The sequence below is a fragment of the Pseudomonas sp. LBUM1669 genome, assembly GCF_059695705.1.
This window is the reverse complement of record NZ_CP166784.1, coordinates 4887368-4943835: the sequence shown is the minus strand read 5'-3', so window position 1 is coordinate 4943835 and position 56468 is coordinate 4887368. Positions and strand designations below refer to the sequence as shown.

Annotated in this window: 52 protein-coding genes, 1 tRNA gene and 2 pseudogenes (2 of these 55 running past the window's edge); 30 read left to right on the top strand and 25 right to left on the bottom strand. The window is 59.1% G+C overall.

Translation table 11 applies throughout. The annotated features are described in order from the left end of the window. Positions 1–832 (bottom strand): annotated as a pseudogene (locus ACA051_RS22955) (HAMP domain-containing protein); its annotated part reaches 8 nt to the left of the window's first position; the annotation flags it as partial. Between the two features lie 332 nt (positions 833–1164). Between ACA051_RS22955 and ACA051_RS22950 the strand changes: the two are divergent. After that, positions 1165–2652: a helicase HerA-like domain-containing protein gene (locus ACA051_RS22950; protein WP_497372034.1), complete on the top strand. Its 1488-nt coding sequence runs from the start codon at positions 1165–1167 to the stop codon at positions 2650–2652. Positions 2653–2773: 121 nt separating this feature from the next. Here the strand turns inward: ACA051_RS22950 and ACA051_RS22945 are convergent, their stop codons facing one another. Then, the gene (locus tag ACA051_RS22945) at positions 2774–3229 is read right to left on the bottom strand and encodes a DUF721 domain-containing protein (RefSeq protein WP_109634314.1); all 456 of its coding nucleotides are present in this window, start codon (positions 3227–3229) and stop codon (positions 2774–2776) included. A 307-nt stretch (positions 3230–3536) separates the two neighbouring features. Here ACA051_RS22945 and secA point away from each other — a divergent pair, with 307 nt between their 5' ends. The 4 genes from secA (at position 3537) to ACA051_RS22925 (ending at position 9322) form a co-directional block, all read left to right on the top strand. Next, complete coding sequence (gene secA / locus ACA051_RS22940; RefSeq protein ID WP_497304923.1) at positions 3537–6272, top strand: preprotein translocase subunit SecA; 2736 nt, start codon at positions 3537–3539, stop codon at positions 6270–6272. A gap of 122 nt (positions 6273–6394) precedes the next feature. After that, entirely contained in the window at positions 6395–7612 is a 1218-nt protein-coding gene (argJ, locus tag ACA051_RS22935; RefSeq protein WP_497304922.1) for a bifunctional glutamate N-acetyltransferase/amino-acid acetyltransferase ArgJ, read from the top strand. A gap of 136 nt (positions 7613–7748) precedes the next feature. Next, the gene (locus ACA051_RS22930; RefSeq protein ID WP_497372032.1) at positions 7749–8381 is read left to right on the top strand and encodes a glutathione S-transferase family protein; all 633 of its coding nucleotides are present in this window, start codon (positions 7749–7751) and stop codon (positions 8379–8381) included. Beyond that, entirely contained in the window at positions 8378–9322 is a 945-nt protein-coding gene (locus ACA051_RS22925) for a Nudix family hydrolase (RefSeq protein ID WP_497304918.1), read from the top strand. The genes ACA051_RS22930 and ACA051_RS22925 overlap by 4 nt, the downstream gene beginning before the upstream one ends. Before the next feature lie 135 nt (positions 9323–9457). Here ACA051_RS22925 and ACA051_RS22920 read toward each other — a convergent pair whose 3' ends face one another. Genes ACA051_RS22920 through ACA051_RS22910 form a run of 3 tightly spaced genes read right to left on the bottom strand, consistent with a single transcriptional unit; the run spans position 9458 to position 13042 of the window. Then, a complete protein-coding gene (locus tag ACA051_RS22920; protein ID WP_497304917.1) occupies positions 9458–10039 on the bottom strand; it encodes a cob(I)yrinic acid a,c-diamide adenosyltransferase in 582 nt (193 codons plus the stop codon). 3 nt (positions 10040–10042) lie between these two features. Further along, on the bottom strand, positions 10043–12079 hold the full coding sequence (locus ACA051_RS22915) for a sensor histidine kinase (protein WP_497372030.1): 2037 nt from the start codon (positions 12077–12079) through the stop codon (positions 10043–10045). Positions 12080–12124: 45 nt separating this feature from the next. Next, positions 12125–13042 (bottom strand): putative 2-dehydropantoate 2-reductase, encoded by a 918-nt coding sequence (locus tag ACA051_RS22910; RefSeq protein ID WP_497304914.1) that lies wholly within the window; start codon positions 13040–13042, stop codon positions 12125–12127. A 139-nt stretch (positions 13043–13181) separates the two neighbouring features. Between ACA051_RS22910 and ACA051_RS22905 the strand changes: the two genes are divergently transcribed. Together ACA051_RS22905 and ACA051_RS22900 are read left to right on the top strand one after the other, a co-directional pair. Further along, on the top strand, positions 13182–13667 hold the full coding sequence (locus tag ACA051_RS22905; protein ID WP_007906601.1) for a YajQ family cyclic di-GMP-binding protein: 486 nt from the start codon (positions 13182–13184) through the stop codon (positions 13665–13667). A 137-nt stretch (positions 13668–13804) separates the two neighbouring features. Beyond that, positions 13805–14647: a mechanosensitive ion channel family protein gene (locus ACA051_RS22900; protein ID WP_497372028.1), complete on the top strand. Its 843-nt coding sequence runs from the start codon at positions 13805–13807 to the stop codon at positions 14645–14647. A 137-nt stretch (positions 14648–14784) separates the two neighbouring features. Here ACA051_RS22900 and ACA051_RS22895 read toward each other — a convergent pair whose 3' ends face one another. Then, complete coding sequence (locus ACA051_RS22895) at positions 14785–16131, bottom strand: OprD family porin (protein ID WP_403100474.1); 1347 nt, start codon at positions 16129–16131, stop codon at positions 14785–14787. Here ACA051_RS22895 and ACA051_RS22890 point away from each other — a divergent pair. The 3 genes from ACA051_RS22890 (at position 16109) to ACA051_RS22880 (ending at position 17642) form a co-directional block, all read left to right on the top strand. Beyond that, positions 16109–16396 carry a hypothetical protein gene (locus tag ACA051_RS22890; RefSeq protein WP_403100477.1) on the top strand — a complete coding sequence of 96 codons (288 nt, stop codon included), beginning with the start codon at positions 16109–16111 and terminating at the stop codon, positions 16394–16396. The genes ACA051_RS22895 and ACA051_RS22890 overlap by 23 nt on opposite strands. 610 nt (positions 16397–17006) lie before the next feature. Then, positions 17007–17432 (top strand): HIT domain-containing protein, encoded by a 426-nt coding sequence (locus tag ACA051_RS22885; protein ID WP_497310649.1) that lies wholly within the window; start codon positions 17007–17009, stop codon positions 17430–17432. A gap of 3 nt (positions 17433–17435) precedes the next feature. Then, positions 17436–17642: a SlyX family protein gene (locus tag ACA051_RS22880; RefSeq protein WP_056741397.1), complete on the top strand. Its 207-nt coding sequence runs from the start codon at positions 17436–17438 to the stop codon at positions 17640–17642. Between the two features lie 75 nt (positions 17643–17717). Here ACA051_RS22880 and ACA051_RS22875 read toward each other — a convergent pair whose 3' ends face one another. Then, positions 17718–18320 carry a cold-shock protein gene (locus ACA051_RS22875; protein ID WP_497304909.1) on the bottom strand — a complete coding sequence of 201 codons (603 nt, stop codon included), beginning with the start codon at positions 18318–18320 and terminating at the stop codon, positions 17718–17720. Positions 18321–18627: 307 nt separating this feature from the next. On the opposite strand from ACA051_RS22875, the gene ACA051_RS22870 reads away from it, so the two are divergent. The 19 genes from ACA051_RS22870 (at position 18628) to nadA (ending at position 33746) form a co-directional block, all read left to right on the top strand. Then, a complete protein-coding gene (locus ACA051_RS22870) occupies positions 18628–19098 on the top strand; it encodes a Dps family protein (RefSeq protein ID WP_094470990.1) in 471 nt (156 codons plus the stop codon). A gap of 263 nt (positions 19099–19361) precedes the next feature. Then, positions 19362–19700, top strand: a complete 339-nt coding sequence (locus ACA051_RS22865) for a ribbon-helix-helix domain-containing protein (protein ID WP_497304907.1) — start codon at positions 19362–19364, stop codon at positions 19698–19700. A 134-nt stretch (positions 19701–19834) separates the two neighbouring features. Continuing rightward, on the top strand, positions 19835–20056 hold the full coding sequence (locus ACA051_RS22860) for an FmdB family zinc ribbon protein (RefSeq protein ID WP_010457489.1): 222 nt from the start codon (positions 19835–19837) through the stop codon (positions 20054–20056). 94 nt (positions 20057–20150) lie between these two features. Next, a complete protein-coding gene (gene aspS / locus ACA051_RS22855; RefSeq protein ID WP_497304905.1) occupies positions 20151–21926 on the top strand; it encodes an aspartate--tRNA ligase in 1776 nt (591 codons plus the stop codon). Positions 21927–22046: 120 nt separating this feature from the next. Next, positions 22047–22793, top strand: a complete 747-nt coding sequence (locus ACA051_RS22850; RefSeq protein WP_497372026.1) for a YebC/PmpR family DNA-binding transcriptional regulator — start codon at positions 22047–22049, stop codon at positions 22791–22793. Positions 22794–22919: 126 nt separating this feature from the next. Next, positions 22920–23444 carry a crossover junction endodeoxyribonuclease RuvC gene (gene ruvC, locus ACA051_RS22845; RefSeq protein ID WP_497304901.1) on the top strand — a complete coding sequence of 175 codons (525 nt, stop codon included), beginning with the start codon at positions 22920–22922 and terminating at the stop codon, positions 23442–23444. 115 nt (positions 23445–23559) lie between these two features. Beyond that, positions 23560–24177 carry a Holliday junction branch migration protein RuvA gene (gene ruvA, locus ACA051_RS22840; protein ID WP_007897033.1) on the top strand — a complete coding sequence of 206 codons (618 nt, stop codon included), beginning with the start codon at positions 23560–23562 and terminating at the stop codon, positions 24175–24177. After that, positions 24178–25239, top strand: coding sequence for a Holliday junction branch migration DNA helicase RuvB (gene ruvB / locus ACA051_RS22835; RefSeq protein ID WP_219095501.1), 1062 nt, complete (start codon positions 24178–24180; stop codon positions 25237–25239). It begins immediately after the preceding gene. Positions 25240–25366: 127 nt separating this feature from the next. Continuing rightward, positions 25367–25834, top strand: coding sequence for a tol-pal system-associated acyl-CoA thioesterase (ybgC, locus tag ACA051_RS22830; RefSeq protein ID WP_010457477.1), 468 nt, complete (start codon positions 25367–25369; stop codon positions 25832–25834). Beyond that, complete coding sequence (tolQ, locus tag ACA051_RS22825) at positions 25824–26519, top strand: protein TolQ (RefSeq protein WP_008147369.1); 696 nt, start codon at positions 25824–25826, stop codon at positions 26517–26519. Before ybgC ends, tolQ begins: the two co-directional genes overlap by 11 nt. 23 nt (positions 26520–26542) lie before the next feature. Continuing rightward, a complete protein-coding gene (gene tolR, locus ACA051_RS22820) occupies positions 26543–26995 on the top strand; it encodes a protein TolR (protein ID WP_161807482.1) in 453 nt (150 codons plus the stop codon). After that, positions 26995–28074: a cell envelope integrity protein TolA gene (gene tolA, locus ACA051_RS22815; RefSeq protein ID WP_131059802.1), complete on the top strand. Its 1080-nt coding sequence runs from the start codon at positions 26995–26997 to the stop codon at positions 28072–28074. The genes tolR and tolA overlap by 1 nt, the downstream gene beginning before the upstream one ends. A 29-nt stretch (positions 28075–28103) precedes the next feature. After that, complete coding sequence (gene tolB / locus ACA051_RS22810) at positions 28104–29372, top strand: Tol-Pal system beta propeller repeat protein TolB (protein WP_497304895.1); 1269 nt, start codon at positions 28104–28106, stop codon at positions 29370–29372. A 52-nt stretch (positions 29373–29424) separates the two neighbouring features. Further along, positions 29425–29922: a peptidoglycan-associated lipoprotein Pal gene (gene pal, locus ACA051_RS22805; RefSeq protein ID WP_003178634.1), complete on the top strand. Its 498-nt coding sequence runs from the start codon at positions 29425–29427 to the stop codon at positions 29920–29922. Positions 29923–29928: 6 nt separating this feature from the next. Then, positions 29929–30768, top strand: a complete 840-nt coding sequence (gene ybgF, locus ACA051_RS22800; RefSeq protein WP_497372024.1) for a tol-pal system protein YbgF — start codon at positions 29929–29931, stop codon at positions 30766–30768. Positions 30769–30934: 166 nt separating this feature from the next. Next, positions 30935–31582, top strand: coding sequence for a 7-carboxy-7-deazaguanine synthase QueE (gene queE / locus ACA051_RS22795; RefSeq protein WP_219095497.1), 648 nt, complete (start codon positions 30935–30937; stop codon positions 31580–31582). A gap of 1 nt (position 31583) precedes the next feature. Continuing rightward, positions 31584–32276: a 7-cyano-7-deazaguanine synthase QueC gene (gene queC / locus ACA051_RS22790; protein ID WP_497304891.1), complete on the top strand. Its 693-nt coding sequence runs from the start codon at positions 31584–31586 to the stop codon at positions 32274–32276. 63 nt (positions 32277–32339) lie between these two features. Beyond that, positions 32340–32415: transfer RNA gene (locus ACA051_RS22785), tRNA-Lys, on the top strand. Positions 32416–32687: 272 nt separating this feature from the next. Beyond that, positions 32688–33746, top strand: coding sequence for a quinolinate synthase NadA (gene nadA / locus ACA051_RS22780; protein ID WP_497304889.1), 1059 nt, complete (start codon positions 32688–32690; stop codon positions 33744–33746). Between the two features lie 121 nt (positions 33747–33867). Here the strand turns inward: nadA and ACA051_RS22775 are convergent, their stop codons facing one another. The 12 genes from ACA051_RS22775 to arcD (ACA051_RS22720) form a co-directional block, all read right to left on the bottom strand. After that, a complete protein-coding gene (locus ACA051_RS22775; protein WP_497304887.1) occupies positions 33868–34356 on the bottom strand; it encodes an RDD family protein in 489 nt (162 codons plus the stop codon). Positions 34357–34452: 96 nt separating this feature from the next. After that, entirely contained in the window at positions 34453–34665 is a 213-nt protein-coding gene (locus ACA051_RS22770) for a cold-shock protein (RefSeq protein ID WP_003175786.1), read from the bottom strand. A 404-nt stretch (positions 34666–35069) separates the two neighbouring features. Beyond that, entirely contained in the window at positions 35070–36194 is a 1125-nt protein-coding gene (gcvT, locus tag ACA051_RS22765; RefSeq protein ID WP_497372022.1) for a glycine cleavage system aminomethyltransferase GcvT, read from the bottom strand. Positions 36195–36233: 39 nt separating this feature from the next. Next, a complete protein-coding gene (locus tag ACA051_RS22760; RefSeq protein WP_497372020.1) occupies positions 36234–37610 on the bottom strand; it encodes an L-serine ammonia-lyase in 1377 nt (458 codons plus the stop codon). Between the two features lie 201 nt (positions 37611–37811). Beyond that, on the bottom strand, positions 37812–40664 hold the full coding sequence (gene gcvP / locus ACA051_RS22755; RefSeq protein ID WP_497372018.1) for an aminomethyl-transferring glycine dehydrogenase: 2853 nt from the start codon (positions 40662–40664) through the stop codon (positions 37812–37814). Between the two features lie 9 nt (positions 40665–40673). Beyond that, positions 40674–41057, bottom strand: coding sequence for a glycine cleavage system protein GcvH (gene gcvH / locus ACA051_RS22750; RefSeq protein ID WP_497372016.1), 384 nt, complete (start codon positions 41055–41057; stop codon positions 40674–40676). Between the two features lie 450 nt (positions 41058–41507). Beyond that, positions 41508–43016 carry a transcriptional regulator GcsR gene (gcsR, locus tag ACA051_RS22745; protein ID WP_403107280.1) on the bottom strand — a complete coding sequence of 503 codons (1509 nt, stop codon included), beginning with the start codon at positions 43014–43016 and terminating at the stop codon, positions 41508–41510. 242 nt (positions 43017–43258) lie between these two features. Then, on the bottom strand, positions 43259–43621 hold the full coding sequence (locus ACA051_RS22740; RefSeq protein ID WP_497304877.1) for a DUF5064 family protein: 363 nt from the start codon (positions 43619–43621) through the stop codon (positions 43259–43261). Between the two features lie 12 nt (positions 43622–43633). Continuing rightward, positions 43634–44563: a carbamate kinase gene (arcC, locus tag ACA051_RS22735; RefSeq protein ID WP_497304876.1), complete on the bottom strand. Its 930-nt coding sequence runs from the start codon at positions 44561–44563 to the stop codon at positions 43634–43636. A 169-nt stretch (positions 44564–44732) separates the two neighbouring features. Next, entirely contained in the window at positions 44733–45743 is a 1011-nt protein-coding gene (locus ACA051_RS22730) for an ornithine carbamoyltransferase (RefSeq protein WP_150639427.1), read from the bottom strand. A 70-nt stretch (positions 45744–45813) separates the two neighbouring features. Then, on the bottom strand, positions 45814–47070 hold the full coding sequence (gene arcA, locus ACA051_RS22725) for an arginine deiminase (protein WP_497372014.1): 1257 nt from the start codon (positions 47068–47070) through the stop codon (positions 45814–45816). Positions 47071–47105: 35 nt separating this feature from the next. Further along, a complete protein-coding gene (gene arcD / locus ACA051_RS22720) occupies positions 47106–48533 on the bottom strand; it encodes an arginine-ornithine antiporter (protein WP_497372012.1) in 1428 nt (475 codons plus the stop codon). 412 nt (positions 48534–48945) lie between these two features. Here arcD (ACA051_RS22720) and arcD (ACA051_RS22715) point away from each other — a divergent pair, with 412 nt between their 5' ends. Further along, the gene (gene arcD / locus ACA051_RS22715) at positions 48946–50373 is read left to right on the top strand and encodes an arginine-ornithine antiporter (protein ID WP_497304871.1); all 1428 of its coding nucleotides are present in this window, start codon (positions 48946–48948) and stop codon (positions 50371–50373) included. Between the two features lie 129 nt (positions 50374–50502). On the opposite strand, the gene ACA051_RS22710 is transcribed toward arcD (ACA051_RS22715), so the two are convergent. The 6 genes and pseudogenes from ACA051_RS22710 to ACA051_RS22685 form a co-directional block, all read right to left on the bottom strand. Continuing rightward, a complete protein-coding gene (locus tag ACA051_RS22710; protein WP_497372010.1) occupies positions 50503–51834 on the bottom strand; it encodes a CoA transferase in 1332 nt (443 codons plus the stop codon). Positions 51835–51987: 153 nt separating this feature from the next. Beyond that, on the bottom strand, positions 51988–52743 hold the full coding sequence (locus tag ACA051_RS22705) for a methyl-accepting chemotaxis protein (RefSeq protein ID WP_403107341.1): 756 nt from the start codon (positions 52741–52743) through the stop codon (positions 51988–51990). A 102-nt stretch (positions 52744–52845) separates the two neighbouring features. Then, positions 52846–53853 (bottom strand): annotated as a pseudogene (locus ACA051_RS22700) (methyl-accepting chemotaxis protein); the annotation flags it as partial. A 475-nt stretch (positions 53854–54328) separates the two neighbouring features. After that, on the bottom strand, positions 54329–54718 hold the full coding sequence (locus ACA051_RS22695; RefSeq protein WP_497304867.1) for a YbaN family protein: 390 nt from the start codon (positions 54716–54718) through the stop codon (positions 54329–54331). A 121-nt stretch (positions 54719–54839) separates the two neighbouring features. Further along, the gene (locus ACA051_RS22690; protein ID WP_497372008.1) at positions 54840–55442 is read right to left on the bottom strand and encodes a biliverdin-producing heme oxygenase; all 603 of its coding nucleotides are present in this window, start codon (positions 55440–55442) and stop codon (positions 54840–54842) included. 122 nt (positions 55443–55564) lie between these two features. Continuing rightward, positions 55565–56468, bottom strand: the end of a protein-coding gene (locus ACA051_RS22685) for a TonB-dependent receptor (RefSeq protein ID WP_497372006.1). It continues 1661 nt past the right edge of the window; the window shows 904 of its 2565 coding nt (coding positions 1662–2565); the start codon falls outside the window, past its right edge; it ends in the stop codon at positions 55565–55567.

Sequence of the window (56468 nt, the reverse complement as noted above, 5' to 3'; positions counted from 1 at the left end):
TCAGGCGTTTGGTCAGGTCGCCTTCACCGTCAGCGATGTCTTCCATGGCGCGGGTCATGACGTGCAGCGGCTGGATCAGGATGCGGATCAACATGCCCAGCAACGCGATGATGATCGCCACGGCAATGATCGTCGCGACGACTGCCGAGGCGCGGAATTCGCTGAGCATCGAGAAGGCTTTGTCTTTGTCGACCGACAGACCGATGTACCAGTTGACCGATGGCAGGCCTTTGATCGCGGTGAAGGTGACGATGCGGGTCTTGCCGTCCACCTCCACTTCACTGAAGTCGCTGCTGATGCGTGGGGTATTTTTCGGGAACGCCTCGTTCAGGGACTTCATCACCAGTGCTTTGTCCGGGTGCACCAGGATCTTGCCGTCGGCGCTGACCAGGAAGGCATAACCCATGCCGTCGAAGCCGCGGGCGCTAAGGGTGTCGATCAGGGTTTGCAGGCTCAAGTCGCCGCCCACCACGCCCACGCTTTGCCCGGCCTTTTTCGAGGCGGTGGCGATGGAGATGATGGTCTGGCCAGTGGCCGCATCGATGTAAGGTTCGGTCAGGGTTGCCGTGCTGCTGCTTTCGGCGCCTTTGTACCAAGGACGCACCCGCGGATCGAAGCCGGCGGGCATTTTTGCGTCAGGGCGAATCGTGAAGCTGCCGGTGGCATCGCCCAGGTAGGACGCCATGAAGGTCGACGTCAGGGCTTTCTGCTCAAGCAGACTGGCGACGTTGGACTGTTCAGGATTGACGGCGATGTTTTGAGCAAGGTTGTCGATCAGCAGGATACGGCCGGCCAGCCAGGTCTGGATGTTGTTGGCGGTAACGTCTCCCATCTCATTGAGGTAATTGTCCAGGTCTTCGCGAATGGCGTTGCGCTGTAAATAGTCGTTGTACAGTGTGAACGAGGCGAAGGCGGCAATGACAATGAGGGCGGCGGCAAGCAAAATTTTATGGCTGAAGCGCAGGTTTTTGTTCATGGCTTGGGGTTCCGCTAAGGTCTTAATGTCCTGAGCGTGCTTTTATAAAGGCACGCTGAATGGGCAATGTTGAAAAAAAGCTGATATTTCCATCCTCTCCTTAGGGAATTACCGACGCTATTTTCGGATTGGTCTCACAATAATTTGTATCGGCCGTGCAGGATCAAAGATTAACCATGGGTGACAAAATGCCTGACTCATCGCAACTCGTTATCGGCGCTGACCTTGCCGGCCAGCCTATCTCTCAGGCCATGCGCCTGGCGAACCGTCACGGCCTGGTCGCCGGCGCTACCGGGACCGGTAAAACCGTTACATTGCAGCGTCTGGCCGAAGCCTTCAGCGACGCTGGCGTGGCGGTGTTCGCGGCAGACATCAAGGGTGACCTGTGCGGTCTGGGTGCTGCGGGCAATCCTCAAGGCAAAGTCGCCGAGCGGATCGCCGGGATGCCGTGGCTGAATCACAAGCCTGCGGCGTATCCGGTCACCTTGTGGGACATTCACGGTCAGTCCGGTCATCCATTGCGCACCACCTTGAGCGAAATGGGGCCGTTGCTGATTGGCAGCCTGCTGGAGTTGACCGACAGCCAGCAGTCGGCGCTGTATGCCGCGTTCAAGGTGGCGGACCGCGAAGGGCTGTTGCTGCTGGACCTCAAGGATTTGAAGGCGCTGCTCAATCACCTGCGCGACAACCCTGAGTTGCTGGGGGACGACGCGGCATTGATGACCACCGGTTCCAGTCAGGCGCTGTTGCGGCGTCTGGCGACCCTGGAACAACAAGGTGCCGAAGCGCTGTTCGGCGAGCCGGCGCTGCAACTCGAAGACATTCTGCAACCAACGGCTGACGGCCGTGGGCGCATCCATTTGCTGGATGCCAGTCGTCTGGTCCACGAAGCGCCGAAGGTGTATGCGACGTTTCTGCTGTGGTTGCTGGCCGAGTTGTTCGAGCAACTGCCGGAGCGTGGCGATTCGGACAAACCGCTGCTGGCCCTGTTTTTCGACGAAGCGCATTTATTGTTTGCCGGCACGCCCAAGGCTTTGCAGGATCGCCTGGAGCAGGTGGTGCGGCTGATTCGTTCCAAGGGCGTGGGCGTGTATTTCGTCACGCAATCGCCGGGCGACTTGCCGGATGACGTGCTGGCCCAGCTCGGCCTGCGCATCCAGCACGGTTTGCGCGCCTTCACCGCCAAGGAGCAAAAATCCCTGCGCGCGGTGGCGGACGGCTTCCGGCCGAACCCGGCGTTCGATGCCTTGTCGGTGTTGACCGAACTGGGGATCGGCGAGGCGCTGGTCGGCACCTTGCAAGACAAGGGCACGCCGGAGATGGTTCAGCGTGTACTGGTCGCCCCGCCGCAATCGCGGATCGGGCCGTTGACCGAAACCGAGCGCACGATGCTGATCGCCGGGTCGCCGTTCAAGGGGCGGTATGACAAGCCGATCGATCGGGAGTCGGCGTATGAAATATTGATGGGGCGCAAAGGATTGGCGCCTGAGCCGGACGCTGCTCCCGGCAAACCGGCCGCCGAAGAGCCGAGTTTCACCGACAAGGCCGGAGAGTTCCTCGGCACGGCGGCGGGGCAGGCGCTGAAATCGGCGATGCGCCAAGCGGCCAATCAATTGGGCCGGCAGTTGGTACGCGGCTTGATGGGCTCGCTACTCGGCGGCAGCAAACGCCGATAGCCAGCGGGCACGGTCCAAATGTGGGAGCGGGCTTGCTCGCGAAGGCGGTGTTTCAGTCGACATCAACTGTGACTGACACACCGCTTTCGCGAGCAAGCCCGCTCCCACATTGGGTTTTGCGTCATTCCTTGGGTTTGGCGTGCGCCGCAAGGCGTTCCAGCGCCGCTCGCAGATTCGGATCGCTGATGCCATCGGCCGTGGCCTGAATGGTCGCGCCCGCATCCGTCGACAAACTGATGGTATGCCCCGCTGCCCCTTGCTGAACGGTGGGGGGCTGCACTTTGAACAGAATCCGCGTCAGGCTGGCGAATTCGTCGAACATCTGTAACTGGCGTTGCAGACGCTTTTGCTGGTAACGCAGGCGAGTGGCCCAATGACCGTCGGTGACGATCAGCAACAAACTGCCTTCGCGCCACGAGGCCACATGGCAATGCTCGCGCGCAGCAGGCTGCAACTGGCTTTCGAGCAGGCGTTGTAAATGACCCAGGCGTTGAGCATGGCCAAAAATGGCTTTCAGCGGTTTGGCTTCGCGAAGCAGAACGGCGGGTGCTCTGGCCGTGAGAGGGCGAAATGCCATGATCAGACACCTGAAGTAACAGAGCCGCCATGGTAGCAGAAAGCACCACGCGCACCCGACCCATTGCTTTGCGAGCGCTTTACCCATTAAATCAACAAGTAACTTCTGCCGTGAATGGCTTGAAGTTCAGCAAAAAGCCCTTATTTTAAGTGAGCCCCGTTACAGCGCAGTGCATGCATCGTGGAATAACGCCACTTTCCTCACCATCGTTTCCGGGTAGAATGCTCGTTCGCATGCGGCCATGAGGGCTGCACGGGCGACTCACGGGGCCGCCCTCCATCCCTTTAGTGTGGAAGATCCTGCCGATATGTTTGCGCCTTTGTTAAAGAAACTTTTTGGAAGCAAGAACGAGCGTGAAGTCAAACGCATGCTCAAGACGGTGCAACTCGTCAATGCCTTCGAAGAGCAAATGGTGGCCCTTTCGGACGATCAATTGCGTGCCAAGACAGACGAGTTCAAGGCTCGCATCGCCAAAGGGGAAACCCTCGACAAGCTGCTGCCAGAAGCCTTTGCGGTCGCCCGCGAAGCCGGTAAGCGTGTCATGGGTATGCGCCACTTCGATGTCCAGCTGATCGGCGGCATGACCTTGCATGAAGGCCAGATCGCGGAAATGCGTACCGGTGAAGGCAAGACCCTGGTGGCAACACTGGGCGTTTACCTCAACGCGCTGTCCGGCAAGGGCGTGCACGTTGTGACGGTGAACGACTACCTGGCCCGTCGTGACGCCAACTGGATGCGTCCGCTCTACGAATTCCTTGGCATGTCGGTCGGTGTTGTCACGCCATTCCAGCCGCCGGAAGAGAAACGTCTGGCTTACGCCGCCGACATTACCTACGGCACCAACAACGAATTCGGTTTCGACTACCTGCGCGACAACATGGCGTTCAGCATGGAAGAAAAATTCCAGCGCGAACTCAATTTTGCCGTGATCGACGAAGTCGACTCCATCCTCATCGACGAAGCCCGTACCCCGCTGATCATTTCCGGTCAGGCCGAGGACAGCTCCAAGCTGTACATCGAGATCAACAAACTGATCCCGCAGCTGGAGTTGCACGTCGAAGAAGTGGAAGGCGAAGTCACCAAGGCAGGCCATTACACCGTTGACGAGAAGACCCGTCAGGTCGAACTCAACGAAGCCGGTCACCAGTTCATCGAAGACATGCTGACCCGCGTCGGCCTGCTGGCTGAAGGCGAGAGCCTGTATTCGGCGCACAACCTGGGCCTGCTGACCCACGTTTATGCCGGTCTGCGCGCTCATAAGCTGTTCAATCGCAACATCGAATACATCGTGCAGGATGGGCAGGTCGTCCTGGTCGACGAACACACCGGTCGTACCATGCCGGGTCGTCGTCTGTCCGAAGGCCTGCACCAGGCCATCGAAGCCAAGGAAAACCTGAACATCCAGGCCGAAAGCCAGACCCTGGCCTCGACCACGTTCCAGAACTACTTCCGTCTGTACAACAAGCTGTCCGGCATGACCGGTACCGCGGACACCGAAGCGTTCGAGTTCCACCAGATCTACGGTCTGTCGGTGATGGTGATCCCACCGAACAAGCCGCTGGCACGTAAAGACTACAACGACCTGGTGTTCCTGACCGCCGAAGAGAAATACGCGGCGATCATCAATGACATCAAGGAATGCATGACCCTGGGCCGTCCGGTGCTGGTGGGTACTGCAACCATCGAAACGTCCGAGCACATGTCTGCGTTGCTGCAGAAGGAAGGCATCGAACACAAGGTCCTGAACGCCAAGTTCCACGAAAAAGAAGCCGAGATCATTGCTCAGGCCGGTCGTCCGGGTGCACTGACCATCGCCACCAACATGGCCGGTCGCGGTACTGACATTCTGTTGGGCGGCAACTGGGAAGTGGAAGTCGCGACCCTGGAAGACCCAACCCCTGAGCAGATTGCCCAGATCAAGGCCGACTGGCAGAAACGTCACCAGCAAGTGCTGGAGTCGGGCGGCTTGCAGGTGATCGCTTCCGAGCGTCACGAATCGCGCCGTATCGACAACCAGCTGCGTGGTCGTGCCGGTCGTCAGGGTGACGCCGGCTCCAGCCGTTTCTATCTGTCGCTGGAAGACAGCCTGATGCGCATCTTCGCCTCTGACCGGGTGAAGAATTTCATGAAAGCGTTGGGCATGCAGTCCGGTGAAGCGATCGAGCACCGTATGGTGACCAACGCCATCGAGAAGGCTCAGCGCAAGGTTGAAGGCCGCAACTTCGACATTCGCAAGCAACTGCTCGAGTTCGACGACGTCAACAACGAACAGCGTAAAGTGATCTATCACATGCGTAACAGTTTGTTGGCCGCCGATAACATCGGCGAAACCATCGCAGACTTCCGTCAGGACGTGCTCAACGCGACTGTCAGCGCACACATTCCGCCGCAATCGCTGCCTGAGCAGTGGGACGTGGCCGGTCTGGAAGCGGCGTTGCAGAGCGACTTCAGTGTGGCACTGCCGATCCAGCAATGGCTCGACGAAGACGATCACCTGTACGAAGAAACCCTGCGCGAGAAGCTCATGACCGAGCTGCTGGCGGCGTACAACGAGAAAGAAGAAGCAGCAAGCGCCGAAGCGCTGCGCACCTTCGAGAAGCAAATCGTCCTGCGTGTACTCGACGACTTGTGGAAAGACCACCTGTCGACCATGGATCACCTGCGTCACGGCATCCACTTGCGTGGTTATGCGCAGAAGAACCCGAAGCAAGAGTACAAGCGCGAGTCGTACACGCTGTTCTCCGAGCTGCTGGATTCGATCAAGCGCGACTCGATCCGTGTGCTGTCTCACGTCCAGGTTCGCCGCGAAGATCCGGAAGCAGAAGAGCAACGCCTGCGTCAGGAAGCCGAGGCACTGGCGGCGCGCATGCAATTCCAGCACGACGAAGCGCCGGGTCTCGAACAACCGGAACTGCTCGGTGAAGAGGTCGATGTCGCCCTCGCCACCGCACCGGTTCGCAACGAACAGAAGCTGGGCCGTAACGAGCTGTGCTACTGCGGTTCGGGCAAGAAATTCAAGCATTGCCACGGGCAGATCCAGTAAAACCCGTTTCATACGCTGAAATACCCGCGCCGCGACCGGCATCAGCCGTCGCGGCGTTTTGCCATTTAAACCACCGTTCTTCCTGAAAGCGGTGCTGACATCATTTAATAAGGAGCGCATTCATGGCTGTTGGTCTTGGTCCTTTGCCAACGTTGCACCCGGTTGCCGGTTTTGAACTCGGTATCGCCTCGGCCGGCATCAAGCGCCCGGGGCGCAAGGATGTCGTGGTCATGCGCTGTGCCGAAGGCTCAACGGTCGCGGGCGTGTTCACCCTGAACGCCTTTTGCGCCGCTCCGGTGATTCTGGCCAAGCAACGTGTGCAAGGCCCGGTGCGTTACCTGCTGACCAACACCGGCAATGCCAACGCCGGCACCGGCGAACCTGGCTTGGCCGCTGCCGAACGCACCTGCGCCAAACTGGCCGAACTGACCGGCGTTGACGCCAGCCTGGTGCTGCCGTACTCCACTGGTGTGATCGGTGAGCCGCTGCCGGTCGAGAAAATCGAAGGCGCGCTGCAAGCCGCACTCGATGATTTGTCGGTCAATAACTGGGAAGCTGCTGCCACCGGCATCATGACCACCGACACCTTGCCCAAAGGCGCCAGCCGCCAGTTCCAGCATGACGGCGTGACCATCACCGTCACCGGCATCAGCAAAGGCGCGGGCATGATCCGTCCGAACATGGCGACCATGCTCGGCTACATCGCCACCGACGCCAAAGTCTCCCGCGACGTGCTGCAAAACCTGCTGCTGGACGGCGCGAACAAGTCGTTCAACCGCATCACCATCGACGGTGATACGTCGACCAACGACTGCTGCATGCTGATCGCCACCGGTCAGGCTGCGCTGCCGGAAATCACCTCCGCCAGTGGCGAGTTGTTCGCCAAGCTGAAACAGGCCGTGTTCGAAGTGTGCATGGACGTCGCACAGGCCATCGTTCGTGACGGCGAAGGCGCGACCAAGTTCGTCACCGTCGAAGTCAACGGCGGCGGCAATCACCAGGAATGCCTGGACGTCGGTTACACCGTGGCCCACTCGCCGCTGATCAAGACCGCACTGTTCGCTTCCGACCCGAACTGGGGCCGCATCCTCGCCGCCGTCGGCCGTGCCGGCGTACCAAACCTGGATGTGAGCAAGATCGACGTGTTCCTCGGTGACGTGTGCATCGCCAGCCGTGGCGCTCGTGCCGCGACCTACACCGAAGCCCAGGGCGCGGCGGTGATGCAGCAGGAAGAGATCACCATCCGTATCGAACTGGGTCGCGGCGATTGCAGCGAAACCATCTGGACCACCGACCTGTCCCACGAATACGTGAAGATCAACGCCGAATACCGCACATAAGACCGAGTCGCCCCCATCGCGGGCAAGCCTGCTCCCACATAACCTGCGCTAACCTGTGGGAGGGGGCTTGCCCCGCGATGACGGACTGTCAGTCGCAACAAGACTGGCCTGCTTCCCTCATCAAAAGGTCCCGAACATGAGCCTCCACCTGATCATCGGCGACAAACTGCTTTCCTCCTGGTCCCTGCGCGGCGCCTTGGCTCTCGAGCTCACTGGCGCCCCGTACACCGAAGAACTGATCAAGCTGAATCAGCCGGACACCCGCGAACGCCTGCTAAAGCACTCGCCGACCGGCAAAGTCCCGTTGCTGAAAACCGGGGGCGGCACCATCGCGGACTCCCTGGCGATTGCCGAATACCTGGCCGAGCAATTCCCCGACGCCGGCCTCTGGCCCAAAGACACCGCCGCCCGTGCCCAGGCCCGTTCGGCTTGTGCGCAGATGCACGCCGGGTTCTTTGCCATGCGCGGCAACATGCCATTCGACCTGAGCCACGATGCACCGCTGTCGCCGACGTCTCCTGAGGTTCAGGCAGACATCGAGCGCATGCTGGAGTTGTGGGCTGAATGCCGTGCGGCGTCGACTGAAATTGGTCCGTTCCTGTTTGGCGGCGCGACCCTTGCCGATGCTTTCTTTGCACCGATTGCCGTGCGCCTGCGCACTTATCAGGTGAAGTTGCCGGCCGTGGACGAAGCCTACGTTGAAACCGTCTACCAGTGGCCAGCGTTCAAGGCCTGGCAGAAGGCTGGCCTGGAGGAGATCGGGCAGTGAAACGAGTACACGTAGCCGCCGCCGTCATCCGTGACAGCAGCGGCAAGATCCTTATTGCACGCCGTGCCGACACCCAACATCAGGGCGGCTTGTGGGAATTCCCCGGGGGCAAGGTCGAGGACGACGAATCCGTCGAAACCGCCCTGGCTCGCGAGCTCCAGGAAGAGCTGGGTATTGTGGTCAGCGCCGCGCGACCGTTGATCAAAGTCCGCCACGATTACCCGGACAAGCAAGTGTTGCTGGACGTTTGGGAAGTCTCGGCCTTTACCGGCGAACCCCACGGCGCCGAAGGCCAGCCGTTGGAATGGGTGGCTCAGCGCGATCTGCTGAACTACGAATTCCCTGCGGCCAACCAGCCGATCGTCGCGGCCGCACGATTGCCTGCACAGTATTTGATTACGCCTGAAGACCTGGAAACGCCGGCGTTGCTGCGCGGTATCCAGAAAGCCGTTGCGGGTGGCATCAAGTTGATCCAGCTGCGGGCACCCAACGGCTACGATCCGAAGTATCGCGATCTGGCGGTGGATGCGGCGGGGCTGTGTGCCGGCAAGGCGCAGTTGATGATCAAGGGCCCGTTCGAGTGGCTGGGCGACTTCCCGTCCGCCGGCTGGCACATCACGGCAGCGCAGTTGCGCAAATACGCAGCGGCGGGTCGACCGTTACCGGCGTCGCGCTGGTTGGCGGCGTCTTGCCACAACGCTGAAGAGCTGGCGCTGGCCGAGCAGATGGGCGTGGATTTTGTGACCTTGTCACCGGTGCAAAAGACCCAGACTCACCCGGATGCGTTGCCGTTGGGTTGGGAGCAGGCTTCAGCGTTGATCGAAGGTTTCAGCAAACCGGTGTTCTTGCTCGGTGGTGTTGGTCCGGCGGAACAGCAAAAGGCTTGGGAAACGGGGGCGCAGGGTGTGGCGGGGATTCGGGCATTCTGGCCGGAGGCTTGAATTACCGGTGATGCTGACGGCCTCTTCGCGGGCAAGCCACGCTCCTCAGGTTTTATGGTGTTCGCGGATTCTGTGAGCAACACAAAAAACTGTAGGAGCGAGGCTTGCCCGCGAAGGCGTCCTGATAGGCGCCGATTAACCGTGAGGCTTAGCGGTCGCCTGCCACAAAATCTCGGCAATCCCTTGTCGCTTGGCAATTAACCGCGCCACCACAAACAACACATCCGACAACCGATTGATATACGCCAAGCCAACTCCGGCCAAGGGTTCGATCGCATTCAACTGCTGACACCGCCGCTCCGCGCTGCGCGCCAGGCTTCTGCACACATGGGCTTGGGCAATCAGCGCTGAACCACCCGGCAGAATGAAATTCTCCAGCGGTCCCAGCTCTTCGTTCCACAGATCAATCGCCACTTCCAGCCGTTCGATTTCCGCTGCATTCAACGCCTGATACTCCGGCATCGCCAACTCGCCGCCCAGGTCGAACAACCGATGCTGGCAGGGCGCCAAAACCTCAATCACCTCGTTCAAGCCCGGATACGCAGCACTTTCTGCCGCCAACCCGGCCAACAGCACGCCCACCTGGCTATTCAGGGTATCGACCTCGCCAATGGCCTCGATCCGCGGGTGGTCCTTGGGCACGCGGCGACCATCGCCGAGTCCGGTTTCTCCTTTGTCGCCGGTACGGGTGTAAATCTTCGACAAGCGAAAGCCCATGGGTTACCTCGATAGCTGATTGAGTTCTTGAGAAATGACGGGGCTGCCCGCCAGCGGCAGGCGCAAGGTGAAACAGGTGCCTTGGCCGAGGGTGGATTGCACCTCCATCTGCCCCTTGTGGTTATTGGTGATGATGAAATACGAGACCGACAAGCCAAGGCCCGTGCCCTGGCCGATTTCCTTGGTGGTGAAGAACGGCTCGAAGGTGCGTTTGCGCACGTTCTCGCTCATGCCGATGCCGTTGTCCTCCACCTGAATTTCGGCCCACGGCGGATTCAGCCGGGTGCGCAGAATGATTCGCCCGGGTTCGCTGTCGTCTTCCCGTTGGTGAATGGCCTGGGCCGCGTTTTTCAGCAAGTTGAGCAGCACCTGCTCCAGTTCGTTGGCCGTGCCGGGCACCGGGCCCAGAGCCGGGTCGAACTGACGGATGATCGCCTGGCCCTTGAAGTCGAACCCGATGGCCAGGTCGAAGTCGTTACCGGCGATTTCCACTGCTTGATCGATCAGCGCCGGCAGATCGCACGGCGCCATTTGCCGGGTGCTGCGACGGCTGAAACTGAGCATGTGGGTGACAATTTTCGCCGCCCGAGCGCCCGCCTGTTGAATGCCATCAAGCAGCTGCGGCACTTCGCGCGCTTGCAGGTATTTGTTGACCGTTTCCAGCGGGATGCCGACTTGCTCAGCCTGTTCGAGGTTTTTTGGCAGATCAGGTGACAGGCGTCGCCGAATGTTCTGCACGTTGTGCAGGATCGCACCCAAGGGATTATTGATCTCGTGAGCCATGCCCGCGGCGAGGCCACCGACCGAGAGCATTTTTTCTGACTGCACCATCATTTCTTCCAGCGACAGGCGCTGGGTGATGTCGTCGATACGAATCACCACACCACGCCCGGCTCCGCCCATCAGCGGGTAGAAGGTCAGGGCGTAATGCTTGGGTTCATCGTCCTTGAGCCAGGTCACGCGCTCGATCTTCGCCACCGTGTGCTGCTCGACGGTTTGCTTGAGCTGCGGCAGAAACGGTTTCAGCGGCTCGAAAGCGAGGAAGATCGGCTGGTTCAAGGCTTCGTCCAGACGCGTGCCGGACAGGGCGCTGGCTTCCTGATTCCACTGGGTGACGTAGAGTTGCTCGTCGAGGGCGATCAGCGCCGACGGCATGGAGTCGATGATGCTGTTGAGGTAGTTCTGGAAACCGGTGAGTTTCTTCTCGATCTTGCTGCGCACCTGAACTTCGAGTTCCAGTTTGCGATTGGTATGGCGGGTTTCTTCGGCCAGGCCCTGCGCCTGATCGTAAGCCGCCTGGGAGTCGTCCCGGGCACGTTTGAGCTGCTGCTCCCGGGCTTCGATCCGCGAAAGCATGGTGTTGAACGCCTCGGCGAGGCTGCCGATTTCATCGTGGTTGCCACGGGAAGCGCGCAGGGCGTAGTTCTCTTCGCGGGTCACTTGCCGAGACAGCTCTTCGAGTTGATGGATCGGCCGGGTAATCAGGCGTTTGATCTGCCGGGCGATCACCAGCCACAACAGCACACTGAAGATCAGAATGCCCAGGCTGGCGGTCAGGGTCCCGGTATAGAACGCCACTGGCAACTCACTGCTGGCCACCAATAGCAGGTGCCCCGGCGCGGTGCCGGGGCGGGGCAGGGTGATCACCTGGTTGCTGCGAAACTCGGTGGCCTGCCAGGCTTCGATGTGGCGGTAACGATCCGGCAGCTGCAGCTTTTCGCCATTCTGCAATTGCGCCAATCGCTCACCCTTGCCGTCATACAAGGCCGCAGCCCGCAGCGGTGAATAGCTGTTGAGTTCGTTGAGCAGGCGTTCGGCGCTTTGCGGCGACTTCAAGGCGTCGGCCACCAGGCTCGGGTTGGACACCAGTCGGCCGATGGTCTGCAAGGCCTGGGGTGCCATGCTTTCCTGGGAGATGTAATACGCGGCACTGATAAAGGTCAGGTTGGCGACCAGCAGGATGGTGATCAACAGCACGAGCAGGGCGGCCAGCAGTTTCTGGCCGACCGGAAGGTTTTCGAGACGCTGGCGCAATGGCATCAGGTTCATCGCTGAAAAGGAACAAGTGGCCAGCGTAGCCGCTGCTTAGTCGCTGGGCAATCCAAGGCTTTGAAGATGGGCAATCAGCCGCTGCTGTAACTGATTGAGGTGGGGTAGGTTCAGCTGGTGCCGCGAAGCCACTTTGCAGACATAGCCCAGCAGGTAGCTGATTTCGGTTCGGCGCTGGCTCGCGACGTCCTGGTGCATCGAGGAGTAATTGGCCGCCGTGGCATGGATCACCCGTTCGACTTCCTGTTGCAGGTCCTCGGCGGCAGCCGGCTGACCGCAGCGTTTCAGCAAGTCGGTCAGTTCGACGCAAAGGGTGGCAACTTCGCAATGGTGTTCCTGCAAACCGCCGTTGCGGCAATCGTGCAGCACCGTCAGTGGATTGATCGCACAGTTGAGCGCCAGTTTTCGCCACAGCCTGGTCAGGATGTCAGTGCTCCATGCGTGAGGAATACCGGCGGCAGTCAGGTCATCCAGCCAGATCGGCGCGACCGGATGACCGGCATCCCCCAGCCAGGTGTAACCATGACCGGCGAACACCACGCGCCAGTCGCCATCGCGAAACGCGCCCTCGGTGCTGGAAGCGCAAATGCAGCGCGCCTGCGGCACCTGTGCGGCGACGGCGTCCTGACTGCCGAGGCCGTTCTGCAACAGGATCAGCTCGGCGTCGGGCGTCAGGCGCGGCGCCAGTTGGGCGACGGCCTGTTCGGCATCGTAGGCTTTGCAGGCTACCAGCAGGCGGTGGATCGGTTCACTGTTGTGCGGTGTCTCGCCGGGAATGGCGTAGGTCTTGGCTTCGCCGTGCTCCACCAGCGTCAACCCGCCGCCCACCTGATAGGTCTGCAAGCGTTGCTCATCGCGCAGGATCAACCGGACCGGCACCCCGGCCCGTGCCAGACGGGTGGCCCACAACGTGCCGAGGCTGCCGGCGCCCAATACATGCCAAGTGGTGGACATCAGCTTTTTGCTCGGTTTGGCGCAGGCATGTGAGGCTCGCAGTATCGGTTGGAAAAGACCCGTTATAATGAGCCCGATTTTAACCGCAAGCCAAGCGCGCGCCATCGCTATCGAGCGCGCCTTTTATTGGAGAGATTACATGCCGTCGTTCGACGTGGTATCCGAACTGGACAAACACGAAGTCACCAACGCGGTCGAGAACGCCGTCAAGGAACTCGATCGCCGTTATGACCTGAAAGGCAAGGGCACCTTTGAATTCAAGGAAAAGGACCTCACCGTCAATCTTACTGCCGAGGCTGACTTCCAGCTCGAAGCGATGATCGAGATCCTCAAACTGGCCCTGGTCAAGCGCAAGATCGACGTGCAGTGCCTTGAAGTCAAAGATGCCTATGCGTCGGGCAAGCTGATGAAACAGGAAGCCGTCCTTAAAGAAGGCATCGACAAAGAGCTGGCGAAGAAAATCGTCGCTCACGTCAAGGACGCCAAGCTCAAGGTCCAGGCCGCCATTCAGGGCGAGCAAGTGCGCATCACCGGCAAGAAACGTGACGATTTGCAGGAAGCCATCGCGGCCCTGCGCGCCAAGACTTTCGACATGCCGCTGCAGTTCAACAACTTCCGCGACTAAATTCCAAGCGGGAACCTCTTGGCATTTTCGACGTCCGAGGGCCAAGCAACGGCAGAAACGATTGAACCCTTGAGGTTCGATTTTTTCTGCCGCTTATTTTTTCGCGTGCCGGATGGCCGGAAATCAGGAGAAAGTAGATGGATTTGAATACCGAAGTGGACAATCTGGTCAAGGCCTCCCAGGCCTGGATTCCGATGATCATGGAATATGGCAGCCGCGTTTTGCTGGCGGTCATCACGCTGGCCGTCGGCTGGTGGTTGATCAGCAAAGTGGCCCAAAAACTTGGCGGTCTGCTGGCGCTGCGTAATGCTGACCTCGCGCTGCAAGGGTTCATCAGCAGTCTGGCGAACATTATTCTCAAGGTTTTGCTGGTAGTCAGCGTGGCCTCGATGATCGGTGTCGAAACCACTTCGTTCGTCGCGGCCATCGGTGCGGCAGGTCTGGCCATCGGTCTGGCCTTGCAGGGCAGTCTGGCGAACTTCGCGGGTGGCGTGCTGATTCTGTTGTTCCGCCCGTTCCGAATTGGTGACTGGATCGAAGCCCAAGGGGTTGCAGGCACTGTCGACAGCATTCAGATATTCCACACCGTACTGCGCACTGGCGATAACAAAACCATCATTGTGCCTAACGGCAACTTGTCGAACGGTATCATTACCAATACAAATCGCCAGCCAACCCGCAAAGTCGTATTCGATGTCGGCGTTGATTACGAAGCGGACTTGCAGAAGGCCCGTGAAGTGTTGCTGGAACTGGCCAAAGATGAGCGTATTTTGGCTGAACCGGCACCTCAGGCAGTGATTTCGACACTGGGTGATAGTTCGATTACTGTTTCTCTGCGAGTGTGGGTGAAGACAGAGGATTACTGGGATGTGATGTTCATGTTTAACGAGCAATCCCGGGATCGTCTGAAAACGGCCGGTATTGATATTCCATTTCCACAGCGAGTCATTCGAGTGGTTCAGGAAGCATCGGTGAATTGAAAATGTTTTACCCAAGCCTGACTTAACAGTCAGGCTTATTGAGTAGCAAGCTAATCATTAATGCACTGTGCAATGGTTAAAAAAAAGGCCCCTCCGAAGAGGGGCCTTTTTTATGCTTGCTAACTAAACCGCTGCGATTACAAGATCGACAGTGGGTAGTCGACGATCACACGGAACTCTTTCACGTCGCCTTCACCTTCGTCGGCGTTAGCAAAGTGCCAAGCTTGACGGAAGCGTACGGACAGGTCTTTTGCCGGGCCAGACTGAACAACGTACTTGGCTTCGAAGTTGGTTTCGTTGTGCTTGCCGTCTTCACCGTACAGACCGGCGTAAGCGCTGCCTGCTGGAGTTTTGGTGCCGTCGATGTCCCAGCCCTTCACGTAACGGGTCATGAAGCTCAGACCAGGAACGCCGTACTCAGCCATTTTCAGATCGTAACGGATCTGGGCAGACTTCTCGTTAGGGGCGTTGAAGTCAGAGTACTGGATGGAGTTGGCGAGGAAGATCGAATCGCCGCCGCGGTTGTTCTTGCCGATACCGATGTAGTCGAATGGGGTATCGCCATTAACCTTTTGGAAGGCCAGGGTGATGGTGTGTGCTTTCAGGAACGAGAGAGCAGTGGCCAGCGAGAACGTGGTGTTGCTGATGTCACCGGCTTTCGCGTCACCGGTATCGGTGGTGCGATAGATGTTGAAGTCAGTGTTCAGCGACGTGTCACCACTAATCGGGGTGGTGAGGTTCACGTTGGCGTAGTACTGGTTCCAGATGTCTTCCAGCTTGGCGCCGTACAGCGATGCGCTCAGGTTGTCGGTGATGCCGTATTTGCCACCGAAATAGTCGATGGAGTTGGCAGCCACGCCGGCGTAGTTTGCGAACAGATCGCCGTCACGGGCGTTTTTGTCCTGGCTGGAACCCGAGTAGAAGTGACCGGCTTCGAGGTCAAGGTCTTTGACTTCGCTGCTCTGCAGTTGGAAACCGCTGGCAACTTGAGGAAGGATACGGGAACCGCCAACAGCAAACACTGGAGAAGTGCTTGGCGACATGTCGCCGAATTTCAGCTCGGTTTTGGAGACGCGGAATTTAACGGCAGCCCCGGCTTTACCCTGGCTGTCGTTGACGTCGCGGCCACCGTTAGCGTTGACGGTGTCGCTGCGGCTCATGTTACCCGAACCGGAAGTGCCATCGCCGCCATCGAGTTTGATTGCCAGGTAACCGAATGCATCAACGCCGACGCCAACAGTACCTTGGGTGTAACCGGAGCTGAAGGTGCCCCAGATACCTTGGGTCCAGTCTTTTACGTCGCGGGCGCCATCTTTGTTGTCACGGTTGAAGTAGTAGTTGCGAACCAGCAAGTCCAACTTGGCGTCGTCAACAAAACCCTTGGCTTCAGCCTGGTCACTTACAAAAGGTGCGGCCGTAGCCATTTGGGTGCTGGCTGCTGCTGCAACTGCCAGTGCGATCATGCTCCACTTCATCACGCGCATCGTGATTTGCTCCTTTGGTTTTAGAAGAGTACTGCCGTCCCACCTGTTTTATTATCTGGGCGGCTCTTTCTTTTTTGAGTCGGCGCAAAGTTATATCACGCAGACCATGTTGGCGATACTTGCGTATCTAACCTTTCAGCTTCTTTACGACGGTGTCGCAAACGGCTGGGTAGATGTCGCAAATTTACTGCCTCGACGCAAGCGTATTGGCAACTTTAGTGTTGTTTTCCAAGGCTTGAGCATCGGTAAAAAGAGTCCCTGGTGAAACGTTTGAATCTCCATTGGGCAACCCTGCCGCTGTTTTTATTTGCCTTGGGGCCTCCACTTCCAGCGGAGGCACCAGGGCGATGTGGGTGTGAATGCAACAAGCGTGCACAAACCGGAATTCTGCTACTGATTTTTTCCGGAAGCCTGCCTGTTGCTGTAAAAACCTCGTAAAACCGGGGGCTTCAAGCGTGTTATTTGTACGCTTGACGCCGTGCATTGCATGGTGTTGCACCCCCGAAACCGAAAGCATGACAACGAAAAATGTTACCGGTTCACCCCTTCGGTGAGTAATTCACGGATGCTGACGCACTCAGCGTAGACGCACTGTGCGGTTTTGGTGCAAAAAATCTTAATCACTGTGCTGAAATCACACAGTGCGCTCATGACGACGACTGGAACTATTCATTGGATATCAGTCATTTCGTCTTTCTGGGTGCGATCTTCGGTTCTGTCTTGGTGCATCTCGATCGAAAACGGCCCATCTCGGGGCGTTCGTTCAGCGTGATGCAAGCGCTGATCACGGGTATGCTGGCGTCCTGTCGCTTGGTGCGCGGCCTGTCTGGATGGGCGCTAAGCTGAAAAATGATGACCTGGCGGGAGTGCGCGCGGTGTTCGCTTTAGATCCACGACTTCAACAAGACACGCTTCCGATTGGCGATTTCCCGCTTTGCCGGTTGCTGTTATCCAATGATTCGAGCTACCCCTGGTTCATCCTGGTGCCACGTCGTGAAGATATCAGTGAGATATTTCAGTTGGGTGTCGCAGATCAACAGCAGCTGTGGCAGGAAACAACTGCGCTGGCGGAACTGCTCAAGGATTCGTTCGACGCCGATAAGCTGAATGTCGCGGCGCTGGGTAATGTCGTCAGTCAGTTGCACATGCATGTCATTGTGCGCAAACGTGAGGACGCCGCCTGGCCAGCCCCGGTCTGGGGCAAACACCCGGCCGTTCCTTACAGCACAGCGCAGATCGCGTCGATTCGCGAGCACCTGCGTCTGGTGTTAACCGAAGATTTCACGTTTCTGGAGGGTTGAATCATGAGCCTGGAAGATCGCGTTACCGATCTGGAGAGCCAACTGGCGTTTCAGGATGACACCATCCAGGCATTGAGCGATGTGCTGGCGACGCAGCAGCGCGCCGTTGAACGCCTGCAATTGCAGATGGCTGCATTGCTCAAGCGCCAGGAAGAAATGGCTGGGCAGTTCGAAACCTTCGAAGAAGAAGCGCCACCGCCTCATTACTAACCGCCCCTGTACTAATAGGCAGGCAATAAAAAACCGCGAACAGCCGGGCTGTTCGCGGTTTTTTTTAGCCTTGAATCAGCGACGCGGCAATGCGGCGATGACATCTTCGGCTTGCAGCCCTTTGTCACGATTCATGACAGAGAACTCAACACGCTGGCCTTCAACCAGAACACGGTGACCTTCGCCACGAATGGCCCGGAAATGCACGAAAATATCATCGCCGGAATCACGGGAAATAAAGCCGAAGCCTTTGGAGGTATTGAACCACTTGACGGTGCCGGTATCGCGGTTACTCATGTCGTAGCTTGGCGAGGCGGCGGCCGGCGAGGATTTGTAGAAGCTGATAGCCAGGTGCATGAGAACGGCGATCAGCGCAGCCACCAGGCTGAACAGAACGGCAGGTTGACCGGCGATGACAGGCATCGGCGCGAGCAGCGTCAGGGTTTGCAGGACGACGGCCAGGACCAGCAGGGCGCTGACCAGGTTTTGCAGTTGATGACGTGGGCCTTTGTTCCAGTAAGGGATAACGGGAGCAAGGGTGAGGTTGAGCAGGCCGAAAAAGGCCAGGTACAGCGCATCGGGTTGTTGCAGGTAAGGGACTGCTTCGGATCGCAGGCTAGGGATGAAGGACAGCAGCAAAGCTGCTGCGCCCATTAGCAGGTGGACGATTTTCAACATTTTGATTAACTCACGTTAAGACGGATCACAAGGAAGAGCTGATGGAGCACGGTTCGCTTCAGAACAATAAGAGGCGTTGGACACGTACCCGGTACCAGCCTATGCGCAGCCCCCGAAAAATAGGCGGTCGCGACACACGGCCTATTTAACAGCAAAGCCTGCAGCTACTCAAATCAGGCAGTCCAGCGGTGCTTCGCGGGGCTATTTGTCGCAGGTCATTGTGCAATCCCATGCTGCGAGGGGGTGGCAGGCTTGCTAGAGTGGTCCTGCACCTGTTGGATGAACTCATCACCTTTAGGGGATAAACATGGCAATCGATATCGGTATCAGTGAAGAGGACCGCAAGTCCATCGTTGACGGGCTTTCGCGTCTGCTGTCGGACACGTATGTGCTGTATTTGAAAACCCATAACTTCCATTGGAATGTCACCGGTCCCATGTTTCGGACCCTGCACCTGATGTTCGAGGAGCAATACAACGAGCTGGCCCTGGCCGTCGATTCGATTGCCGAGCGCATTCGCGCCCTTGGTTTTCCTGCGCCCGGTGCCTATTCGATTTATGCGCGGCTGTCTTCTATTAAGGAAGAAGCCGGCGTGCCCAGCGCCGAGGACATGATCAAACAGCTTGTCGATGGGCAAGAGGCGGTCACCCGTACCGCGCGTGGGATCTTTCCGCTGCTGGAAAAAGTCAGCGACGAGCCGACGGCAGACCTGCTGACCCAACGCATGCAAGTCCACGAAAAAACCGCATGGATGCTGCGGTCTCTACTGGATCAGTAATATCGTCAGTGCGCGAATGATGCCCGCCGGGCGTTGTTCGCGGTCTTTGACTTCTTAAAGTCGCTTTTACACTCGTTAAAAATCGTCTGGTTGCGTAGGAAAATGGCCGGCCTAGGACGGTCTCCATGATCGCCCTTCAGCTGTTGGCTTATCCTACGTCGATGGTCATAAAGTCATCTGGATATACCTTTGCGCCTGCGCTTTTATAAGGCCACGCAGAGTGCTCTTACAGAAGGCAAGGATGACAAAGGAGTGTCAACGATATGGATGACGAAGACAGGCGAAGCGAGGGAAGGGGCGGTCCGGTCAAGGAGATAAGGATTGATCCATTTGTCAGCGAGTTTGATATGGGGCTGGCCCGGCCCTTATCCCGGTCGGTGCGGTTGAACGGCTTTGCCACCTGCTTGCGGCTTGAGCAGGTGTACTGGGATATTCTGGGCGATATGGCCAAGGTCAATTGTTGTACGGTCAGTGCGCTGCTGTCCCATGTGGATCGCGAAGTGCACCTGCGTCATGGCGGGGTCAAGAACTTTACCGGGCTGGTGCGGGTTGTCTGCGTCGTGCACAGCCTGAAAGAAGGGGGCTGCGTCGCAATGCCCTAGCCACGCTGGTGATCGGGCAGAGTGTCGGTCTGTGCAGTCTTACGGCTGCACAGGCCGCATTTAATGGATATAATCCCGCTCTTTGCCGCAAAACCCAGTGTGTGCGGTAGCAATCTGATCGCCGAGACAACCCCATGCCGATGTACGACTATCAATGTGCTTCCTGTGGTCATCAGTTGGAAGCCATTCAAAAGATCAGCGCAGCACCGCTGGTCGACTGCCCTGCCTGCCAGGCGCCAGAGCTTAAGAAGATGCTGTCCATGCCGGGCTTCCGCCTTAGCGGCACCGGCTGGTACGAAACCGATTTCAAGACCGGTTCCAAGAAGAATCTGGCCGGCGGCGACAAAGCTGACTAAGGTCTGGAACCTGAGTTGAACGACACGCGCGAGCTCTTGCAACACCTGCAAGGCCTCCAACCGAATTTCGATTACGAGAAGTGAAACCACTACCATGATGCGCAGCCATTATTGCGGCCAACTGAACGAAGCCCTGGAAGGCCAGGAAATTACCCTTTGCGGATGGGTGCACCGTCGCCGTGACCACGGTGGGGTGATTTTCCTCGATATCCGTGATCGTGACGGTCTGGCCCAGGTGGTGTTCGACCCGGACCGCGCCGAGAGCTTCGCCGCCGCCGACCGCGTGCGCAGCGAATACGTCGTGAAGATCACCGGCAAGGTTCGTCTGCGTCCGGCCGGTGCCACCAACGCCAACATGGCGTCGGGCATGATCGAAGTCCTGGGCTACGAGCTGGAAGTGCTGAACGAGTCGGAAACCCCGCCGTTCCCGCTGAACGAGTTCTCCGACGTCGGTGAAGAAACCCGCCTGCGTTATCGCTTCCTTGATCTGCGTCGCCCGGAAATGGCCGAGAAGCTGCGTCTGCGTTCGCGCATGACCACCAGCATCCGTCGTTTCCTCGACGAGAACGGCTTCCTCGACGTCGAGACGCCGATCCTGACCCGTGCCACACCAGAAGGCGCTCGCGATTACCTGGTGCCGAGCCGTACCCACGCCGGTTCCTTCTTCGCCTTGCCGCAATCGCCACAGTTGTTCAAGCAACTGTTGATGGTCGCCGGCTTCGACCGTTACTACCAGATCGCCAAGTGCTTCCGCGACGAAGACCTGCGCGCCGACCGTCAGCCGGAATTCACCCAGATCGACATCGAGACCAGCTTCCTCGATGAAAAAGAGATCATGGGCATCACCGAACAAATGATCCGCAACCTGTTCAAGGAAGTGCTGGACCTGGAGTTCGGCGACTTCCCGCACATGACCTTCGAAGAAGCCATGCGTCGTTACGGTTCCGACAAGCCTGACCTGCGTAACCCGCTGGAACTGGTGGACGTTGCCGACCAATTGAAAGAAGTCGACTTCAAAGTCTTCAGCGGTCCTGCCAACGATCCGAAGTGCCGTGTCGCCGCCTTGCGCGTACCTGGCGCGGCGAGCATGCCGCGCAAGCAGATCGACGACTACACCAAGTTCGTCGGCATCTACGGTGCCAAGGGCCTGGCGTACATCAAGGTCAACGAGCGCGCCAAAGGTGTTGAAGGCCTGCAGTCGCCAATCGTCAAGAACATCCCGGAAGCCAACCTCAACGTGATCCTCGATCGTGTTGGCGCGGTCGATGGCGACATCGTGTTCTTCGGCGCCGACAAAGCCAAGATCGTCAGCGAAGCCCTGGGCGCGCTGCGGATCAAGGTCGGCAACGACCTGGACCTGCTGACCTGCAAGTGGGCGCCGATGTGGGTTGTCGACTTCCCGATGTTCGAAGAGAACGACGACGGCAGCTTCACCGCCTTGCACCACCCGTTCACCGCGCCGAAGTGCACCCCGGAAGAACTGGAAGCCAACCCGGCGACCGCTCTGTCCCGTGCCTACGACATGGTTCTGAACGGCACCGAGCTGGGTGGCGGTTCGATCCGTATCCACCGCAAGGAAATGCAGCAGACGGTGTTCCGCCTGTTGGGTATCAATGAAGCGGAACAGGAAGAGAAGTTTGGCTTCCTGCTCGACGCCCTGAAATACGGCGCGCCGCCACACGGTGGCCTGGCCTTCGGCCTGGACCGTCTGGTCATGCTGATGACCGGCGCCCAGTCGATCCGTGAAGTGATTGCCTTCCCGAAAACCCAGAGCGCGGCTGACGTCATGACTCAGGCACCGGGTGCTGTAGATGCCAAGGCATTGCGCGAACTGCACATTCGTCTGCGCGAAACGCCAAAGGCTGAGTAAGGCTGACCGCAAAGGCGCATCCTTCCGGGATGCGCCTTTTCTTTAGGTCGAGATTTTTTGTTGCTGGCCGACACAGCGTGCGCGGCGGGCGATGTTTCAAAGAGAAATTCGGAGCGAGATATGGCGGGTCATTCCAAGTGGGCGAACATCAAGCACCGCAAAGAACGTCAAGATGCCAAGAAAGGCAAGATTTTCACCAAGTGGATTCGTGAGCTGACCGTTGCGGCCCGTCAGGGCGGTGGCGATCCCGGTTCCAACCCGCGCCTGCGTCTGGCGCTGGACAAGGCCCTTGGCGCGAACATGAGTCGCGACATCATTGATCGCGCAGTCGCCCGTGGTGCCGGTGCTGCCGACACCGACGACATGGTCGAACTGACCTACGAAGGTTATGGCCCGGGTGGCGTGGCGGTGATGGTCGAGTGCATGACCGACAACCGTAACCGCACCGCAGCCGCTGTTCGCCATGCGTTCAGCAAGTGCGGCGGCAACCTGGGGACTGACGGTTCGGTGGCCTATCTGTTTGAGCGCAAGGGGCAGATTTCCTTCGCGCCGGGTGTCGATGAAGACGCGCTGATGGAAGCGGCCATGGAAGCGGACGCCGATGACGTGGTCACCCATGAAGACGGCTCGATTGACGTGTTCACCTCGTTCGCGGGCTTCTACTCCGTGCGTAACGCGCTGGAAGCGGCGGGGTTCAAGGGCGATGACGCGGAAATCGTGATGCTGCCGACCACCAGCGCCGAACTGGACCTGGAAGGCGCCGAGAAGGTGCTCAAGCTGATCGACATGCTTGAAGACCTGGATGACGTGCAGAACGTTTACTCCAACGCGGACATTCCGGAGTCGGTAGCCGCACAGCTGGTTTGATTGATCTGCAATACTCTTGAAGCCGGAAGTGCAGGCGGTGATGTTTTACCGCCAGGCATGTCCGGCTTCTGCCTTTATGCCGAGCAAGCAATTGCCGGCAGGCATCATTTTTGAGCTGCAGGCGTTATGACTTTAATTCTTGGTATCGACCCCGGTTCGCGCATCACCGGTTATGGCGTGGTACGTGATACCGGGCGTGGCTGCGTGTACGTGGCGTCGGGCTGCATTCGCACCGGGGCCGGCGAGTTGCACGAGCGTCTGCAAATCGTCTATCGCGGTGTGCGAGAAGTCATCCAGACCTACGGCCCGGTGACCATGGGCATTGAAAAAGTCTTTATGGCGCGCAATGCCGACTCGGCCCTGAAGCTCGGTCAGGCCCGGGGCGCTGCGATCGTGGCGGGTGCCGAAGAAAGCCTGGAAATCGCCGAGTACACCGCGACCCAGGTCAAGCAAGCGGTGACCGGCACCGGCGCGGCCAATAAAGAGCAGGTGCAGATGATGGTCATGCACATGCTGAAATTGACCAGCAAGCCGCAAATCGACGCCTCGGATGCCTTGGCCATTGCCATTTGTCACGCGCACACCCGTTCCAGTCTGTTACCTCATGGCCTGGGAACGGCACGCAGTCGTGGCGGGCGCCTGCGTCTCTGATAGCATCAGCAGTCATTTTTAGGGAATGAGGGTTTTGCGCCTGTGTTGTCGGCGCAAAACCCTTGTTCTGTCAGTCGCCAGTCATTGATCTGGCCAACGCTCAAGGATCTGAAACGTGATTGGACGCTTGCGCGGCACACTGGCTGAGAAACAGCCGCCGCACCTGATTCTGGATGTAAACGGTCTGGGGTATGAGCTGGAAGTGCCCATGACCACGCTGTATCGCTTGCCGTCGGTCGGTGAACCGCTGACCTTGCACACCCATCTGGTTGTTCGTGAAGACGCGCAGTTACTCTATGGCTTCTTCGGCAAGCGTGAGCGAGACTTTTTTCGCGAGTTGATCCGTCTCAATGGTGTAGGGCCAAAATTGGCCTTGGCGTTGATGTCTAGCCTGGAAGTGGATGAGCTGGTCCGTTGCGTGCAATCACAGGACACCTCGGCACTGACCAAGGTGCCGGGCGTGGGCAAGAAGACGGCCGAGCGTTTGCTGGTGGAGCTCAAGGACCGCTTCAAGGCCTGGGAAACCGTACCAGCGATGTTTGCCCTGGTGCCAAACCAGCCGGGTGGGCCAGATGCGCCGGCCCCGGTCGCCACCGCCGAAAATGACGCGGTCAGCGCGCTGATTTCCCTGGGCTACAAGCCGCAGGAAGCCAGCAAGGCGATTTCTGCGATCAAGGAGAAAGGTTTGAGCAGTGAAGACATGATTCGTCGTGCCCTGAAGGGAATGATCTAAGTGATTGAAGCTGATCGTCTGATTGCCGCCACGCCCGGCCCTCGCGACCGCGAGGAAGTCCAGGACCGGGCGATTCGCCCTGTCAGTCTGGCCGAGTACATTGGTCAGCCGACCGTTCGCGAGCAAATGGAGTTGTTCATCCAGGCCGCTCGCGGGCGTAACGAGTCCCTGGACCACACGCTGATTTTCGGCCCGCCGGGTCTGGGTAAAACCACCCTGGCCAACATCATCGCCCAGGAAATGGGCGTGTCGATCAAGAGCACTTCGGGTCCGGTGCTTGAGCGCCCGGGTGATCTGGCGGCGCTGTTGACCAACCTTGAGCCTCACGACGTCCTGTTCATCGACGAAATCCATCGGCTGTCGCCGATCGTCGAAGAAGTGCTGTACCCGGCCATGGAAGATTTCCAGCTCGACATCATGATTGGTGAAGGGCCGGCCGCGCGCTCGATCAAACTGGATCTGCCGCCGTTCACCCTGGTGGGTGCGACGACCCGTGCCGGCATGCTGACCAATCCGTTGCGCGACCGGTTCGGGATCGTCCAGCGCCTGGAGTTCTACAACACCGCCGACCTGGCGACGATTGTCAGCCGTTCGGCAAACATCCTCGGCTTGCCGCTGGACCCGGAAGGCGCCTTTGAGATCGCCCGTCGCGCTCGTGGCACCCCGCGGATCGCCAACCGCTTGTTGCGCCGGGTTCGAGATTTCGCCGAAGTCCGTGCCAAGGGCCACATCACCAAGCCGATCGCCGACCTCGCCTTGAACCTGCTGGACGTCGACGAACGTGGCTTCGATCACCAGGACCGGCGTCTGCTGTTGACCATGATCGAGAAGTTCGACGGTGGGCCGGTGGGCGTGGACAGTCTGGCCGCTGCGATCAGCGAAGAGCGCCACACCATTGAAGACGTGCTGGAGCCGTATTTGATCCAGCAGGGCTACATCATGCGCACGCCGCGGGGGCGGGTGGTCACCCGGCACGCGTATCTGCACTTCGGTTTAAACATTCCGTCACGAATGGGCGAGATGCCCGTGGTAGACGAGTTCCTCGATGCGGTAGACGATTAATCACCTTTGCGGGCTGATTTATTCGGGATTTGCGCGGTCCTACGACCGTGCTTTTGCCAGAAAACCGTGAATCAATGAAAAACAGTTGCCTGGCCGGATTGGCAACCTGAGGAGTAAGCACTAGAGTATGCGCGCGCAAAACGGGCTTGAGCCTTTCGCACTTCGTTGTCGCGTTTATTACGAGGACACCGATGCGGGCGGCATCGTGTATTACGTCAATTACCTCAAGTTTATGGAACGGGCTCGAACCGAGCGGCTCCGGGATCTGGGTTTTGCCCAGTCCCAGCTGGCAGGAGAGGATCTGTTGTTTGTCGTGCATTCCAGCGAAGCGCGTTACCACGCGCCGGCGCGACTGGACGACGAGCTTCTGGTAAGCGCTGAAGTAATCGAATTGAACCGTGTCAGCCTGCGCTTCAAACAGCAGGTCAGGCGAGCCACGGATAATGCGCTGCTCTGCGAAGGGCAGTTTCTGGTGGCCTGTGTGCGCACTGAAAGTTTAAAGCCCCGGGCCATTCCCGAAGCTCTACGTGCGGCCTTTGCCGACGTGAGCGGCGCGGGTACACACTCAAAGCAGGAGATAAAGCGTGGAAGCTAACGTCGTCGACCATTCCTCCATGTGGAGCCTGGTCAGCAATGCCAGTATCGTGGTGCAACTGGTAATGCTGATCCTGGTAGCCGCATCGGTGACCTCATGGATCATGATCTTTCAGCGCAGCAACCTGCTGCGTGCCGGTCGACGTGCCCTGGAGAGCTTTGAAGAGCGCTTCTGGTCCGGTATCGACTTGTCCAAACTCTACCGTCAGGCCGGCAGCAACCCTGACCCGGATTCGGGCGTAGAACAGATCTTCCGTGCCGGTTTCAAGGAATTCTCCCGTCTGCGCCAGCAGCCAGGCGTTGACCCGGAAGCGGTCATGGAAGGTGTGGCCCGTGCCATGCGTGTCGCCATTTCCCGCGAAGAAGAAAAGCTCGAACAGAGCCTGCCGTTCCTCGCCACCGTCGGTTCCGTCAGCCCATACATCGGTCTGTTCGGTACCGTCTGGGGGATCATGAACTCCTTCCGTGGCCTGGCCACTGCCCAGCAAGCGACCCTGGCCACTGTGGCTCCGGGTATCGCCGAAGCACTGATTGCTACCGCGATTGGCCTGTTCGCAGCCATCCCGGCCGTTATCGCTTACAACCGTTTTGCTGCTCGCAGTGAAACCCTGCTGGGCCGTTACTACACCTTCGCCGATGAATTCCAGGCGATCCTGCACCGCAAAGTGCACACCAGCGAAGAATAAGCAGGTAATTTCCAATGGCTTTAATCGCTCGAGCTCGCAAAAAGCGCAAGCCGGTTGCCGAGATGAACGTGGTGCCTTACATCGACGTGATGCTGGTGCTGCTGGTTATCTTCATGGTGACCGCTCCGATGCTCAATCAGGGCGTGAAAGTTGATCTGCCCAAGGTTTCCAGCGAAGCCTTGCCGCAGGACAACAACACCCAGGTCCTGACCATTTCGATCAAGGCTGACAAGACCTACTACTGGAACCTTGGCAGCGAAGTCGACACTGAAAAGCAACAGGACAAGGCCATGACCTTGCCGCAGATGACTGACGCGGTGACCAAGATCATTCGCGCCGGTACTGAAGGCGGCAAGCGCACCCAGGTGTTCATCCGCGGCGACAAGACCGTCGATTACGGCTCCGTGATGGGCGCCATGGGCGGATTGCAGAAAGCCGGGGTCGGTAATGTTGGCTTGATTACCGAGGCACCCTGATGCAGCAAATGCGAGAGCCGTCCGCCTCGGAAAGCTACTTCTGGCCTAGTGTTCTGGCGATTGTCTTGCACGTGCTGGTGTTCGGCATGCTGTTCGTCAGTTTCGCCTTCACACCGGAGCTGCCGCCGGCCAAGCCGATTGTCCAGGCGACCTTGTACCAGCTGAAATCGAAGAGTCAGGCGACCACCCAGACCAATCAGAAGATTGCGGGTGAGGCGAAGAAATCCGCCGCGCGTCAGACCGAAGTCGAACAGATGGAACAGAAAAAGATCGAGCAGGAAGCGATCAAGGCCGCGGAACAAAAGAAGGAAGATGCGGCTCAAAAAGCCGAAGAATCCAAGAAGGCCGACGAGACGAAGAAAGCGGACGAGGCAAAAAAGGCTGATGAAGCCAAGAAAGCCGATGAAGCGAAGAAGACCGCCGAAGCCAAAAAGGTTGAAGAGAAACAATTGGCTGATATAGCCAAGAAGAAATCTGAAGAAGAAGCCAAAAAGGCTGCTGAAGAAGAGGCCAAGAAAGCGGCCGCTGAAGAAGCCAAGAAAAAGATTGTCGAAGACGCGAAGAAGAAAGCCGCGGAAGACGCCAAGAAGAAATCTGAAGCTGAAGAGGCGAAGAAGAAAGTCGCCGAAGACGCGAAGAAGAAAGCTGCTGCCGATGCTGCGAAGAAAAAATCGCAGGAAGCGGCACGTAAATCCGTCGATGAGAAAAAAGCTCAGGCCCTGGCCGATTTGCTTTCCGACACGACGGAGCGTCAGCAGGCCTTGGCGGATGAACAGGGTGATGAAGTCGCGGGTAACTTCGACGACTTGATTCGCTCCCGTGCTTCTGAAGGTTGGGCGCAGCCACCGTCGGCCCGTAAGGGTATGAAGGTGATCCTGCAAATCAACATGCTGCCTGACGGAACAATCTCCGGCGTATCGGTTGCCAAGTCCAGCGGTGATGTACCGTTCGACAGTTCAGCGGTAGCGGCGGTAAAAAATATTGGTCGATTGACCGAAATGCAGGGTCTGAAGCCAGCTGATTTCGCACCCTATCGTTCATTCAAGATGACATTCACACCTGAGGATCTAGCCTTGTGAGAAACCTTCTTCGAGGACTGCTTGTCGTCATGTTCTGCTTTGCAGGACTGGCCACCGCAGATGAAAAAAATATCCTGGTCAGCAGTGGTAGCTCCCAGGCAACTCCAATTGCCGTAGTGCCATTCGGTTTCCAGGGCGGCACCGTGCTGCCGGATGACATGGCCGAAATCATCGGTAACGACCTGCGCAACTCGGGTTACTACGCGCCGATTCCAAAGCAGAACATGATCAGCCAGCCGAGCCAGGCCAGCGAAATCATTTTCCGTGACTGGAAGGCGATCAGCGCTCAGTACATTATGGTCGGCAGCATTGTTCCAGCGGGCGGTCGCCTGCAGGTTCAATACGCTCTGTTCAACGTCGCCACCGAACAGCAAGTGCTGACCGGCAGCGTGTCGGGCAGCGTCGATCAACTGCGTGACATGGCGCACTACATCGCCGACCAGTCGTTCGAAAAACTCACCGGTATCAAAGGTGCGTTCTCGACACGCCTGCTGTACGTGACGGCTGAACGTTTCTCCGAGAAGAACACGCGCTACACGCTGCAACGTTCGGACTATGACGGTGCCCGCGCCGTGACCCTGCTGCAATCGCGCGAGCCGATCCTGTCGCCGCGTTTCGCACCGGATGGCAAGCGCATCGCTTACGTCTCGTTCGAGCAGAAGCGTCCGCGTATTTTCATGCAGAACATCGACACCGGTCGCCGTGAGCAGATCACCAACTTCGAAGGCCTGAATGGCGCGCCAGCCTGGTCGCCGGATGGTCAGCGTCTGGCGTTCGTATTGTCGAAAGACGGTAACCCGGACATCTATGTGATGAACCTGGGTTCGCGTCAGATCACTCGCGTCACCAACGGTCCCGGCATCAACACCGAACCGTTCTGGGGTAAGGATGGTTCGACCATCTACTTCACCTCCGACCGTGGCGGCAAGCCACAAATCTATAAAACCAGCGTCGGTGGTGGCGGTGCGGAACGTGTGACCTTTATTGGTAACTACAACGCCAACCCTAAACTTTCGGCTGATGAAAAGACCCTGGTGATGATTCACCGCCAGGATGGCTTCACTAATTTCAAGGTGGCGGCCCAGGATTTGCAGCGCGGTAGTGTAAAGATCCTCACTGATAGCACTCTGGACGAGTCACCTACTGTTGCGCCCAACGGCACCATGGTAATCTACGCCACCCGCCAGCAGGGCCGGGGAGTCTTGATGCTCGTGTCCATTAATGGACGCGTAAGGCTCCCGCTTCCTACCGCACAAGGCGAAGTCAGAGAACCTTCCTGGTCCCCTTACCTGAACTGACGCGGCGCTACACGTTTTACTTAACACACTGGGGTTCATTAGGAGTTTCACGATGGAAATGCTGAAGTTTGGTAAATTTGCTGCGCTGGCTCTGGCCATGGCTGTAGCTGTAGGTTGCTCGTCCAAAGGCGGCGACAACGCCGGTGAAGGCGCTGTTGATCCAAACGCTGGTTACGGCGCAAACACTGGTGCCGTTGACGGTTCCCTGAGCGAAGAAGCTGCTCTGCGCGCAATCACCACCTTCTACTTCGAATACGACAGCTCGGACTTGAAGCCAGAAGCCATGCGCGCTCTGGACGTTCACGCCAAAGACCTGAAAGCAAACGGCGCTCGCGTTGTTCTGGAAGGCAACACCGACGAACGTGGTACTCGTGAGTACAACATGGCACTGGGCGAGCGTCGTGCGAAAGCCGTTCAGCGCTACCTGGTACTGCAAGGTGTTTCCCCAGCTCAGCTGGAACTGGTTTCCTACGGCGAAGAGCGTCCAGTTGCTACCGGCAACGACGAGCAGTCCTGGGCTCAAAACCGTCGCGTCGAACTGCGTAAGTAATTCGTCATGCGAACGTGCCGTCGTGCTGTAACTGTTTTGGCTCTCAGCCTCGCACCGCTTGCGGTGTGGGCTGCGGTTCCTGTGGTCGATAACGACTCCGGCTATAACAATAGCGGGACTAGTAGTCCGCCTGCGGGTTACGGTACGAACGGCGCCTATGCCGGGGGAGGGGTTTCGGCCCCTGTCTCGGCACAGGGCGAGCTGTTCAACCAATTGCAATCCATGCAGGAGCAGATCTCACGCCAACAGGGTGTGATCGAAGTTCTGCAGAATGATGTATCGCGCATGAAGCAAGAGAGCCTGGAGCGATATCAGGATCTTGATCGGCGCATAGGAACCGGCGTTGCACCAGCCGCGACTCCTGATAATTCTTCAACCGGTGGCAGTTTGAATGCCCCCGGTGCAGCCGCTGGCGCAGGTGCAGGAGCGGCCGCCGCTCAAGCGCCTGCTGCGGGTAGCGAGCCGGCTGACCCGGCGAAGGAAAAACTGTATTACGATGCAGCCTTCGACCTGATCAAAGCCAAGGATTTCGACAAGGCCAGCCAGGCTTTTGCCGCATTCCTGCGCAAATACCCAAACAGCCAGTACGCGGGCAATGCCCAGTACTGGTTGGGTGAAGTGAATCTGGCCAAAGGCGATCTGCAAGGTGCAGGTCAGGCATTTGCCAAGGTTTCGCAGCTGTACCCCAAGCATCCAAAAGTGCCTGATTCGCTGTACAAGCTGGCTGATGTAGAACGCCGCCTCGGTCACACCGACAAGGTCAAAGGCATTCTGCAACAGGTCGTGTCGCAATACCCGGGCACTTCCGCCGCTCAGTTGGCCCAACGCGACTTGCAGCGTATGTAAGGCTGTTTGACCCGTATTGAAGAAACCCGCGCCTGTCGCGGGTTTTTTCGTTAGAATTCACGCCCTTTTTATGAAACACGCTTTTTGGGATCTGCGCGTTGGCGGGGTTCCTTGAAGTGCCTGACGGAGGCGGACAGCCTGTTTAGCTGTTATGCCCGTGGCGACTATGCAAGACACATTGAGAATCACCGAAGTTTTCTACTCGTTGCAGGGTGAAACGCGGACTGCCGGGCTGCCCACTGTTTTTGTGCGCCTGACCGGTTGCCCTTTGCGTTGCCAATACTGCGACAGCGCCTACGCGTTCACAGGCGGCACCATTCGCCCGCTCGACGATATCCTCGAGCAAGTGGCCGGTTTCCGTCCGCGTTACGTCTGTGTCACCGGTGGCGAGCCGCTGGCACAGCCCAACGCCATCCCATTACTCAAGCAGTTGTGTGACGCCGGTTACGAAGTGTCGCTGGAAACCAGCGGCGCGCTCGACATCTCGGCGGTCGATCCACGGGTCAGTCGCGTCGTCGACTTGAAAACCCCGGGTTCGAAAGAAGCACACCGCAACCGCTATGAAAACATCGAACTGCTCACGCCCAACGACCAGGTGAAGTTTGTTATCTGCTCGCGGGACGACTACGACTGGGCCGTCTCCAAGCTGATTCAGTACGGTCTGGACAAGCGTGCAGGCGAAGTGCTGTTTTCGCCAAGCCATCATGACCTGAATGCGCGGGATCTGGCTGACTGGGTGGTGGCGGACAATCTGCCTGTGCGTCTGCAATTGCAGCTGCATAAATATCTTTGGAATGACGAGCCGGGGCGCTGAGATGACTGAACAACTGAACACTTCTGAAAAACGTGCGGTCATCCTGCTGTCTGGTGGCCTCGACTCCGCGACGGTCGTGGCCATGGCCCGTGCTGAAGGTTACAGCTGCTACACCATGAGCTTTGACTACGGTCAGCGCTCTCACGCCGAACTGCACGCCGCAGAACGTGTCGCCCGGGATCTGGGCGTGGTGGAACACAAGGTGATCGGCCTCAATCTGAACGGAATCGGCGGTTCGGCACTGACCGACAGCAGCATCGACGTTCCGGAAGTGGCGGGCGAAGGTATTCCGGTGACTTACGTGCCGGCGCGCAACACGGTGTTTCTATCCCTGGCGCTGGGTTGGGCTGAAGTGCTCGGCGCGCGTGACATCTTTATCGGCGTGAACGCGGTGGATTACTCCGGTTACCCGGACTGCCGTCCCGAGTTCATCGAGTCTTTCGAGCGCACGGCCAATCTGGCGACGAAGGCCGGTGTAGAGGGCAATGGCTTCCGCATCCAGGCGCCGCTGCAGAACCTCAGCAAGGCGCAGATCGTCCAGGCAGGCGTGAAGCTGGGGGTCGATTACGGGCTGACCGTTTCCTGCTATCAGGCGGACGATAACGGCCGTGCGTGCGGCAAATGCGACAGCTGCCGACTGCGTGCAGAAGGTTTTGCAGCGGCCGGCGTGAGCGACCCAACACCTTATTTTTGATTTATTTCAAATTAGGTGTTGAATAGTCCTTAAAAATCAGTATTATACGCGCCACCACACAGCGGGTCGTTAGCTCAGTTGGTAGAGCAGTTGGCTTTTAACCAATTGGTCGTAGGTTCGAATCCCACACGACCCACCATTTTTGTAGCAGTTTTAAAAGTCTGGAAGGCCCACGCAAGTGAGGATTTCCGGATTTTTTTTTGCCCACAATTTGAGCTCGGCTCAACGCAAAGCTGCACTGCGTGACGCAGGTCAGAATCATCTTCTGCATCCACGGAATATTCTGTAGCCTTGCTCAGCTTCATCGCTGTCCGTGCCTGATGATACTCACTCTCCCGGCGGTACCCTGAAGGGTCCGGAGCCGGGTGTATACTCGACTTTCGCGCGAAAGCGCCTGCAGGTCTTGCGAACATGACGCAAATTTCCGAACGCCTTCTGGTTCAAGCCCACCTCGACGCCAAGCAGCCCAAACCGCTGACTGTCGAGGAGGAAGCTTATTACCGCACCGCCATCGCTGCCGAGCTCAAGGCTCAGGACGCGGTACTGGTTGCTCATTTCTATTGCGATCCGGTGATTCAGGCCCTGGCCGAAGAAACCGGTGGTTGCGTCTCCGACTCACTGGAGATGGCGCGCTTCGGCAGTGCTCACCCGGCCAAGACTGTGCTGGTCGCCGGCGTGAAGTTCATGGGCGAAACCGCCAAAATCCTCAATCCTGAAAAACGCATTCTGATGCCGACCCTGGAAGCGACCTGCTCGCTGGACCTGGGTTGCCCGGTGGATGAGTTCTCGGCGTTCTGCGATCAGCATCCGGAGCGCACGGTGGTGGTGTATGCCAACACCTCGGCGGCGGTCAAAGCCCGGGCGGATTGGGTGGTAACGTCCAGCTGCGCGCTGGAGATCGTCGAAAGCCTGATGGATAACGGCGAAACCATCATCTGGGGCCCGGACAAACACCTGGGCACCTACATTCAACGCCAGACTGGTGCGGACATGCTGCTGTGGGACGGTGCCTGCATCGTTCACGAAGAGTTCAAGTCCAAGCAGCTTGAAGACATGAAGGCGCTGTACCCGGACGCTGCGATTCTGGTGCACCCGGAGTCGCCGACTTCGGTGATCGAGCTGGCGGATGCCGTCGGTTCCACCAGTCAGTTGATTGCGGCGGCACAGAGCCTGCCGAACAAGACCCTGATCGTCGCCACCGATCGCGGCATCTTCTACAAGATGCAGCAGCTGTGCCCGGACAAGGTCTTCATCGAGGCGCCAACGGCCGGTAACGGCGCAGCGTGCCGCAGTTGCGCGCACTGCCCGTGGATGGCTATGAACACCCTTGAGCGCACGCTGAAGTGCTTGAAGGAAGGGACGAACGAGATCTTTGTGGATCCGGCGTTGATTCCGCAGGCGATTCGGCCGTTGAAGCGGATGCTGGATTTCACCCAGGCTGCGCGGATGAAGCTGGCCGGTAACGCCTGAGTTGTAAAAAATGTGGGAGCGGGCTTGCTCGCGATTGCGGTGGATCAGTCACTATTAATGTTGACTGATGCACCGCATTCGCAAGCAAGCCCGCTCCCACAGTGATTTTTGTCTGCCGAAATTACTTGGTCTTCTTCGGGATGCGTACTAGCTGGGTGTTCGAATACATGTCATGCCAGCTGCGTTTCTGTTTATCGAACAGCGACCAGAAGAATCCAAGGCCAACGCACAACAGCGACGCGATCGACACCACAAACCGCAGCAGCGCCTGCCACAGGCTGATGGACGAGCCGTCAGCGTTCTGCACGCGAATGCACCACACCTGCATGCCCAGCGTCTGGCCGGACCAGGTCCAGAACTTGGCAAAAAAACCAAACAACACAAACAGCAACACCGTCGATAGCAACGGATCACCGTCCAGCGCGCCGGCTTCGGTCAGGGTGCGCATCTTGTCTTCACCGATGATCGCCATCTGGATCATCTTGTAAACGCCGCTGGTGACGATCAGCAGGGCGGTGCACAGCAGGAAGTCATAGAACATCGCTGCCAGGCGACGACCCAGGGTGGCGGCGGGAAAGTCGCCCTGGGGTTTGAGCAGGTGTTTCGACATGGCAGCCTCTGGACGGAAAAAAGAAGCCATTTTACGGATTTACGCGCACAAAAAAGCCCCTGATGTCAGCATCAGGGGCTTTTTCGTTACAGAAGATTAGGCTTCTGCTTGTACTTCGTCAGCCTGCATGCCTTTCTGGCCTTGCACAGCAACGAAAGTCACTTTCTGGCCTTCTTTCAGGCTCTTGAAGCCGTTGCCCTGAATAGCGCGGAAATGCACGAACAGATCCGGACCGCTTTCTGGAGTGATAAAACCAAAACCTTTCTCGTCGTTAAACCACTTGACGGTACCGCTCTGACGTTGGGACATTTCTTATTTCCTTTGACGCAAAAATTAATGACAGCCTCCTTCTCATGAAAGAGTACTGGGGCTGGTTGCAGGAGAGTAAGAAGACGTCGAACGGGATGTAGCTAACTTGTAGGCTACTGCCCAGGTCACGATTCCAAGCGACCCATGCAAACACAGTGAACAAACTCTACGCCAACTACGGGAGAAAAAACAAGCCCCCGCGAGAGGCCCGGTTTTGCTCAGGTTGATGGCGTTAGTGTGTCCACTAGTGCTGGCTTATTCGATAGGGCTGTTCAATTGTTTTCGAACGTTATAAGCAACGTTCATAAACGAAGCTAGAACCAAAGACATGCACTGTTTTATGGCGGTTGCGTTACACATTAGTGCACTGTTAGCGCAACCGCGTTACTTATAGAAACAGTCAATCAGCCACGATAGTAGCGTTGTGGAACAAATGGCATTTTGCTTACAAGCAAAGGCACCTTTTTCCCACGCACAATCGCCCATACAGGTGTATCGATGGCGATGTAAGCGCTGTCGAGGTAACCCATGGCCAATGGACCACCCAGGGTGGGGCCGAAACCACCGCTGCACACGGCTCCGATGATGTCGCCCGCTTCGTTGACGATTTCTGCGCCTTCACGCACCGGCGTGCGTTCCTGAGGCAGCAGACCTACACGTTTGCGGCTGACGCCGGCTTGTTGTTGAGCGAACACGGTCTCGGCACCCGGGAAGCCGCCGGCCCGTGCGCCATCAGCGCGACGTGGCTTGGACATGGCCCACAGCAGACTGGCTTCAATCGGGGTGGTCTCGGTGTTCATGTCGTGGCCGTAGAGGCACAGGCCGGCTTCCAGGCGCAGCGAATCGCGAGCGCCAAGGCCGATGGCCGCCACTTCAGGTTCGGCCAGCAGCGCGCGCGCCAGGGCTTCGGCGTTGGCGGCCGGTACGGAGATTTCGAACCCGTCTTCACCGGTGTAGCCCGAACGGCTGACAAAACACTCGACGCCCAGCAGTTTCACACGGGTGAACTGCATGAAGGTCATCTTCGCCACTTCAGGCGCCAGGCGCGCGAGCACGGTGACCGCAGCCGGACCTTGCAGGGCCAGCAGCGCGCGTTCTTCGAACAGCGGCTCAATCGTGCACTGGTCGCCGATGTGCTGGCGCAGATGCGCCAGGTCTTGGTCCTTGCAGGCGGCGTTGACCACCAGGAACAGTTCGTCGTTACCCAGGTTGGCGACCATCAAGTCATCAAGAATGCCGCCGGTTTCGTTGGTGAACATGGCGTAGCGCTGCATGCCCACCGGCAGGTCGATGATGTCCACCGGCACCAGGGTTTCCAGGGCCTTGGCGGCATTGGCACCGGTCAGGCGGATCTGGCCCATGTGCGAGACATCGAACAGCCCGGCCTGATCACGGGTGTGCTGGTGTTCTTTCATCACGCCCAACGGGTATTGCACCGGCATGTCGTAACCGGCAAACGGCACCATGCGCGCGCCGAGTTCGATGTGCAGTGCGTGCAGCGGGGTTTTCAGCAATTGTTCGGTGGACATATTCAGCTCCTGAAAAAAGTGTGCGGATGCGCGTGAGCATCAGCACTCGATAATGTTGACCGCCAAACCGCCACGGGCGGTTTCCTTGTATTTGCTTTTCATGTCGGCGCCGGTCTGGCGCATGGTGCGGATGACCTTGTCGAGGGAGACGAAGTGCTGACCGTCGCCGCGCAGGGCCATGCGCACCGCATTGATGGCTTTCACCGAACCCATGGCGTTGCGCTCGATGCAAGGCACTTGCACCAGTCCGCCAATCGGGTCGCAGGTCAGGCCCAAGTTGTGTTCCATGCCGATTTCGGCAGCGTTTTCCACTTGCTGCACCGTGCCGCCAAGTACTTCGCACAGCGCGCCGGCTGCCATGGAGCAGGCGACGCCGACTTCACCCTGACAACCGACTTCGGCGCCGGAGATCGAGGCGTTTTCTTTATAGAGAATGCCGATGGCGGCGGCGGTCAGCAGAAAACGCACGACGCCGTCTTCGTTGGCGCCGGGAATAAACCGCATGTAGTAATGCAGCACCGCCGGGACGATGCCCGCTGCACCGTTAGTGGGCGCGGTGACGACGCGTCCGCCGTTGGCGTTTTCTTCGTTGACCGCCAGCGCGTACAGGTTGACCCAGTCCAGCACCGACAGCGGATCGCGCAACGCCGATTCGGGGTTCTTGCACAGTTGCCGATGCAGTGCAGCGGCCCGACGTTTGACCTTCAAACCACCGGGCAGAATCCCTTCATTGCGGCAACCGGCGGCAACGCAGTCCTGCATCACTTGCCAAATGTTCAGCAGTCCGGCGCGGGTTTCCGCTTCCGGGCGCCAGGCACTTTCGTTGGTCAGCATGACCTGGCTGATGGACAAGCCGTAAGTGGCGCAGTGAGCGAGCAGGTCTTTGGCGCTTTTGAACGGGAAGGTCAGCGGCGTGGCGTCTTCGACAATGCGGTCGGCGCCGGCGGCGTCTTCATCGACGACGAATCCGCCGCCGACCGAGTAGTACTCGCGGCTGCGGATTTGTATGCCCGCCGCGTCGAACGCCCGAAAGATCATGCCGTTGGGGTGATAGGGCAACGGCTTGCGAATCATCGCCAAATGTTCTTTCTCGTTGAACGCAATGCTGTGTTCGCCGAGCAGGTTCAAGCGACCATTGCCGCGAATGTCTTGCAGACGGGCGGCGACGGTTTCGGTGTTCACGGTGTCCGGGTGTTCGCCTTGCAGGCCGAGCAACACGGCTTTGTCGCTGCCGTGGCCTTTACCGGTGGCGCCGAGTGAGCCGTAGAGCTCGACTTTGACGCAGGCGGTTGCAGTCAGCAGCCCTTCACGGCGCAAGCCTTCGGCAAAGCGCGCGGCTGCACGCATCGGGCCGACGGTGTGGGAGCTGGAGGGGCCGATGCCAATCTTGAACAGGTCGAACACGCTTAACGACATGGTTGTTCTCCGGTTTCTTGTTATAGGAATGGCGGAATCTAGAGGTGGGCACGAACCCCTGTGGGAGCGGGCTTGCTCGCGAATGCGGTGTGTCAGGCAGCATAGATGGTGACTGATCCACCGCATTCGCGAGCAAGCCCGCTCCCACAAGGGGATGTGTGGTGTTCTTGAGTGGGACGGGATTAACCGCCCCACACTGTTTTAAGCGTAGCTTTCGATCGACGGGCAAGCGCAAACCAGGTTGCGATCGCCAAACACGTTGTCGACGCGACCGACCGGTGGCCAGTACTTGCCTTCGATCAGCGACGCGACCGGGTACACCGCTTGCTCACGGCTGTACGGATGCGTCCACTCGCCCACGATTTCCGCCGCGGTGTGCGGGGCGTTTTTCAGCGGGTTGTCTTCTTTGTCCAGCGTGCCGTTTTCCACTGCGCGGATTTCTTCGCGGATGCGGATCATGGCGTCGCAGAAGCGGTCCAGTTCTTCCTTGGATTCGCTTTCGGTCGGCTCGATCATCAGCGTGCCGGCCACTGGGAACGACATGGTCGGGGCGTGGAAACCGAAGTCGATCAGGCGCTTGGCGACGTCATCGACGCTGATGCCGCTGCTGTCTTTCAGCGGACGCAGGTCGAGGATGCATTCGTGCGCCACCAGGCCGTTGCTGCCGGTGTAGAGCACTGGGTAATGCTCTTCGAGGCGACGGGAAATGTAGTTGGCATTGAGGATCGCCAGCTGCGAAGCGCGCTTGAGACCCGCACCGCCCATCATCCGAATGTACATCCAGGTGATCGGCAAAATGCTCGCGCTGCCGAACGGTGCCGCGCAGACCGCGCCTTCCTTGCGCTCCATGGTGCCGTGACCCGGCAGGAACGGCGTCAGGTGCGACTTGACGCCGATCGGGCCGACACCCGGGCCGCCACCGCCGTGCGGGATGCAGAAGGTTTTGTGCAGGTTCAGGTGGGACACGTCGCCGCCGAACTTGCCCGGGGCGCAGAGGCCGACCATGGCGTTCATGTTGGCGCCGTCGATGTACACCTGGCCGCCGTGGTCATGAATGATGCCGCAGATTTCGCGGATGCCTTCTTCGAACACGCCGTGGGTCGACGGGTAGGTGATCATCAATGCCGCGAGATGCTCGCGGTGCTCGATGGCCTTGGCGCGCAGGTCTTCGATGTCGACGTTGCCACGGGCATCGCACGCCGTCACGACCACACGCATGCCAGCCATATTGGCGGTGGCCGGGTTGGTGCCATGGGCGGAGGACGGGATCAGGCAGATGTCGCGACGATCTTCGCCACGGCTCTGGTGATAGGCGCGAATCGCCAGCAGGCCGGCGTACTCACCCTGGGAACCGGCGTTTGGTTGCAGCGAGATCGAATCGTAGCCAGTCGCGGCGCACAGCATCGCTTCCAGTTCGTCGGTCAGTTGCTGGTAGCCGGCGCTTTGCTCGGCCGGAGCGAACGGGTGCAGGGCACCGAATTCAGCCCAGGTCACCGGGATCATTTCACTGGCGGCGTTGAGTTTCATGGTGCACGAACCCAGCGGGATCATAGTGCGATCCAGGGCCAGGTCCTTGTCGGCGAGCTTGCGCAGGTAGCGCATCAGCTCGGTTTCCGAGTGATAACGGTTGAACACCGGGTGGCTGAGGATCGGCGATTGGCGCACCAGCGCGGCCGGGAGGGTGCTGACCACGGAAGCGGCGAGGGTGGCGAAGTCCGGCAGCGCCTTACCGTCGGCGAACAGGGTCCACAGGGTTTCCACGTCGGCTTGCGAGGTGGTTTCGTCGAGGGACAGGCCCAGACGTTCAGCATCGACCACGCGCAGGTTGATCTGCTGGGCACGCGCCTTGTCGTGCAACGCGACAGTGTTGGCGCCGGTTTTAATGGTCAGCGTGTCGAAGAAGCTTTCTTGCTCGACGTTCAGCCCCAATGCGCTCAAGCCTTTGGCCAGAATCGCGGTCAGGTGATGAATGCGGTTGGCGATCTGGGTCAGTCCTTTCGGACCGTGATACACGGCGTACATGCTGGCGATGTTGGCCAGCAAAACCTGCGCGGTGCAGATGTTCGACGTGGCCTTTTCGCGGCGGATGTGCTGCTCGCGGGTCTGCATCGCCAGGCGCAGGGCCGGCTTGCCGAAGCGGTCCACGGAGACACCGACCAGACGGCCCGGCATGTCACGCTTGAACGCATCTTTCGTCGAGAAATAAGCCGCGTGCGGGCCACCGAAGCCCAGCGGCACGCCGAAGCGTTGCGCGCTGCCGATGGCCACGTCGGCGCCGAACTCGCCTGGCGGGGTCAGCACGGTCAGGGCCAGCAGGTCGGCGGCGACCGCGACCAAGGCGTTGGCGGCGTGGAAGCGTTCGGTCAGTTCGCGGTAATCGAAGACGTCACCGTTGCTGGCCGGGTATTGCAGCAGGGCGCCGAAGAACGGCGTCACGTCAGTCAGTGCTTGCTCGTCGCCGACCACTACGTCGATGCCCAACGGCTCGGCACGGGTGCGCAGCACGTCGAGGGTTTGCGGGTGGCAATGCACGGAAGCGAAGAAGGCGTGGCTGCCTTTGTTCTTGCTCAGGCGCTTGCAGAAGGTCATCGCTTCGGCGGCGGCGGTGGCCTCATCCAGCAGCGAGGCGTTGGCGATCGGCAGGCCGGTGAGGTCGCTGATCAGGGTCTGGAAGTTCAGCAGCGCTTCGAGACGGCCCTGGGAAATTTCTGGCTGGTATGGGGTGTACGCGGTGTACCAGGCCGGGTTTTCCAGCAGGTTGCGCAGGATCGGCGACGGCGTGTGGGTGCCGTAGTAACCCTGGCCGATGTAGGTCTTGAACAGCTGGTTTTTGCCGGCGATGGATTTGATCAGGGCCAGGGCATCGGCTTCGCTCAGGCCATCTTCGAGGCCGAGCACGCTGGTGCCCTTGATGCTGTCCGGGATGACGCTGGCGCTCAGGGCTTCCAGGGAGTCAAAACCGAGGCTGTTGAGCATGGCTTGCTCGTCGCCGGAACGCGGGCCGATGTGGCGGGCGATGAATTCGTTGGCAGTGCTGAGATTTACTTGGGACATGTCGGTTCCTCAGGCTTCGGCGTTGGCTTTGATCAGACGGTCGTAAGCGTCCTGATCCAGCAGTTTGGCGACAGCCGAAGCGTCGGTTGGCTGAAAGCGGAAGAACCAGCCTTCGCCCATCGGGTCTTCGTTGACCAGTTCAGGGCTGCTGTCCAGCGCCGGGTTCACTTCCAGCACGTCACCGTCCAGTGGCATGTACACGCCGCTGGCAGCTTTTACCGATTCCACGGTGGCGGCTTCGACGCCTTTGTCGTAGGACTGCAGCTCAGGCAGTTGTACGAAAACCACGTCGCCCAAGGCGTTCTGTGCGAAGGCGGTGATGCCGACTGTGACGGTGCCGTCAGCTTCGGTGCGCAGCCATTCGTGATCTTCAGTAAAACGCAACTCGCTCATGGAAACTCCTAAGGGGGCCAGACTCGTCTGGTGGACGCGATTGAATGCTGGGCTAAAGCCCTTCTTTATAGGTGGTTACTAAGCAAGATCGTGGCCAAAGTTGTTTAGTCTTTATAAATCAATGGTTTAAGTGATTTTGGCGTGCGCGAAAGTATTGCGCCTGTAGCGAAATCGCTACAGCCAGAAGCAAAGAAAAAAGCCTAGGAGGATCAAAGCCTTGCGCAGCGGTGTTCAGAGGAGAGTGTATCGTTATCGTTCCGCTGTAGCGCTTTCAGTACAGATGGAGGTCGTTTTTGAAGAGGTTTTGGGCCGGACACAAACCCTGTGGGAGTGAGCCTGCTCGCGATGGCGGTGTGTCAGTCAACACATGCAGCGACTGACACACCGCTATCGCGAGCAGGCTCGCTCCTACAGTGATTTTGTGTGGGGCGGGAGATTGTATTTCCGGCCTCACGGCTTGTTGGGAATCCCGTACTTGCGCAGTCGATGGGCGATGGCGGTGTGGGAGGTTTGCAGGCGGCTGGCCAGTTGCCGGGTCGAGGGGTAGCTGACGTAGAGTTTTTCCAGCAGGGTCTTTTCGAACTCTTCCATCGCCTGCTCCAGGCTATCAACGTCGCTGTCGCTCTGGCGCGCCACCGAGGTGCCGGCGATGTCGAGGTCGCCGATGTCCACCAGGCTGCTTTCGCAAATCGCCGCCGCACGGAAGATCACGTTCTGCAATTGCCGCACGTTGCCCGGCCAGCGGTTACCCAGCAGTGCAGGATAAGTCCCCGGCGCGAGACGACAGACCGGGCGCTGGATCTGCGCGCAGGCCTGCTGCATGAAATAGCGCGCCAGCAGCAGGATGTCCTGACCGCGTTCGCGCAGGGGCGGGACTTCGACATTCAGGACGTTGAGGCGATAGAACAAGTCTTCGCGGAACGAACCTTCGCTGACCATTTTTTCCAGATTGCGGTGAGTCGCGCTCAGGATTCGCACATTGACCTTTACCTCGCGATCACCGCCCACTCGCCGGAAGCTGCCGTCGTTGAGGAACCTCAGCAACTTCGCCTGCAAGTACGGCGACATTTCGCCGATCTCGTCGAGAAACACCGTGCCCTGGTTGGCCAGCTCCATCAACCCCGGTTTGCCGCCCCGTTGCGCGCCGGTGAAGGCGCCGGGGGCATAGCCGAACAGTTCGCTTTCGGCGAGGTTCTCCGGCAATGCCGCGCAGTTCAGCGCCAGGAACGGCGAGCTGTGCCGAGCGCTGATGGCGTGGCAGGCCCGCGCCACCAATTCTTTGCCGGTGCCGGTTTCGCCCTGGATCAGCAGCGGAGCATCGAGTGCCGCCACGCGCTGGGCGCGTGCCTTGAGGGTACGGATCGCCGGGGACTCGCCGAGCAACGCGTCGAAACCTTCTGCGTGATCGTGGTGCAGCGCCGAGAGGCGTTCGCCGATGCGGTTCGGTTGATACAGGGTCAGCAGGGCGCCGGCGTCGGTGATCGGCGTGGCGTCCAGTAGCAGGGTCTGGCCATTGACGGTGATCTCGCGCAACGGCAAGCGAAAGCCATTTTCGAGCAATACGCCGAGCAACGCCGGGTCGGCGAACAGGTCGGCGACGCTTTCACCGGCCGGTTCGCGCCCGTACAACGCGATCAGCGCCGGGTTGGCCAGCAGCACTTTGCCGTCGCTGTCGAGGGCCAGCACCGGGTCGGTCATGGCGGCGAGCAGCGCGTCGAGCTGCAAGTGCCGGCGTTGGCCGGGAAGAATGTCGACCACCGTCATCGCTTGCACGCCACGCACGCTGAGCAACGCATCGCGCAGCTCTTCGAGCACTTCCGGGCTCAGGGTCGGAGCGTCGATGTACACGTTGGGCGGGACCATTTCCACCGCATCCAGATTGAGATTGCGCCCACCGAGCAGGGCCAGGACTTCCTGGGTAATGCCGACGCGGTCGATGAAGCTGACGTGGATACGCATGGGGCGGTTTTCAATCTGGCGAGCGGAGGGGGGCAAGTATGCCTTGGGGCGGGTCTCAGGTGAAATGCACGTGTTCAACCTGTAGGAGCGAGGCTTGCCCGCGAAGAGGCCATCAAGACCGCTAAAAGCTTCGCGGGCAAGCCTCGCTCCTACAGGTCGTGGGCCGCAGTCTTTCAGTCGGCATCCATAGCGAATGAAAGTCCGTCATCGCGAGCAGGCTCGCTCCCATAAGGGGGCGTAGGTTACTCGAAGTTCTCGAGGTTTACCGGGTCGCCGGATTTCATATCCAACTGCTTGCGGATGTCTTCAAACATCAAATCGTAATGCTTGTGAATCGAGCCGATCTGGCTGTGTTTCTTCGGAATTCCGTGTTTCTCGGCGATATTCGTCACGTTGTTGGCGAAGTTGTAAGCCTCCTCCTTGGGCAGAAAGAAGGTCTCTTTCATGTCCTTTCCCTGCATGCTGCCGTGCAGGGTGAACAGTACCCCTTTGCCTTTGTTGGGATCCTGCGTGACCTCATAGTCGAGGTGCACGTTGTAGCTGACATCATCCGGGAGCTGCGCGTGGCGCTCGATGTGCAAGTGACCGGGCTCGAACGTTGCCATTGACGTTTCTCCTTATAAGTAAGTAATGCCAGGTTTCGCCGTGCTGATGCGCGTGCCGGCCCTGCCCTGGACGATCGCTTCGATGTCCGAGAGTGAACCGATCACCGCAGTTTTTCCAGTATGGCGGGCGAACTCGCAGGCCGCCTGCACCTTCGGTCCCATGGAGCCGGCGGCGAAGCCGAGTTTTTCCAGTTCGTCGGGGTGGGCCTGGGCGATGGCTTTCTGGGTCGGTTTGCCGAAGTCGATGTAGACGGCGTTGACGTCGGTGGCGATCACCAGCAGATCGCTTTCCAGCTGTTCGGCCAGCAGCGCCGAGCACAGGTCTTTATCGATGACCGCTTCCACGCCTTGCAGTTTGCCGCTGGCGCCGTACATCGTCGGAATGCCGCCACCGCCGGCGCAGATCACGATGCTGCCTTTTTCCAGCAGCCATTTGATCGGGCGGATTTCGAAGATGCGTTTGGGTCTCGGGCTGGCCACCACGCGACGGTATTTGTCGCCGTCCGGGGCAATCGCCCAGCCTTTCTCGGCGGCGAGTTTTTCCGCTTCGGCTTTGGCGTAGACCGGGCCGATGGGTTTGGTGGGGTTCTGGAACGCCGGGTCGTTGGCGTCGACTTCGACCTGGGTCAGGAGGGTGGCGAAGGGCACTTCGAAATCCAGCAGGTTGCCCAGTTCCTGTTCGATGATATAGCCGATCATGCCTTCGGTTTCGGCACCGAGCACGTCCAGCGGATAAGGCGAAACCGAGGTGTAAGCGGCGGCTTGCAACGACAACAACCCAACCTGCGGACCATTGCCGTGAGCGATCACCAGTTCGTTGCCGGCATAAATCTTGGCGATCTGTTCGGTGGCGACGCGGATGTTGGCGCGTTGATTGTCCGCGGTCATGGGTTCACCCCGGCGGAGCAGGGCGTTACCGCCCAGAGCAACGACGATACGCATAATGCAGTCCTTCTACAGAGAGCGGGCCAACGACTCGGTCTACTGTGGGAGCGGGCTTGCTCGCGAAAGCGTCCTGTCAGGCAGCATGGATGGTGACTGACACACCGCTTTCGCGAGCAAGCCCGCTCCCACATTGACCATGTTTCGTCAGTGGGAGCCGGATGGGCCGTTAGATATCCGCCAGCGCCGACACCAGGATCGCCTTGATGGTGTGCATGCGGTTTTCCGCTTGCTCGAAGGCGATGTTGGCCGGCGATTCGAAGACTTCTTCAGTCACCTCCACGCCATTGGCCAGGTTCGGGTAGCGCGCGGCGATGTCTTTGCCGACCTTGGTTTCGCTGTTGTGGAACGCCGGCAGGCAGTGCATGAATTTCACGCGCGGGTTGCCCGAGGCTTTCATCATCGCCGCGTTGACCTGGTACGGCAGCAGTTGCTCGATGCGCTCGTCCCACGCTTCCACCGGCTCACCCATCGACACCCAGATGTCGGTGTGGATGAAGTCCACGCCCTTGACCGCTTCCTTCGGGTCTTCGGTGATGGTGATGCGCGCGCCGCTTTCCTCAGCGAAGGCTTTGCACTGGGCGATGAAATCAGCGTGCGGCCACAAGGCTTTCGGTGCGGCGATGCGCACGTCCATGCCGAGTTTGGCGCCGATCATCAGCAGCGAGTTGCCCATGTTGTAGCGCGCGTCGCCTAGGTAGGCGTAGCTGATGTCGTGCAGTGGCTTGTCGCTGTGCTCACGCATGGTCAGGGTGTCGGCAATCATTTGTGTCGGGTGGAATTCGGCGGTCAGGCCGTTGAACACCGGCACACCGGCGAACTTGGCCAGCTCTTCGACGATTTCCTGTTCGAAGCCCCGGTACTCGATGGCGTCGAACATCCGCCCCAGCACGCGGGCGGTGTCTTTCATGCTTTCCTTGTGGCCGATCTGCGACGACACCGGGTCGATGTAGGTGACGTGGGCGCCTTGGTCATGGGCCGCGACTTCGAAGGCGCAACGGGTGCGGGTCGAGGTTTTTTCGAAGATCAACGCGATGTTTTTGCCTTGCAGGTGCGGACGCTCGGTGCCGGTGTACTTGGCGCGCTTGAGGTCGCGGGACAGGTCCAGCAGGTAATTGAGCTCGCGAGTCGTGTGGTGCATCAGCGAGAGCAGGCTGCGGTTGCGCATATTGAAAGCCATTTTGGATCTCCTTGGGTTTCGGTTATCCGCCTGCTTCGCGCTTTATGAGCGCGAAGCAGGGCATAAAAAATTAATAGTCGATAGGGTCGCGAATGATCGGGCAGGTCATGCAGTGGCCGCCGCCACGGCCACGTCCCAGTTCGCCGGCGCTGATGGTGATGACTTCCACGCCGGCCTTGCGCAGCAGGGTGTTGGTGTAGGTGTTGCGGTCGTAGCCGATCACCACGCCGGGCTCCAGGGCCACCACGTTGTTGCCGTCGTCCCATTGCTCGCGTTCGGCGGCGAAGCTGTTGCCGCCGGTTTCCACCACGCGCAGCGTTTTGAGGTTGAGGGCCTTGGCGACGGTGTCGAGGAAGCTGGTTTCTTCGCGGCGAATATCGATGCCGCCCGGTTTGCTTTCGTCAGGGCGCAAGGTGAAGGCGACGATCTGGTTCACCACTTCCGGGAAGATCGTGACGAGGTCGCGGTCGCAGAAGCTGAACACGGTGTCCAGGTGCATCGCTGCGCGGGACTTCGGCAGGCCGGCGACGATGACCTTCTCGACGGCTTTGTTCTTGAACAGGTTCACCGCCAGTTGGCCGATGGCCTGGCGGGACGAACGCTCGCCCATGCCGATCAACACCACACCGTTGCCGATCGGCATCACATCGCCGCCCTCGAGGGTGGCGTTGCCGTGTTCCTGGTCCGGGTCGCCGTACCAGATTTCAAAGTCGGCGTTGGTGAACTGTGGGTGGAATTTGTAGATGGCGCTGGCCAGCAGGGTTTCCTGACGACGCGCCGGCCAGTACATCGGGTTCAGCGTCACGCCACCGTAGATCCAGCAGGTGGTGTCGCGGGTGAACTGGGTGTTGGGCAGCGGCGGCAGAATGAAGCTGGAGTGGCCGAGGAAATCGCGGAACATCTGGATGGTCTTGCCACCGAAGCTGTCCGGCAGGTCATCGGCGGAGACGCCGCCGATCAGGAACTCGGCGATATGGCGCGGCTCCAGGCTGCGCAACCACGAACCCACTTCGTGGATCAGGCCCAGGCCAACCGAGTTGGCGGTGACCTTTCGTTCCAGAATCCAGTCGAGGGCTTCAGGGATTGCAACGATGTCGGTCAGCAGGTTGTGCATTTCCAGCACATCAATGTTGCGTTCACGCATCTTGGTGACGAAGTCGAAATGGTCGCGCTTGGCCTGGGCCACCCACAGCACATCGTCGAAAAGCAGCTCGTCGCAGTTATTCGGGGTCAGCCTCTGATGGGCCAGACCTGGGGAGCAAACCAGGACTTTGCGCAGTTTGCCGGCTTCGGAATGTACGCCGTACTTAACTTTTTCCGTGGTCATTACAGTGATCCTCCAGATGACAAATGAGTCGTGTGTTACAGGGTCAGGAAGCCGTCATACAGGCCGTAGGCCGCCACCAGGGCGCCCACGACAACGGCGGCGAAAATCAGCTTCTCGACGTTGGTGAAAACCGGTTTGTTGACTTCCAGCTTGGCCTTGGCGAACAGGATCGCGCCGGGGGCATAGAGCAGGGCGGAGAGCAGCAGGTATTTGACGCCGCCGGCATAGATCAGCCAGATCGCGTAAATCAACGCAACGGCGCCGATGAACAGGTCTTTGCTGCGTTCGGCCGCTGCGTTTTCATAGCTCTCGCCACGTACCGCCAGCAGCAGGGCGTAAGCCGCTGACCACAGGTAAGGCACCAGAATCATCGAGGTGGCGAGGTAGATCAGCGACAAGTAAGTGCTGGCCGAAAACAGGGTGATGATCAGGAACAGCTGAACCATAGCGTTGGTCAGCCACAAGGCATTGACCGGTACATGGTTGGCGTTTTCCTTGCGCAGAAACGCCGGCATGGTGTGGTCCTTGGCGGCAGCGAACATGATCTCCGCACACAGCAGCACCCACGACAGCAGCGCACCCAGCAGGGAAATGATCAGACCTACGCTGATCAGTGCCGCGCCCCACGGACCAACGACATGTTCCAGCACCGCAGCCATCGACGGGTTCTGCAGTTTGGCCAGTTCCGGTTGGGTCATGATGCCCAGGGACAGCACGTTCACCAGCACCAGAAACAGCAACACGGTGATGAAACCGATCACGGTGGCCTTGCCGACGTCGCTGCGTTTTTCCGCCCGGGCCGAGAAAATGCTCGCGCCTTCGATGCCGATGAATACCCACACGGTGACCAGCATCATCTTGCGCACCTGGTTCATCACACTGCCCAGGTCCGGGTTTTTCAGGCCCCAGATGTCGGCGGTGAAGATGTCCAGTTTGAATGCGAAAATGGCGATCAGGACAAACAACACCAGCGGCACGATCTTGGCGACAGTGGTCACCAGGTTGATGAACGCCGCTTCCTTGATTCCCCGCAGCACGAGGAAATGCACACCCCAGAGCAGCACCGACGCGCCGATCACGGCCGCCACGGTGTTGCCTTCGCCGAAGATCGGAAAGAAGTAGCCGAGGGTGCTGAACAACAGCACGAAATAACCGACGTTGCCCAGCCACGCACTGATCCAGTAACCCCAGGCGGACGAGAAACCCATGTAGTCGCCAAAACCGGCCTTGGCATAGGCGTAGACACCACCATCCAGGTCAGGCTTGCGGTTGGCCAGGGTTTGAAAGACGAACGCGAGGGTCAGCATGCCGACCGCGGTAATGGCCCAACCGATCAGCACGGCGCCGACATCGGCACTGGCGGCCATGTTCTGGGGCAAAGAGAAAATCCCGCCACCAATCATAGAGCCGACAACCAGTGCAACCAGTGCGCCGAGTTTCAGTTTTCCGGGGGTATCAGACATTGCATGACTCCAATGCAGGAGAAGAGAGACAACAGACTAAATCTATTAACTGTTCAATTAGCTGACATAGATCAGTGCATGGGCACATTCCATTGTTAATGAAAGACTTATGAACTTTTCGTGGGCATAACTGTATAAACGCAAATGCCCTTTCCAGAGGCCTCGGCTAGATTTAATGGGCGTAACCGGAATTACTTGGAGTTTTGAAGCTAGTCTGTTTTCGGGTTTACGCAAATTTTTGATGTCTGTTTTCAGTACGGAATTGCTTTATCAGGAATGACACATAAAACTGCTATGTGCCATTTGTCATAGATTGGTCGGTTATAAATAAAACTCGTTTATAGGCGTTAATTAATAAACGTTACTGCGCTTTATCTATTTGGTTAAATAATTGAACGAAGGGGAGCTCCCAATGTCGCAACCGACGCAAAAGCTTCGCCTGAGTGCGCTGATCGCCCTGGTGGTGGGATCGATGATTGGCGGCGGGATTTTTTCCTTGCCGCAAAACATGGCGGCGCGTGCCGATGTCGGGGCGATATTGATTGGTTGGGCGATCACCGCCATCGGCATGCTGACCCTGGCCTTCGTGTTCCAGACCCTGGCCAACCGCAAACCCGAACTGGACTCCGGGGTGTACGCCTACGCCAAGGCCGGGTTCGGCGATTACATGGGATTTTCATCCGCGTGGGGTTACTGGATCAGTGCGTGGCTGGGCAACGTCGGGTATTTCGTGTTGCTGTTCAGCACCCTCGGTTACTTCTTTCCGGTGTTTGGCCAAGGCAATACGCCGATCGCCATCGGCTGCGCCTCGGTGCTGCTGTGGGCCGTGCATTTTCTGGTGCTGCGCGGGATCAAGGAGGCGACCTTCATCAACCAGCTGACCACCGTGGCCAAGATCGTGCCGCTGATCATGTTCATCGTCATCGCCGCGGTGGCCTTCAAGGCGGACATTTTTACCCGCGACATCTGGGGCCGCAGCAACCCGAATTTCGGCGGCGTGATGGACCAGGTGCGCAACATGATGCTGGTCACCGTGTTCGTGTTCATCGGCATTGAAGGCGCCAGTGTGTATTCGGCCAGGGCGCAGAAACGCTCGGATGTCGGCCGGGCAACGGTGATCGGTTTTCTCGGCGTGTTGGCGTTGTTGGTGCTGGTGAACGTGTTATCCCTGGGGATCATGAGCCAACCGGAATTGGCCACCTTGCAGAACCCGTCGCTGGCGGCGGTGCTGGAGCATATCGTCGGTCCTTGGGGGGCGCTGCTGATCAGTATTGGCCTGGCGATTTCGCTGCTGGGTGCATTGTTGTCCTGGGCGCTGCTCTGCGCCGAAATTCTCTTCGCCACCGCTAAAGACAAGACCATGCCGGCCTTCCTGACGAAGGAAAACGCCAATCATGTGCCGGTCAATGCGCTGTGGCTGACCAACGTGATGATCCAGATTTTCCTGCTGATCACGCTGTTTTCGGCCGGCACTTACACCAGCCTGATCTACCTAGCGTCGTCGATGATCCTGGTGCCTTATCTGTGGTCGGCGGCGTATGCGGTGCTGTTGAGCGGACGCGGCGAAACCTACGAGCACGCCTCGGCTGAGCGGACCAAGGACCTGATGATCGGCGGCATCGCCCTGGGTTACGCGGTGTGGTTGTTGTACGCGGGCGGGGTGAAGTATTTGCTGCTGTCGGCGCTGTTGTATGCGCCGGGGGTGATCTTGTTCGCCAAGGCCAAGCGTGAGCAAGGCGAGCCGTTGTTTACCCATATCGAGAAAGGGATTTTTACCTGCGTCATCAGCGGGGCAGGACTGGCGGCGTATGGGTTGTACAGCGGGTTGCTGTCGTTGTGAGGTGGCTGCGGGCACCGGTTTTTGTGTTGAGTGTTCCGGCCCCTTCGCGAGCAAGCTCGCTCCCATAGGTTTTGTGCTCGACGCAGATCCAATGTGGGAGCGAGCCTGCTCGCGATAGCTATCTGACGGTCACCACCACTGCGCGCGATGGGCACCCAATTCGGAAGCTGGAAGTGACCATTGCAATGGAGTCCCGGTTATTTTCAGCGGCACATGAAGCCGATGTGCCGGCCCCCAAGGCGTTTGCTCAATCAACATCCCTTGGTCGTTTTCATCTTCAGCTCGCAGCGCCTCACCCGTCCCGGCACCGTTTTCAATCAACAACTTCGCCGTGCGTGCCAACGACAACCTGGCCGACCCACCACGCCCCAACAACGTGATTGCCGCAGCCGCCATCAAATACCCGGTTGCATGATCCAGCGCCTGAACCGGCAGCGACGTCGGTTTGTCCGCTTTCTTCCACTGCCTGCCCGCGTCGGCAATGCCGCTGCTCATCTGTACCAGGCTGTCGAAGCCGCGACGGTTCTGCCACGGGCCGCTCCAACCGTAGGCGTTGAGGCACACATCAATCAGGCCCGGCGCCAGTTTTTTCCGCTCGGCGACACCGTAGCCCAACTTTTCCAGTGCATCGGCGCGGTAGCCGTGGAGCACGATATCGGCGTCCTTGAGCAAGTTTTCGAACACGGCTCGATCGTCATTGCTGTGCAGGTCCAGCCGCGCGCAGCGTTTGCCCAACGTGACTTCAGGCACCACGCCCGGTTCGTTCCAGGTCGGTGGGTCGATGCGCAACACATCGGCGCCGAGGCCGGCGAGAAAACGACTGGCGACGGGACCGGCCAACACGCGGGTCAAGTCCAGCACCTTGATGCCTGCCAACGGTTGGGCCACAGAACCTTTCCAGGGTTTCGCGTGTTGACCTTCGTCGGCGCTGAACTGAATCAATGGCTCGGCGTTCACCGCCAGACCTTGGGGATGCGCCTGCCATTGTGCCCAGCTGCGCATCTCGGCGGCGCAACCACCGGCATCGACCACGGCCTGTTCCAGATCGGTTTTCGCCCATTGCGCAACCTTGCTCGCCATCGCCGCATGGTCGGCACAGGCGCCGAGCACGCTTTCGGCGGCGGCGCGGTGATGCGGCGCGTTGGTGTGCAGGCGGATCCAGCCATCCTGGGTCGCGTAGTCACCGGCCACCGGGTCCCACAGCGGCGGAACGCTCCAGCCCACGGGGCGGATTGAGGTGGCGAACCAGAAAGAGGTTAGGCGGCGGTCGACTTCAAGGCCGGGTAAACGACCGGTGTGTTGCTGCAGCAACTCGCTGACCGCCTGACCGGCAGCAGCGAGGCTGGCGCAGGCCAGGTCAGTCACGGCAAACGCCGAGGGCAGGGCGCCGCTCGACGTAGAGGGAATTGGCGTGTGAGGCAAGCCGAGTGCGGCTTGAATGGACGTGAGTAAACCAGTCATCGAAGGCCCTCCGGAACGAGAGCCCGAGCATAGATCAAACAGGTGATGAAGCAGATGAAATCTGTAGGAGCGAGGCTTGCCCGCGAAGAACGATAACGCGGTCTCGCAGCGCTCCCTTCGCGGGCAAGCCTCGCTCCTACAGGGCTGTCGCTGTTACACCCGGAACTGATCCATCAATTTCATCTGGTGGGTGGTCAGGGCGTTGAGCTGGCTGCTGATCTGCGCCGATTCGGTGGCCTGGCCGGTCAGGGTTTCGGTGACGGTGCGGATCGCCGAGACGTTGCGGTTGACCTCTTCGGCCACCGCGCTTTGCTGTTCGGCGGCACTGGCGATTTGCAGGTTCATGTCGCTGATCACGGTGACCGCGTCGCTGATTTTGCTCAAGGCCTGGACCGCTTGCTGGATCTGCCCGGCGTTGCTGTGGGCCTGGGTCTGGCTCGAATGCATGGTGGCAACCACGCCGCGCGTGCCAGTCTGGATGCGCTCGATCACGATGCGGATTTCTTCCACCGAATCCTGGGTGCGTTTGGCCAGGTTGCGCACTTCATCCGCCACCACCGCAAACCCGCGACCACTTTCCCCGGCACGGGCCGCTTCGATGGCTGCGTTGAGGGCGAGCAGGTTGGTTTGTTCGGCGATGCTGCGGATCACTTCCAGCACCGAACCGATCTGCTCGCTGTTGACCGCCAGCGCTTCGACTTCGGTCACGGCTTTGCTGACTTCGTCGGCCAGTTGATTGATGTCGCGGGTGCTGCGCTCGATGATCGACATGCCATCGCGCGCCGACTGGTCGGCGCCTTTGGCCGCATTGGCCGCGTTCGAGGCACTGTTGGCCACATCGTGGGCGGTGGCGCTCATCTCGTTGGACGCGGTGGCGACCTGGTCGATTTCGCGGAACTGCACCTGCATACCTTCGCTGGTCTGACGGGCGATTTCCGAAGACTGGTCGGCGGTGCCGCGAGCGTCGGTGATGCTTTGTTTGATCTGCGCGATGGTCGGTTGCAGCTTGTCGAGGAAGCGGTTGAACCAGCTCACCAGTTCGCCCAGTTCATCTTTTTTACTGTAGTGCAGGCGTTGAGTCAGGTCGCCGTCGCCGCTGGCAATCGCCTTGAGCATCTCGGCGACGCTGTTGATCGGACGGGTCACGCCGGACGCAGTGAGCCAAATCAGCAACAGACCGACCAGGCCGGCCGCGACAGCCACCAGCACTGCTTTGATCATGCCGCTTTGCTGGGCGTCATCGAGCACCGCTTGCAGCTTGACCGAATCGGCCAGCAGCACTTGTTTCGGCAGGTCGATCACCACGCCCCAGGCTTTGGAGTCGCTGATCGGGCTGACCGGGTACACCGCACGAATCACGTCGCCTTGTTCGAGGATCTTTGGCGTGCCGCCGCTGAGCAGTTGCAGGATGTCCTTGCCGTCTGCGCCCAGGGTGGCATCGATGCTCTTGCCGACCTTGCTCGCGTCGACGCTGTAACCCGCCAGCACACCGCTTCCGGAAACGATCAGCATGTGCCCGGCGCTGTTGAACAGATCACGTTGGGAATCGACCGCGGCCGCTTGCAGGGCGTCGAGGGCGATGTCGACACCGACCACGCCGATGGATTTTCCGTCCACCAGCAGCGGGACGGAAATGGTGGTCATCAGTATTTCCTTGCCGCCGACGGTGTCGGCATACGGGTCCAGCAGGCAGGTGCGTTTGCTGTCGCGAGGGCAGGTGTACCAGCTGTTGTACGGCGTGCCGCTGAGGCTCAAGGTGGTTTTGGTCATGTCGTCTTCGACCATGATCGTGTTGATCCCGGCCCCACCGGCACGGCTCCAATAACTGGCAAAACGCCCGGCTTCGTTGGATTGGCGCGCGGCATCGTTGGCGAACTCGCTGTCCTTGCCGTCCAGGCTGTTGGGCTCGAACGCCAGCCAGATCCCCAGCACTTTACTGTTGCGCTCGAACGCGGTTTTCAGGCTCTGGTTCAACTCTTCACGCAAGGCGCCGGCCTCAAGTGAGTGCTTGGCGGCCATGTTGCGCATGTCCTTGATCTGATCGGCCAGAGCAGTCACCACCAGCAAACTTTCACCAAAGGTCTTCTGCACCCGCACCGCTTGCTCGGCGGCCTTGGCCTGGAGCAGGTCCTGCACGCTGGTGGTGAGCATCTTGCGGCTGGAGGCGCTGACCAGTTCGTCGTTCTGGTTGGTCTGGTAGAAGTTCATACCGACGATCAACGCGACCACGCCAAGCAGGCACAGGCCGGACAGCAAGACGATTTTCAGGCGGATAGAGAGAGAGTCGAACATTGGGCGAACTCGCGAAAGGATGAAGTGTTGGCTGTGGGCCGATGTCGACCCGGTTCGCCAAATCCATTCAGCGCCATTAAATGCACATCGGCGTGGGACGAGGATGCATGATGGTGGCTCCGACGAGCGGTCATGGTTGAACGTTTGCGCAGAAAAATGTGCCGCAAAGCGGATTTAAAACGGGAATAAATCGCGGCGTCGATCAAGACGGTTGCGGCAATGATTCCGGCCGTGACCAGATCCACAAATTACCCAGGCTCATGCCAGCAATCGCCAGATAGATTGGCCAGCCGTGATCGAGCATCACCAGCATCAGCGTCGCACACAGCAGCATGCTGACAGTGGCACTGACCTTGGCCCGGCGGGCGATGATTTTGCCGTTGCGCCAGTTGCGCAGGATGGAACCGAACAGCGGATGGTTCTCCAGCCAGGCACTCAGGCGCGGCGAACTTTTGGTCGCGGCCCAGGCGGCGAGGAGGATGAATTCGGTGGTCGGCAGGCCGGGGATGACGATGGCTATGAGGCCGATACCCAGGCTCACGTAGGCCAGCAGGCCAAATAGGATTCGGGTGAGTGTTGAAGTGGGGTTCATAGGGCCTACGAAAAACCTGTAGGAGCGAGGCTTGCCCGCGAATGGTACGACGCGGTGCTTCAGTTAGACCGCGTTATCGTTTTTCGCGGGCAAGCCTCGCTCCTACAGGGAGGATGTTGTGTCAGGCGAGTTCTGGGGTGTAGGCCTGTTCCAGCAGCACGGTGAAGCGGTTGAAGGCATCGACGGCGGCTTGCTCGATTTCAGCTTCTTCCTGAGAGCTGAATTCCAGCGCATCGAGGGTTTTGACAAAGCGCTTCCAGCCTTCAGCGCGACCTCCGGCCGGTTCGCCCAGGTGGCGGGCGCCAAACGTTTCGCTCAAGCCCAGACCGATAGCACGCTTGATCAGGAACGCCGCGCCCAGCTTCGAACCTTCGGAGACAAACAGCCAACCCAGTGCTTCGGCTGTGCTGGGGTTCTTCACCGCGCCAGCCACCGGTGCCGGCACTTCAGTGTCCAGATCCGCCAGGTCCGCCTTGGCCGCTTCGGCCCGGCAACGAGCCGGCAAGTCCGGGACGATGGCCGTCAAATCGGCATCGTTGTACAGCGCCACCAATTCCGACTGGAACAAATACTGCGCCACCACAAAACGGGCGAAGTTGGCCTGGGTTTCAAACGGTGCGTGGGATTTGACCAACGCATCGAGTTTGGTGTGAGGCTCGTTGGTTATCTGGTTCAAGCGTTGCGAACGCAGAGCAGGGCGTTGAGCAGTGTCCTGAGTGGTCATGAGAAACCCTTGAGAAAAAGAGGTGCTTGGTAACGAGACGAATAAGCAGGCGCCTGACAGTAAAAAAACCTCACTGCACCGCTTCTATACAAGCAGCGAAGTGAGCTGTGAGCTGTTCAGCGTCAGATGTCCCAGACCAGATTGATCGCGAAGTTGCGACCCGGTTGGGTCAGGCGGTCGAGGTTGGCCGGTTGTGTCACCGAGGCTTCGCCGACGCTGTCGTAACCGCGCACGTCATCCCACTGCCAGTATTTCTTGTTGGTCAGGTTGTACAGGCCGGCGTTGACGGTCACGTCGTCGGTCACCTTGTAGAAACCCGCCAGGTCGAGCACGCCATAGCCCGGAGTCTTGAACTGGGTGCTGGTGCCGTCCGGGGTTTTGAAGCTGGTGCTGTCGACGCGGGTCTTGCGTTTGACCAGGGTCCAGCTCAACAGGGCGCCGTAGTTATCCTGGTCGTAGCCGAGGCCGAACACGCCAGTCAGCGGGTTGATGCTGTTCAGCGGCTGACCGTTGTCATCGTTACGGCCATACAGGTAGGCCACCGAGCCTTGGGTGTAGAGGCCGGACGGGGCGCCGAAGCTGTCGAGGTTCAGGCGACCCTTGAGCTCGACGCCTTTGATGGTGGCGTGGGCAATGTTGTTGCTCTGGAAGGTGGTCTCGGTGTAGCCGGGGGTGATGGCGTTTTCATCGATGAAGTCGCGGTATTTGTTGTAGAACACCGCCACATCGAACGTGCCTGCCTCGAACTGGCCGCGCAGGCCGGTTTCGTAACTCTTGCTCTTTTCCGGTTCCAGGTCCGGATTTGGCGCGACCTGATAGCCACCCGCCAGGTTTTCGAAACGACCATACAGGGCCTTGGCCGTCGGCGTGCGGAAGCCTTCGGCGTACTGGCCATACCAGGTGTAGTTGTCGTTGAAGCTGTAAGTGGTGCCGAATTTTGGCGACAGACGATGCCAGGTTTTAGTGCTGTCGCTCACCACGCCGTTGCCGCTCTGGTCGGCGGTGGCCAGGAACTCGTCGGTGATG

Bases quoted from the DNA above. Each gene is read 5' to 3' on its own strand.
- ACA051_RS22950 (WP_497372034.1), top strand. From the start codon at position 1,165: ATGCCTGACTCATCGCAACTCGTTATCGGCGCTGACCTTGCCGGCCAG.
- ACA051_RS22945 (WP_109634314.1), bottom strand. From the start codon at position 3,229: ATGGCATTTCGCCCTCTCACGGCCAGAGCACCCGCCGTTCTGCTTCGC.
- secA (WP_497304923.1), top strand. From the start codon at position 3,537: ATGTTTGCGCCTTTGTTAAAGAAACTTTTTGGAAGCAAGAACGAGCGT.
- argJ (WP_497304922.1), top strand. From the start codon at position 6,395: ATGGCTGTTGGTCTTGGTCCTTTGCCAACGTTGCACCCGGTTGCCGGT.
- ACA051_RS22930 (WP_497372032.1), top strand. From the start codon at position 7,749: ATGAGCCTCCACCTGATCATCGGCGACAAACTGCTTTCCTCCTGGTCC.
- ACA051_RS22920 (WP_497304917.1), bottom strand. From the start codon at position 10,039: ATGGGCTTTCGCTTGTCGAAGATTTACACCCGTACCGGCGACAAAGGA.
- ACA051_RS22915 (WP_497372030.1), bottom strand. From the start codon at position 12,079: ATGCCATTGCGCCAGCGTCTCGAAAACCTTCCGGTCGGCCAGAAACTG.
- ACA051_RS22910 (WP_497304914.1), bottom strand. From the start codon at position 13,042: ATGTCCACCACTTGGCATGTATTGGGCGCCGGCAGCCTCGGCACGTTG.
- ACA051_RS22905 (WP_007906601.1), top strand. From the start codon at position 13,182: ATGCCGTCGTTCGACGTGGTATCCGAACTGGACAAACACGAAGTCACC.
- ACA051_RS22900 (WP_497372028.1), top strand. From the start codon at position 13,805: ATGGATTTGAATACCGAAGTGGACAATCTGGTCAAGGCCTCCCAGGCC.
- ACA051_RS22890 (WP_403100477.1), top strand. From the start codon at position 16,109: ATGCTCCACTTCATCACGCGCATCGTGATTTGCTCCTTTGGTTTTAGA.
- ACA051_RS22895 (WP_403100474.1), bottom strand. From the start codon at position 16,131: ATGCGCGTGATGAAGTGGAGCATGATCGCACTGGCAGTTGCAGCAGCA.
- ACA051_RS22880 (WP_056741397.1), top strand. From the start codon at position 17,436: ATGAGCCTGGAAGATCGCGTTACCGATCTGGAGAGCCAACTGGCGTTT.
- ACA051_RS22875 (WP_497304909.1), bottom strand. From the start codon at position 18,320: ATGTTGAAAATCGTCCACCTGCTAATGGGCGCAGCAGCTTTGCTGCTG.
- ACA051_RS22870 (WP_094470990.1), top strand. From the start codon at position 18,628: ATGGCAATCGATATCGGTATCAGTGAAGAGGACCGCAAGTCCATCGTT.
- ACA051_RS22865 (WP_497304907.1), top strand. From the start codon at position 19,362: ATGGATGACGAAGACAGGCGAAGCGAGGGAAGGGGCGGTCCGGTCAAG.
- ACA051_RS22860 (WP_010457489.1), top strand. From the start codon at position 19,835: ATGCCGATGTACGACTATCAATGTGCTTCCTGTGGTCATCAGTTGGAA.
- aspS (WP_497304905.1), top strand. From the start codon at position 20,151: ATGATGCGCAGCCATTATTGCGGCCAACTGAACGAAGCCCTGGAAGGC.
- ACA051_RS22850 (WP_497372026.1), top strand. From the start codon at position 22,047: ATGGCGGGTCATTCCAAGTGGGCGAACATCAAGCACCGCAAAGAACGT.
- ruvC (WP_497304901.1), top strand. From the start codon at position 22,920: ATGACTTTAATTCTTGGTATCGACCCCGGTTCGCGCATCACCGGTTAT.
- ybgC (WP_010457477.1), top strand. From the start codon at position 25,367: ATGCGCGCGCAAAACGGGCTTGAGCCTTTCGCACTTCGTTGTCGCGTT.
- tolA (WP_131059802.1), top strand. From the start codon at position 26,995: ATGCAGCAAATGCGAGAGCCGTCCGCCTCGGAAAGCTACTTCTGGCCT.
- tolB (WP_497304895.1), top strand. From the start codon at position 28,104: ATGTTCTGCTTTGCAGGACTGGCCACCGCAGATGAAAAAAATATCCTG.
- pal (WP_003178634.1), top strand. From the start codon at position 29,425: ATGGAAATGCTGAAGTTTGGTAAATTTGCTGCGCTGGCTCTGGCCATG.
- ybgF (WP_497372024.1), top strand. From the start codon at position 29,929: ATGCGAACGTGCCGTCGTGCTGTAACTGTTTTGGCTCTCAGCCTCGCA.
- queE (WP_219095497.1), top strand. From the start codon at position 30,935: ATGCAAGACACATTGAGAATCACCGAAGTTTTCTACTCGTTGCAGGGT.
- queC (WP_497304891.1), top strand. From the start codon at position 31,584: ATGACTGAACAACTGAACACTTCTGAAAAACGTGCGGTCATCCTGCTG.
- nadA (WP_497304889.1), top strand. From the start codon at position 32,688: ATGACGCAAATTTCCGAACGCCTTCTGGTTCAAGCCCACCTCGACGCC.
- ACA051_RS22775 (WP_497304887.1), bottom strand. From the start codon at position 34,356: ATGTCGAAACACCTGCTCAAACCCCAGGGCGACTTTCCCGCCGCCACC.
- ACA051_RS22770 (WP_003175786.1), bottom strand. From the start codon at position 34,665: ATGTCCCAACGTCAGAGCGGTACCGTCAAGTGGTTTAACGACGAGAAA.
- gcvT (WP_497372022.1), bottom strand. From the start codon at position 36,194: ATGTCCACCGAACAATTGCTGAAAACCCCGCTGCACGCACTGCACATC.
- ACA051_RS22760 (WP_497372020.1), bottom strand. From the start codon at position 37,610: ATGTCGTTAAGCGTGTTCGACCTGTTCAAGATTGGCATCGGCCCCTCC.
- gcvP (WP_497372018.1), bottom strand. From the start codon at position 40,664: ATGTCCCAAGTAAATCTCAGCACTGCCAACGAATTCATCGCCCGCCAC.
- gcvH (WP_497372016.1), bottom strand. From the start codon at position 41,057: ATGAGCGAGTTGCGTTTTACTGAAGATCACGAATGGCTGCGCACCGAA.
- gcsR (WP_403107280.1), bottom strand. From the start codon at position 43,016: ATGCGTATCCACGTCAGCTTCATCGACCGCGTCGGCATTACCCAGGAA.
- ACA051_RS22740 (WP_497304877.1), bottom strand. From the start codon at position 43,621: ATGGCAACGTTCGAGCCCGGTCACTTGCACATCGAGCGCCACGCGCAG.
- arcC (WP_497304876.1), bottom strand. From the start codon at position 44,563: ATGCGTATCGTCGTTGCTCTGGGCGGTAACGCCCTGCTCCGCCGGGGT.
- ACA051_RS22730 (WP_150639427.1), bottom strand. From the start codon at position 45,743: ATGGCTTTCAATATGCGCAACCGCAGCCTGCTCTCGCTGATGCACCAC.
- arcA (WP_497372014.1), bottom strand. From the start codon at position 47,070: ATGACCACGGAAAAAGTTAAGTACGGCGTACATTCCGAAGCCGGCAAA.
- arcD (WP_497372012.1), bottom strand. From the start codon at position 48,533: ATGTCTGATACCCCCGGAAAACTGAAACTCGGCGCACTGGTTGCACTG.
- arcD (WP_497304871.1), top strand. From the start codon at position 48,946: ATGTCGCAACCGACGCAAAAGCTTCGCCTGAGTGCGCTGATCGCCCTG.
- ACA051_RS22710 (WP_497372010.1), bottom strand. From the start codon at position 51,834: ATGACTGGTTTACTCACGTCCATTCAAGCCGCACTCGGCTTGCCTCAC.
- ACA051_RS22705 (WP_403107341.1), bottom strand. From the start codon at position 52,743: ATGCAGGTGCAGTTCCGCGAAATCGACCAGGTCGCCACCGCGTCCAAC.
- ACA051_RS22695 (WP_497304867.1), bottom strand. From the start codon at position 54,718: ATGAACCCCACTTCAACACTCACCCGAATCCTATTTGGCCTGCTGGCC.
- ACA051_RS22690 (WP_497372008.1), bottom strand. From the start codon at position 55,442: ATGACCACTCAGGACACTGCTCAACGCCCTGCTCTGCGTTCGCAACGC.